This window comes from Phreatobacter sp. (assembly GCF_022843985.1).
In the GTDB taxonomy this organism is placed as follows: Bacteria; Pseudomonadota; Alphaproteobacteria; order Rhizobiales; family Phreatobacteraceae; genus Phreatobacter.
Genome location: NZ_JALHMP010000024.1, coordinates 1 through 56,329, shown reverse-complemented (window position 1 = coordinate 56,329; position 56,329 = coordinate 1). Strand labels below are relative to the sequence as shown.

56 protein-coding genes and 1 tRNA gene (1 of these 57 cut by a window edge) are annotated in these 56,329 nt (G+C 65.4%); 13 read left to right on the top strand and 44 right to left on the bottom strand.

Annotation, left to right across the window (positions count from 1 at the left end):
* The 14 genes from Q0C57_RS15995 to Q0C57_RS15930 all read right to left on the bottom strand — a co-directional run.
* Positions 1–1,493: the 5' portion of an HlyD family efflux transporter periplasmic adaptor subunit gene (locus Q0C57_RS15995; protein WP_296577545.1), read on the bottom strand. It extends 184 nt beyond the left edge of the window; the window shows 1,493 of its 1,677 coding nt (coding positions 1–1,493); it begins with the start codon at positions 1,491–1,493; the stop codon falls past the left edge of the window.
* 83 nt (positions 1,494–1,576) lie between these two features.
* Positions 1,577–2,941 carry an ATP-binding protein gene (locus Q0C57_RS15990; RefSeq protein ID WP_296577543.1) on the bottom strand — a complete coding sequence of 455 codons (1,365 nt, stop codon included), beginning with the start codon at positions 2,939–2,941 and terminating at the stop codon, positions 1,577–1,579.
* The gene (locus Q0C57_RS15985) at positions 2,934–3,689 is read right to left on the bottom strand and encodes a response regulator (RefSeq protein WP_296577541.1); all 756 of its coding nucleotides are present in this window, start codon (positions 3,687–3,689) and stop codon (positions 2,934–2,936) included. Before Q0C57_RS15985 ends, Q0C57_RS15990 begins: the two co-directional genes overlap by 8 nt.
* A 244-nt stretch (positions 3,690–3,933) precedes the next feature.
* On the bottom strand, positions 3,934–4,077 hold the full coding sequence (locus tag Q0C57_RS15980) for a hypothetical protein (RefSeq protein ID WP_296577539.1): 144 nt from the start codon (positions 4,075–4,077) through the stop codon (positions 3,934–3,936).
* Complete coding sequence (locus Q0C57_RS15975) at positions 4,074–4,271, bottom strand: hypothetical protein (RefSeq protein WP_296577537.1); 198 nt, start codon at positions 4,269–4,271, stop codon at positions 4,074–4,076. Before Q0C57_RS15975 ends, Q0C57_RS15980 begins: the two co-directional genes overlap by 4 nt.
* A gap of 24 nt (positions 4,272–4,295) precedes the next feature.
* Complete coding sequence (locus tag Q0C57_RS15970) at positions 4,296–4,817, bottom strand: TIGR02594 family protein (protein ID WP_296577535.1); 522 nt, start codon at positions 4,815–4,817, stop codon at positions 4,296–4,298.
* Positions 4,818–4,942: 125 nt separating this feature from the next.
* Positions 4,943–5,269, bottom strand: a complete 327-nt coding sequence (locus Q0C57_RS15965; RefSeq protein WP_296577533.1) for a hypothetical protein — start codon at positions 5,267–5,269, stop codon at positions 4,943–4,945.
* A 137-nt stretch (positions 5,270–5,406) separates the two neighbouring features.
* A complete protein-coding gene (locus Q0C57_RS15960) occupies positions 5,407–6,108 on the bottom strand; it encodes a DUF2793 domain-containing protein (RefSeq protein WP_296577531.1) in 702 nt (233 codons plus the stop codon).
* A 28-nt stretch (positions 6,109–6,136) separates the two neighbouring features.
* Positions 6,137–7,348, bottom strand: coding sequence for a hypothetical protein (locus Q0C57_RS15955; RefSeq protein ID WP_150288515.1), 1,212 nt, complete (start codon positions 7,346–7,348; stop codon positions 6,137–6,139).
* A gap of 12 nt (positions 7,349–7,360) precedes the next feature.
* Positions 7,361–11,176 (bottom strand): glycoside hydrolase TIM-barrel-like domain-containing protein, encoded by a 3,816-nt coding sequence (locus Q0C57_RS15950; RefSeq protein WP_296577528.1) that lies wholly within the window; start codon positions 11,174–11,176, stop codon positions 7,361–7,363.
* 11 nt (positions 11,177–11,187) lie between these two features.
* Positions 11,188–11,817, bottom strand: a complete 630-nt coding sequence (locus tag Q0C57_RS15945) for a glycine zipper domain-containing protein (protein ID WP_296577526.1) — start codon at positions 11,815–11,817, stop codon at positions 11,188–11,190.
* Complete coding sequence (locus Q0C57_RS15940) at positions 11,817–12,251, bottom strand: NlpC/P60 family protein (RefSeq protein WP_296577524.1); 435 nt, start codon at positions 12,249–12,251, stop codon at positions 11,817–11,819. Before Q0C57_RS15940 ends, Q0C57_RS15945 begins: the two co-directional genes overlap by 1 nt.
* 56 nt (positions 12,252–12,307) lie before the next feature.
* Complete coding sequence (locus Q0C57_RS15935) at positions 12,308–13,147, bottom strand: DUF2163 domain-containing protein (protein ID WP_296577522.1); 840 nt, start codon at positions 13,145–13,147, stop codon at positions 12,308–12,310.
* A 139-nt stretch (positions 13,148–13,286) separates the two neighbouring features.
* Positions 13,287–13,766 carry an Lrp/AsnC family transcriptional regulator gene (locus Q0C57_RS15930; RefSeq protein ID WP_296577520.1) on the bottom strand — a complete coding sequence of 160 codons (480 nt, stop codon included), beginning with the start codon at positions 13,764–13,766 and terminating at the stop codon, positions 13,287–13,289.
* 112 nt (positions 13,767–13,878) lie between these two features.
* Here Q0C57_RS15930 and Q0C57_RS15925 point away from each other — a divergent pair, with 112 nt between their 5' ends.
* The gene (locus tag Q0C57_RS15925; RefSeq protein WP_296577518.1) at positions 13,879–14,424 is read left to right on the top strand and encodes an alpha/beta hydrolase; all 546 of its coding nucleotides are present in this window, start codon (positions 13,879–13,881) and stop codon (positions 14,422–14,424) included.
* 62 nt (positions 14,425–14,486) lie between these two features.
* On the opposite strand, the gene Q0C57_RS15920 is transcribed toward Q0C57_RS15925, so the two are convergent.
* The 14 genes from Q0C57_RS15920 to Q0C57_RS15855 all read right to left on the bottom strand — a co-directional run bounded on the left by Q0C57_RS15920 (position 14,487) and on the right by Q0C57_RS15855 (position 28,559).
* Entirely contained in the window at positions 14,487–15,068 is a 582-nt protein-coding gene (locus Q0C57_RS15920; protein WP_296577516.1) for a DUF2460 domain-containing protein, read from the bottom strand.
* Positions 15,065–18,421: a phage tail length tape measure family protein gene (locus Q0C57_RS15915; RefSeq protein WP_296577514.1), complete on the bottom strand. Its 3,357-nt coding sequence runs from the start codon at positions 18,419–18,421 to the stop codon at positions 15,065–15,067. The genes Q0C57_RS15920 and Q0C57_RS15915 overlap by 4 nt, the downstream gene beginning before the upstream one ends.
* Positions 18,422–18,433: 12 nt before the next feature.
* Positions 18,434–18,655, bottom strand: a complete 222-nt coding sequence (locus Q0C57_RS15910; protein WP_296577512.1) for a hypothetical protein — start codon at positions 18,653–18,655, stop codon at positions 18,434–18,436.
* Positions 18,656–18,750: 95 nt separating this feature from the next.
* A complete protein-coding gene (locus Q0C57_RS15905) occupies positions 18,751–19,128 on the bottom strand; it encodes a hypothetical protein (protein ID WP_296577510.1) in 378 nt (125 codons plus the stop codon).
* A 22-nt stretch (positions 19,129–19,150) separates the two neighbouring features.
* Positions 19,151–20,398: a phage tail tube protein gene (locus Q0C57_RS15900; protein WP_296577508.1), complete on the bottom strand. Its 1,248-nt coding sequence runs from the start codon at positions 20,396–20,398 to the stop codon at positions 19,151–19,153.
* A gap of 135 nt (positions 20,399–20,533) precedes the next feature.
* Positions 20,534–20,968 carry a hypothetical protein gene (locus Q0C57_RS15895; RefSeq protein ID WP_296577506.1) on the bottom strand — a complete coding sequence of 145 codons (435 nt, stop codon included), beginning with the start codon at positions 20,966–20,968 and terminating at the stop codon, positions 20,534–20,536.
* A gap of 13 nt (positions 20,969–20,981) precedes the next feature.
* A complete protein-coding gene (locus Q0C57_RS15890) occupies positions 20,982–21,614 on the bottom strand; it encodes a DUF6441 family protein (protein WP_150288504.1) in 633 nt (210 codons plus the stop codon).
* 4 nt (positions 21,615–21,618) lie between these two features.
* Positions 21,619–21,933, bottom strand: coding sequence for a hypothetical protein (locus Q0C57_RS15885; protein ID WP_296577502.1), 315 nt, complete (start codon positions 21,931–21,933; stop codon positions 21,619–21,621).
* 1 nt (position 21,934) lies between these two features.
* A complete protein-coding gene (locus Q0C57_RS15880; RefSeq protein WP_296577500.1) occupies positions 21,935–22,270 on the bottom strand; it encodes a DUF2190 family protein in 336 nt (111 codons plus the stop codon).
* A gap of 47 nt (positions 22,271–22,317) precedes the next feature.
* On the bottom strand, positions 22,318–24,279 hold the full coding sequence (locus Q0C57_RS15875; protein ID WP_296577499.1) for a prohead protease/major capsid protein fusion protein: 1,962 nt from the start codon (positions 24,277–24,279) through the stop codon (positions 22,318–22,320).
* Positions 24,280–24,290: 11 nt separating this feature from the next.
* Positions 24,291–25,811 carry a phage portal protein gene (locus Q0C57_RS15870; RefSeq protein ID WP_296577497.1) on the bottom strand — a complete coding sequence of 507 codons (1,521 nt, stop codon included), beginning with the start codon at positions 25,809–25,811 and terminating at the stop codon, positions 24,291–24,293.
* Positions 25,808–26,017, bottom strand: a complete 210-nt coding sequence (locus Q0C57_RS15865; RefSeq protein WP_296577495.1) for a hypothetical protein — start codon at positions 26,015–26,017, stop codon at positions 25,808–25,810. Before Q0C57_RS15865 ends, Q0C57_RS15870 begins: the two co-directional genes overlap by 4 nt.
* Positions 26,018–26,026: 9 nt before the next feature.
* Entirely contained in the window at positions 26,027–28,057 is a 2,031-nt protein-coding gene (locus tag Q0C57_RS15860) for a phage terminase large subunit family protein (protein WP_296577493.1), read from the bottom strand.
* Entirely contained in the window at positions 28,005–28,559 is a 555-nt protein-coding gene (locus tag Q0C57_RS15855) for a hypothetical protein (RefSeq protein WP_296577491.1), read from the bottom strand. Before Q0C57_RS15855 ends, Q0C57_RS15860 begins: the two co-directional genes overlap by 53 nt.
* Positions 28,560–28,663: 104 nt before the next feature.
* On the opposite strand from Q0C57_RS15855, the gene Q0C57_RS15850 reads away from it, so the two are divergent.
* From Q0C57_RS15850 to Q0C57_RS21145, 4 genes are all read left to right on the top strand, one after another.
* Positions 28,664–28,885, top strand: coding sequence for a hypothetical protein (locus Q0C57_RS15850; RefSeq protein ID WP_296577489.1), 222 nt, complete (start codon positions 28,664–28,666; stop codon positions 28,883–28,885).
* Positions 28,886–28,977: 92 nt separating this feature from the next.
* Entirely contained in the window at positions 28,978–29,538 is a 561-nt protein-coding gene (locus tag Q0C57_RS15845; RefSeq protein WP_296577487.1) for a DUF3489 domain-containing protein, read from the top strand.
* Positions 29,539–29,613: 75 nt separating this feature from the next.
* Complete coding sequence (locus Q0C57_RS15840; protein ID WP_296577485.1) at positions 29,614–29,889, top strand: type II toxin-antitoxin system Phd/YefM family antitoxin; 276 nt, start codon at positions 29,614–29,616, stop codon at positions 29,887–29,889.
* Positions 29,886–30,197, top strand: a complete 312-nt coding sequence (locus Q0C57_RS21145) for a type II toxin-antitoxin system RelE/ParE family toxin (protein ID WP_366937839.1) — start codon at positions 29,886–29,888, stop codon at positions 30,195–30,197. The genes Q0C57_RS15840 and Q0C57_RS21145 overlap by 4 nt, the downstream gene beginning before the upstream one ends.
* Here the strand turns inward: Q0C57_RS21145 and Q0C57_RS15835 are convergent.
* The 15 genes from Q0C57_RS15835 to Q0C57_RS15765 all read right to left on the bottom strand — a co-directional run bounded on the left by Q0C57_RS15835 (position 30,133) and on the right by Q0C57_RS15765 (position 44,246).
* Positions 30,133–30,399 carry a hypothetical protein gene (locus Q0C57_RS15835; RefSeq protein ID WP_296577483.1) on the bottom strand — a complete coding sequence of 89 codons (267 nt, stop codon included), beginning with the start codon at positions 30,397–30,399 and terminating at the stop codon, positions 30,133–30,135. The genes Q0C57_RS21145 and Q0C57_RS15835 overlap by 65 nt on opposite strands.
* Positions 30,396–31,820 carry a ParB N-terminal domain-containing protein gene (locus Q0C57_RS15830; RefSeq protein ID WP_296577481.1) on the bottom strand — a complete coding sequence of 475 codons (1,425 nt, stop codon included), beginning with the start codon at positions 31,818–31,820 and terminating at the stop codon, positions 30,396–30,398. Before Q0C57_RS15830 ends, Q0C57_RS15835 begins: the two co-directional genes overlap by 4 nt.
* A 283-nt stretch (positions 31,821–32,103) precedes the next feature.
* Positions 32,104–32,538 carry a DUF6362 family protein gene (locus Q0C57_RS15825; protein ID WP_296577480.1) on the bottom strand — a complete coding sequence of 145 codons (435 nt, stop codon included), beginning with the start codon at positions 32,536–32,538 and terminating at the stop codon, positions 32,104–32,106.
* 190 nt (positions 32,539–32,728) lie between these two features.
* Complete coding sequence (locus tag Q0C57_RS15820; protein WP_296577571.1) at positions 32,729–33,256, bottom strand: hypothetical protein; 528 nt, start codon at positions 33,254–33,256, stop codon at positions 32,729–32,731.
* A 415-nt stretch (positions 33,257–33,671) separates the two neighbouring features.
* Positions 33,672–35,993 carry an AAA family ATPase gene (locus tag Q0C57_RS15815; RefSeq protein WP_296577478.1) on the bottom strand — a complete coding sequence of 774 codons (2,322 nt, stop codon included), beginning with the start codon at positions 35,991–35,993 and terminating at the stop codon, positions 33,672–33,674.
* Positions 35,990–36,757, bottom strand: a complete 768-nt coding sequence (locus Q0C57_RS15810) for a hypothetical protein (protein WP_296577477.1) — start codon at positions 36,755–36,757, stop codon at positions 35,990–35,992. The genes Q0C57_RS15815 and Q0C57_RS15810 overlap by 4 nt, the downstream gene beginning before the upstream one ends.
* Positions 36,757–37,170 carry a DUF6511 domain-containing protein gene (locus tag Q0C57_RS15805; RefSeq protein ID WP_296577475.1) on the bottom strand — a complete coding sequence of 138 codons (414 nt, stop codon included), beginning with the start codon at positions 37,168–37,170 and terminating at the stop codon, positions 36,757–36,759. The genes Q0C57_RS15810 and Q0C57_RS15805 overlap by 1 nt, the downstream gene beginning before the upstream one ends.
* 12 nt (positions 37,171–37,182) lie before the next feature.
* Positions 37,183–38,874: a DEAD/DEAH box helicase gene (locus Q0C57_RS15800; RefSeq protein ID WP_296577473.1), complete on the bottom strand. Its 1,692-nt coding sequence runs from the start codon at positions 38,872–38,874 to the stop codon at positions 37,183–37,185.
* Positions 38,875–38,886: 12 nt separating this feature from the next.
* A complete protein-coding gene (locus Q0C57_RS15795; protein ID WP_296577471.1) occupies positions 38,887–39,468 on the bottom strand; it encodes a hypothetical protein in 582 nt (193 codons plus the stop codon).
* A gap of 16 nt (positions 39,469–39,484) precedes the next feature.
* On the bottom strand, positions 39,485–40,363 hold the full coding sequence (locus tag Q0C57_RS15790; RefSeq protein WP_296577469.1) for an ATP-binding protein: 879 nt from the start codon (positions 40,361–40,363) through the stop codon (positions 39,485–39,487).
* A 2-nt stretch (positions 40,364–40,365) separates the two neighbouring features.
* Complete coding sequence (locus Q0C57_RS15785; protein WP_296577467.1) at positions 40,366–40,689, bottom strand: hypothetical protein; 324 nt, start codon at positions 40,687–40,689, stop codon at positions 40,366–40,368.
* 11 nt (positions 40,690–40,700) lie between these two features.
* Positions 40,701–41,174: a hypothetical protein gene (locus Q0C57_RS15780; RefSeq protein WP_296577465.1), complete on the bottom strand. Its 474-nt coding sequence runs from the start codon at positions 41,172–41,174 to the stop codon at positions 40,701–40,703.
* A gap of 8 nt (positions 41,175–41,182) precedes the next feature.
* Entirely contained in the window at positions 41,183–41,392 is a 210-nt protein-coding gene (locus Q0C57_RS15775) for a helix-turn-helix domain-containing protein (RefSeq protein WP_296577463.1), read from the bottom strand.
* A 206-nt stretch (positions 41,393–41,598) separates the two neighbouring features.
* Positions 41,599–43,461, bottom strand: a complete 1,863-nt coding sequence (locus Q0C57_RS15770; protein ID WP_296577462.1) for a 7-cyano-7-deazaguanine synthase — start codon at positions 43,459–43,461, stop codon at positions 41,599–41,601.
* Positions 43,458–44,246 (bottom strand): hypothetical protein, encoded by a 789-nt coding sequence (locus tag Q0C57_RS15765; RefSeq protein WP_296577460.1) that lies wholly within the window; start codon positions 44,244–44,246, stop codon positions 43,458–43,460. Before Q0C57_RS15765 ends, Q0C57_RS15770 begins: the two co-directional genes overlap by 4 nt.
* 513 nt (positions 44,247–44,759) lie before the next feature.
* Here Q0C57_RS15765 and Q0C57_RS15760 point away from each other — a divergent pair.
* The 8 genes from Q0C57_RS15760 to Q0C57_RS15730 all read left to right on the top strand — a co-directional run bounded on the left by Q0C57_RS15760 (position 44,760) and on the right by Q0C57_RS15730 (position 55,664).
* Positions 44,760–45,206, top strand: coding sequence for a DUF2924 domain-containing protein (locus Q0C57_RS15760; RefSeq protein WP_296577459.1), 447 nt, complete (start codon positions 44,760–44,762; stop codon positions 45,204–45,206).
* Positions 45,203–46,543, top strand: coding sequence for a recombinase family protein (locus Q0C57_RS15755; RefSeq protein ID WP_296577457.1), 1,341 nt, complete (start codon positions 45,203–45,205; stop codon positions 46,541–46,543). Before Q0C57_RS15760 ends, Q0C57_RS15755 begins: the two co-directional genes overlap by 4 nt.
* A complete protein-coding gene (locus Q0C57_RS15750; protein ID WP_296577455.1) occupies positions 46,543–46,962 on the top strand; it encodes a hypothetical protein in 420 nt (139 codons plus the stop codon). The genes Q0C57_RS15755 and Q0C57_RS15750 overlap by 1 nt, the downstream gene beginning before the upstream one ends.
* A gap of 136 nt (positions 46,963–47,098) precedes the next feature.
* Positions 47,099–47,308 (top strand): ribbon-helix-helix protein, CopG family, encoded by a 210-nt coding sequence (locus Q0C57_RS21140; protein ID WP_366937838.1) that lies wholly within the window; start codon positions 47,099–47,101, stop codon positions 47,306–47,308.
* A 27-nt stretch (positions 47,309–47,335) separates the two neighbouring features.
* Complete coding sequence (locus Q0C57_RS15745; protein ID WP_296577453.1) at positions 47,336–49,213, top strand: DNA methyltransferase; 1,878 nt, start codon at positions 47,336–47,338, stop codon at positions 49,211–49,213.
* Complete coding sequence (locus Q0C57_RS15740; protein ID WP_296577452.1) at positions 49,200–51,329, top strand: N-6 DNA methylase; 2,130 nt, start codon at positions 49,200–49,202, stop codon at positions 51,327–51,329. Before Q0C57_RS15745 ends, Q0C57_RS15740 begins: the two co-directional genes overlap by 14 nt.
* Positions 51,319–54,585 (top strand): hypothetical protein, encoded by a 3,267-nt coding sequence (locus tag Q0C57_RS15735; RefSeq protein WP_296577450.1) that lies wholly within the window; start codon positions 51,319–51,321, stop codon positions 54,583–54,585. Before Q0C57_RS15740 ends, Q0C57_RS15735 begins: the two co-directional genes overlap by 11 nt.
* Positions 54,579–55,664 (top strand): phospholipase D family protein, encoded by a 1,086-nt coding sequence (locus Q0C57_RS15730; protein WP_296577448.1) that lies wholly within the window; start codon positions 54,579–54,581, stop codon positions 55,662–55,664. Before Q0C57_RS15735 ends, Q0C57_RS15730 begins: the two co-directional genes overlap by 7 nt.
* 265 nt (positions 55,665–55,929) lie before the next feature.
* Here the strand turns inward: Q0C57_RS15730 and Q0C57_RS15725 are convergent.
* Positions 55,930–56,019 (bottom strand) — tRNA-Ser (locus Q0C57_RS15725).
* Between the last annotated feature and the right edge of the window lie 310 nt (positions 56,020–56,329).

The following is a 56,329-nucleotide window of genomic DNA, read 5'->3' as shown; positions in this document are numbered from 1 at the left end:
GTCCGCGGCACGGCGATTCCGGTACGTTCGTCGGTCGTAGAGGCCAGAACCGTTAGGAGCTGACCGGCTCGCAGGCCGCGTGCCGCGCCTTCGACGCTGAACTGGATTGGAATGGCCTGATTGCGGTCGGCGAGACCGGAGCCGCGATAGGCGAGCGTCACTGTCCGCCCGTCCCCGAACCTTCCGTTTGCGGAGCCATTGATCGCATGCGCCTCGAAGCTCAACGCCTCCACCCAGAAGCGGGACGGATCAACGATCTGAAAAATGATCGCATTCGGTTCCGCGATTTGGCCAGCCACGGCCTGAACCGTTGCAATGACACCCGACACGGGTGCGACGAGCCGTTCGGGCTCGCGTGGCGCCCGCTCCAGGTTGGCGCGCCTCGTGCGCAGGCCACGCAACTCCAGTTCGGCATCCTCGATTTGCGCCCGTGCGATCACGCTCTGGATTTGCCGAAACCGCTCCAGACGCCGTTCGATGATCGCAATCTGCTGGTCGAGCTCTCGTGACTGCTGCTGTTGACTCGTGACGTCCGCTGCACCGATGGCCGGCTGGACGAGGGCCAGAACATCGCCAGCCTCAACGCGCGTTCCTAGCCGTGGAAAACCGCCGGGCGGAGGCATCAAACGCCCCGCAACCGACGCTTGAACGAAACCGGCGGCGCTGGGATCGGGGATGATGCGCGCGGGGAGCTCGACAGTGCCGGTGAAGCTACGTTCCTCGGTAAACAGTGTCCTGATCGCGAGAATGCGTTGCGTGGTCTTGGGCACGAAGATCGCCCCATCAGCAAAGCGCTGCGCAATGTCTCTTTCGGCCATGAGTGGCGCCGCCGCAGATGGGCTGTCGGCGTCCGACGGAGTTGCGCTGATGACTACGAGCGCCGCCAGTATGGCCGTGATGGCCGCGCGACTGCGTCTGCGAAACAATGCCGCCACGACCAAGCCGGCAACGAACGCGCCTCCGCCAACAGCCCAAAGGCTCGTATCCCTCGTCGCGAACCGCGCCTGAATGTCTTGCGCCCAAGCGCTGCCGATCAGTGCGTTCCAAAGGCTGACGGTCGGGATCGGTGGTGCGGGCGGTTCGGGGACCGTCAACGTGGCCGTCAGGATGTCGATGGCGTCTCCGGTTTGGACCGTGAAGGCGAGATCGTAGCGACCAGGCCGCGCGAGCCACGGCGCATCGAGCGTGTATGCGCCGTCCGGCATCGCCGTCGCCTTATTCGTGCCGCCAGGGCCGTCGACCTCAATATCGGCGCCCTGGACAGGTTCGTTGCCACGAAATGTGTCGACATAGATCCGGAGTTTCGCACCACGTGCGATTGCGACCAACTCGAAGTCCGCTGATGACGCGTCGGCGCGAGGCGCAATCGTCACCGAGACAGGCGGGGGTGGGGCACCATGATCATGGCCCTCGTGCGCGACAGCCGGCAACGCCCCGAAGACCGCCGCAAGCATCATTAGAACGGCAAGGAGGTAGGAGAGCGGGGCTGTCATGTTGGTCCTGTGCGCGGAATCTCTGGACCTTGACCCTAGTACTCTCCCACAAAGCCAAGATTTCCGCTCTGTAACCGTTTGTTTCAGGCAGGCCGCTGCTTCTTGGGCAGATGGACTGACACGACAAGCCCACCCGCAACATGGTTCGCCAATGTCAGCTGACCCCCATGCCCTTCGACGATGGCCTGCGCGATGGTCAAGCCGAGTCCGAAGCCGCCCGTCTCCTGATTGCGCGAGGGTTCAAGACGAACGAAGGGCGCGAGCGCGCGTGGGATATCCTCCGGCGCGATGCCGGGCCCCTGATCACGTATACTGACGATGACAGTTTCGGACTGATCCTCGACGGTGATAAGGGCCTCCCGACCGTACTTCAGCGCGTTGTCGATGAGATTGCCGAACGCGCGCTTCAACGCGAGCCGCCTGCCGGGAACGCTGACATGCTCCGCCCTCGTCAGCGTTACTGCGTGTCCACGATCAGACGCATCGTCGACAATCGTTTCGAGTATGGCGGCCACGTCGATGGCCTTGAACTCCTCGTCGGCCCGATCGCCCCGAAGATAGGCGAGCGTTTGATCGAGCATTCGCTCCATATCGTCGAGATCCGCGGCGATCGCCGCCCGCGCCTCGGGGTCGGAGACCTCTTCAAGCCGGAAACGCAACCGGGTGATCGGCGTCTTGAGATCGTGCGAAACAGCCGCCAGCGCCTGCGTACGATCATCGATTAGCCTGCCGATCCGGCGCTGCATGTCGTTGAACGCGATGGCGAGTGCTCGAACCTCGCGAGGTCCGTCCTCGGGCACAAGGACGGCGGCCTTGCTCCGATAAAGCTCCTTCGAGGCTGCGGCGAATCCGGTCAGCGGTCGCGTGAGCCAACTGACCAGCAGCACCGAGACGACGATGGCGCCAAACGCCATCAACGTGGTGGACAACAGTGTCCCATGGCCCGCCGGCACACGTGGATTCCACGAGACGAGACTTACATTGATCCAGGACTGGTCGGGCAATCGGATCGAGATCAGTGCGAGATGCGGGTCGTCGATGACACGTCGGTTCGCCCCGATGACGAGACCGTCTTCGGCGATTTCGGGCGCGAGTTCGCGAAGCCGTCGCCCCAATGCCTCCCAATCAGCCACGCCGGGGCCGCCAGCCACGGCGTGCTCCGTTCGACTCCAGTGCGCCTCGATCGGCCCACCCGACATCTCATGGGCGACAGTTTCGCGTTCCCTCTCGGGGACTCGCATCACCGCACGCTTGATCGCGAGAAGCTGATCAGCCAACCGGGCTTCGTTCGCGAGATCGAGTTCGCGGGTCAGGCTGTGCTGGTAGGTCCAAAGGCTTGCGATGTGCACCAGCCCAATACCGATCAGCACCACCAGCGTCGTGCGCAAGGCGAGGCTGTCGAACCGCCTCCAAAGGCCGAGGAGGGCAAGCGACCGTCCTTCACCCACGCGTTACATCCGCCGCGAAGAGGTAGCCTGCGCCGCGCACTGTCTTGATGAGATCGTCGACACCGTCGAGCTTTCGGCGTAGGCGACTGACCTGGACATCGATCGATCGGTCAAACGCTTCAATCGAACGATTCCGTGCCGCATCCAGCAGGAACTCGCGGGTGAGAACTCGTTGCGGAGCTTCCAGAAACGCCACCAACAGGTCGTATTCGCCGGTCGACAGGTCGACCACCACGCCGCGCGGATCTGTCAGTTCACGCTTGAGAGTGTCTAGGCGCCAGCCGGCGAATTGCAGCGATCGCCCGCCGTGTTCTGCCGGCTGCTGGTCATTGGTTCGCGCGCGACGCAAGACGGCATTGATCCGTGCGAGCAACTCGCGCGGATTGAAGGGCTTCGGCAAGTAGTCGTCGGCTCCGACTTCGAGGCCGATGATCCTATCCGTTTCCTCGCCTTTGGCCGTCAACATGATGACGGGTATCGACGAGGTTCGTCGCAAGTCTCTGCACAAATCCAGACCGTTTCGCCCAGGCAGCATCAGATCGAGCACGATCAAGTCGATCGAGGTATGCCGAAGCGATTCGCTCATCTCTGGCCCGCTGCGGGCTGAGTGAACGCGAAAGCCATTTGCACGAAGGAACTTGGAGACGAGCGAAAGAATCTCGCGGTCATCATCGACCACAAGGATTTCAAACGCTGGAGGCAATGCCCCCCTTGGCTGCTCTTCTTGCTGCACCAATTCGACACTCATCGAATGACTGTGCAGCAATGCCGCTGCACCTCTGTTTCAGCATTGTAACAGACCGTTTCAAGAGGTTCGACTCGCTGACGGTCCAGAGACAAAGGCACAAGCCCGCGTCTCATCACGCAGACGGGCTCAGTCGAGCATTGCCCGCTCTAGCGCCGCGTCAGGCGGCAGGCGGGCGACATCATCGGCAAGGCGTGCCTGGAAGGCGCGGTCTTGGGCAACGACCGGCGGGCAGACGACGGCCGACCTAGAAGGTGCCGTCACGCAGGCGGTCAGTGAGAGCGTCGCGATCACGAGGAGCGGCAGCGCCCGCCTTGCGGCCAGCAGCGAAGATCGCAACGGTGGCGATGACTGCCGCGACGAAAAGGGTGAGTGCGATCCAGCCGGTCACTTGTTCGCCCCGGTGATCCCGGCGCGCAGCGTGCCGAGGCCCAGCGCAGCGAGGACATGGGTGAGCCAGTCGGAACCGACATCGACGCCCGGCACATCGATGCCGAGGCCCTTCTCGACAATGACGACCAGCACGAGCACAGCGGCGATGATGTAGGTGCGGTAGCCCGCACCGAACTGAAGAACGGCGTTCATGGAAAACTCCTCGGTTGTGGTGGATCAGGCCTCGTTGACGGAGAGGCTTCCGCTCGCGGCGAGGGCGATGGGTCGAACGTTCGCGGGCTGGGCGCGGTAAGCTGGGCGGCGCACCGTTATGAGGCGCTGCTTCGAAAGCCGGGAGATCGTCACGCGGTCGGATTGATTGCCGCCGAGAACGTGGAACGCGGAGGCGTCGTGGCCGATATAGAGACCGACATGCCCGCCACCCTTGCGTTTGAAGACGAGCACGTCGCCAAGCGCCGCTGCGCCCTTCGGAACCGATATGCCGAACGACGCCCATTCGAGCGCCGAGAGATAGAGGCGCGGCGGATTGCGCTCAGTGCGGCGTTCGAGGTTGGCGCGGTGGGCGACGATGGCCATGAACAGCCCGCACCACGGGATCGCGTCGTGCCGATAGACGGCCGCATAGGCGCGGCCGAGTCCCGCGGCTTCGAGTTCTTCTTGCCAGCCGATGATCTTCGGATTGTCGGCGTCGCCCGGCGCTTCGAGGGTGCCGAATTCCTTCAGCGCCTCGACGATCATGCGCGGGCCGGGCTCGGCTTCGAGCCAGCGGTATTGGGCAGGCAGCATTGCGACCTCCTGAAACGACGAAGCCCGCCGGAGGGGCGGGCTTTCGTTCGGACTGCGGTTGGGTTGAAGGCGGCGGGTCAGGCGCTCTTGCGCCCATCCTCGTTGGCTTCGAGGCGATCAATGCGTTCTCGGAATTCGACCAAGGTTGCCTTCATCTGCGCGAGGTCGGTCTTGGCCTCGGCGACGGCGCGACGGCCGGCGATGTCGTTGTCGAGATCGGCCTTGAGGTCGGCGATGTCGCGGGCCGTCGCCACGAAGGCGGCGTCGATCGCAGTGAAGCGCCCGGAGAGCCACCAAGCGGTGCGGGCGAGCGCGACGCCGATGACGATGAGTTCGACGACGATGCTTCCGGCGAACACCCAAGTGAGGGTGAGCGCCTCGGACGTAGCGGTGACAGCAGGCATATGCGGGGTCTCCGGCAGGGCAAGGCCACCGGCGCGCCTGCGGGCGCGACGGGGCGGCGTGGCGAGTCGGTGGGCAGGTCGAGCGCGGCTGGCGCGCCTTCGCGCCCCGTGCGCGTTTGTGTGCGGACGGTCGGCGATCAGCCGGTCGGGGACGTGAAGGCGAGCGCGTAGAGGACGAGGCGCACCCGGCCGGCGGTGAAGTTGGCGCCATTCGCCGTCACCCGGATCGGTGTGTTCGCGTAGAAGGCGGTCGGGCCGATCACGCCGACGTTGTTCGATCCCAAGGCGACGCCGAGCGAGCCGCCGAATTGGCTCGTATTGCCGGCTATGCCAACGTTGTACGAGGCAGCCCCGGTGATCGCGAGCGTGGTCCGGGAGGCGACCGCCAGCACGATCATGCGGTCGGCAATGACGGCCGCGCCCGTGGTCTCGACAAAGGCACCGGTCAGCACGAGCTCCTGCTCGGCCGCGACGAGGCGAAGCGCGCCGCCGTTTGGTGTGCCCACGAGCCGGTCGCGCCATTCCCCGTCGGTCCAGACGACCGTGATCCGCTCGTCCTCGACGTGATAGCGCCAACCAAGGACGGGCACATAAAAGGCCCAGGCGTTGGTGTTCCAATGCACGATCCGGCCCGTCTGCCCCGCCCACGCGCCGGTGGCGCCGGTCGGCACGATCCAGCGTTCCCCGTTAGCCGGCGAGCCCGGCGGTGTAGTGAGTGTTCGGCTTCTCACACTGCCGTGCACCAGCGCATCGAGGCGGATCAGCGCCTCGTTGTGCGTGACCTCCTTCTGCGCCTGCCCCTGGACGATGAAGGGCAGGCCGAGGTTCGGCGTCGTCATGGCGGATGCTCCGGGAGATTGGGACGGTTCAAGCGAAGAACATGTCGCCCACGACGTCACCGGCCGTGACCGCCGTGGCGTCAGCGTCCGCGAAGCCCGAGACGATCGTGCGGCCGATGCCGGTCGAGAATCCGATTCCGGCCGGTATGTCGTGCTGGGCGAGGCCGTTGGGCGGGATCGCGATGGTGAGGACGACGCCGGTCCCGGCGGTCGGCGCGCTGGCGATGTTGTGCAACTTCACGTAGCGCCAAGCGGCCGCCGCATTGCCGAGGCACCAGCCGACGAGCCGGCCGGCAGCGGCCTTCACGACTGCAGCGTTGGTCGTGGCCGCAGCGATCACGTGATGGATCGTCGCTGCGCCGGTGGCGGTCGCACGCAACTGCAGGCCGACGTCGCCGATCGCCGCCGTCGTCGCGATGAGGCCGACGTTCATCGTAGTGATCGGCCGGGCGTCCTGTCGAAAGACAGCGACGGCCGCGACGGTGCCCGAGCCGTAGGTAGAGACGCGCGCTCGGAAGAAGCGCGCGAACACCGGGAAGACGAGCATGGCCGCGGTTGTGGAAGTCGAGGGATTGTTGCCGGCAGAAGCGGCCGTCCAGAGGGGCGTAGAGCCGGTGACCGCCGACCAGGTCAAGCCGTCGTTCGAGACCTCGTAAGCAACAGTGCATCCGGTGCCCGGATTGGTGATCTGCACCGCGACAGAATTGAAGGCGGGAGCGTCCGGAGGCGCGCAATCCTGGGTGAACAGAGTCGCTGCCGATGTCGCAGAGCCGGTGACGAGAAGCCCGTCCGCGGGCCGCGCAAGCACCGGCACGAGCGCTGCCCGGAGCTGCGCGTCGGTGAGTGGGCCGGTGACCGCCTGCGCGGCTGGGAAGTTGGCGATGCTGATCGGCCCGCCGGCGGCGCCAGCCGACCGCAAGAGCCCGGCGAGCGGAGCGTTCCAGCCGGCGTCCGTCGCGGGAAAGGCGATGCGCGCAACGGCGAGGTTCGGCGCCGTCGCGCCGGAGAGCCGCAGCCGCCAGCGCCATCCCGCCGGGATGGGGATTGCGATCAAGGTCGGAGCGGACGCGGCGACCGAGGGGATCGGAATCCAGTTCGAGGTCTCGCCGTCCGGAAGATCCGGAGCGATCGTTTCGGCGGTCACGAGTCCGCCGCCGAACGCCCCGCGCAGCGCGACATGCGCCACGGCGGAATCGCTCGCGACGGCGTCGGAGACGCCGTTGCCGGTGAAGATGTGCATGGATGTAATCCCTTAGAGTGTCGCGATTGTCGACGTGCCGCGCCCGATCGCGGTCGAGAGCTGGACGACGCGGACGGTGACGCTCGCCTGCGCCGACCCGAAATCGGCGACCTGCTGGGCGGCGGTGTAGATCGCGGTAGGCGCGGAAGCGGTGATGGTCCGGACCACCGTCGCGCCGTTCATCACATCGACCTCGTAGCGCTCGGTCTCTTCATTGAGGGGAACATCCGTCAGATCGCGCCACCAGCCGCCATGGCGGGTGCGGCGGATCCAGCTGATCGACAAATCGCCCGCGCCATTGCGCGTGCCCCGCACATGCGCCGGCGACCATGGCTTCAGGGCCTCGCCGCCATTCGCGAAGGTGATTTGCCCGGACTGGTCCCCGGTCGGCCCCTGTGGCGCCGGCGCGAAGCGCCAGGCGATGGCGAGGCCGATGCTGGAGGCCGAGAAGGTCGGGCGTTCAAGCCGGCCCGGATCGAGCAGCACGAAGCGCGAGCCGATGGCGTGCGTCGCGATCCGGTGCTCGGTCCCGAGCCGCCCGCGCAGCAGGCGCGAGAGCCGATACCGTCCCGGCCCGATCAGCACCGCGTTGGCGAACTGGATGATCTCGCCATTGATCAGCGCGCCGTTCGCGCCATCGAGGATGCGGGTATCGGGCAGGCTTTCGAGCGAGCCGAAGGCGAGTTGAACCTCGACCGAATTGCCGTTGTCCCAGACATGCGCCGGTCCCGGCGCCAGCGCGGTCAGCGTGTCGCCGATCACCGAGGCGACGTCGGCGACGCCGGAGACGGTGTAGTCGAGCCCGTCCGCTGTCGGCCGGAACAGCGAGACGCCCCGGAACGGCGCGCCGCCGAGCGAGCATGCGGCCATATAGAACGAGGTCGCTTCGCCTGCCTCGGCTTCCGTCAGCAACGGCAGGTCCATCAGTTCGACCCGCGTCGGCGCGGCGGTGTCCGGCACGTTCGGCTGGAGGTCACCCGATCCGGTCGGCACGGTGACGAACTGCGGCAGGTCGCCGTCGGTGGCGACGCCGCGCACCAGCACGAGCCCCGGCTTGCCATAGGTCACGGACGTCACCCGAAAGCGGCGGATTGCGCCATCGACCGGCACCTCGATCACGTCGGTCGGATCGATGCGGATCGCGCGCGTCGGCAGCTTGGCTTCGAGCGTGACGCGGCCCTGCCAGATTTCCCGGAGCGCACGCTGAGCGATGGTCTGAGCTTCCTCGACCGAGAGGATCAGCGGCAGCGAGAAGGTGGTCACGCTGCGCGACGTGCCGAGCTGCCTGCGGCCCGTGACGGTCGAACTCTGGTAATCGCGGGCCTCATCGAGATGCACCACGTCGATCGAGATCGGCAGTTCGACATCCTGCGCGCGCTCGATGCGGATGCGCGCCCGGTCCCCATCGCCTTCCGCCGCGCCAAGATCATTGGCGTCGATGCCGACGATGGTTCCGCCGCCGCGCTTGACGAAGCGCAGCACCCCGCCGCTCTCGACCGCATCGAAGAAGAACGCGGTCTGCAGGACCGAGATCATCTCGCGCAGCGACTTGCGCTCCGAGACGACATAACCCGAGACCTCATCGGTGAGGCTCGTGACATCGATGTCGGCATTGGAAAGCCCGGCGCGAAGGCACAGATCGCGCACGATCTCGGAGAGCTGCATGTTGCCGATCTTTCCCTGAACCCAATGGCCGAGGCGGTAATTGTCGCCGTCCTGCCAGACCCGTTTCAGCGACGGGAAAAACGGGTAAGGCCTCGCGTCCCAGCACCAGAGGAAGCGCGGCCCGATCATCCGCCGCCCCTGGCCGTCGAGCGGATTGTTGGCAGGGTCCCGCCACCAATCCTCGGTGCCCTTGATCGCGACGCGCTGGACCACGCGGTCCACTGATCGGTTCGAGTACCAGGGGTAGAAGCTCTCCGCCGACTTCGGATCGACGAAGACGTTCGGGCGGTTCGGCGAGCAGTGCACCGACGGGAAGCCGTATTCGGTGAGCCAGATCGGCTTCATCTTCGGCGTCCAGGCGGTTGGCCCTCCCGTCGGCACGCCTGCCACGCGCGGCGTGTGGGCGTTGTCCCACCACCAGCGCAGGTCCTTGAGCGCCCAGAACGGCTCGCTGATCGGCGACTGGACACGGTTGGCGCCGCGCCCGGCCAAGTCCCGGTCGGCCTCGCTCGCATAGAAATAGCTGATCAGTTCGCCCGAGCCCCAGCCCGCGCCGATCGCCGCCGGGTCGGTGAGCGAACGGTCGGCGTCAGTGATGGGGAAGTAGGCGTCGATGCCGACCGCATCGATGTTGCTGTCGGCCCAGAGCGCGTCGAGCGGGAAGTCCACGTTCGCGCCGCCGCGATCATGGTAGCGGTATTCCGACCAGTCGGCGGCGTAGGTCACGGTGCAGTTCGCACCGAGCCTGGTCTTGGTGTCCGCCGCGATCTGTTGCCAGAACGGCACGGCGGGATAGGCTCCGCTTCCATCCCGGATGCGGTTGAGGCCGACCATTTCCGAACCGATGGCGAAGGCATCGACGCCACCCGCCTGCTCGCAGAGCGTCATGCAGTGGCGGATGAAGCGGAGATAGCCCGCAGGACGGGTGAAGAACCCGGCCACATCCGCCGCAGCGCCGGTGATCCTGCCGCGCCAGGGGAACGGCGCCGGATCGGGCGGCGGGATGTCCATCATGATGAAGGGATAGAAGAGGACCTTGTAGCCCCGCGCTTTCAGTTCCTGAACCGCCCGGATGACCGAGCCGTCGCTGATCGTGCCGCCGTAGGACAGCGCCGACTGTCCATTTGGCAGCGTGTAGGAGGTGACAACCGGCCACACGGAGCGCCCGCCACCTGCGACCGACCAGAGGTGCGGCGCGGTCTCAGCCCCGAATGCGCCCGACTGACCTTGCGCGTACTCGCATTTGGGCACGAGATCGCATGTCGCAACGTCGATCGACGTGCCGAACCAGGCGTAGACGAAGTTGATCCATTCGACGTTCGGCAGTTCGCGCTTCAGATTGTCGACCGAGACAAGGAAGTCCGCGCGCTTCGTGCCGGTGTTGGCGTTGATCGCCGCCTGCGACGTCGCGGAGCCGTGACCGACCTTGCGCACGATCTCGGTGTCGGTGACGAACTCGCCCGAGGCCGGGATCAGGCAGACGCCCTCGACGAGGTGGCGCGCATTGCCGGGATCGTCCGAGCCCCGGTAGATCTCGACCTCGAAGTTCGGAAAGCGATTCCCGAACGGAGTGAGCTTGAAATCCTCCAGCATGACCGTGACAAGGCCGCGATGGGCGGGCGTCCGGCCTGCGCCTTCCACCGCCGCCACCAGTGGATCGGCCTGCTGACTATCCTCGCCATACCCGACCCGGATCGCGCCGACATGCTCGGGATCCAGCATCGTGTTGTTGACCCAGATCCGGTAAACCGCCGTCACCGCGCCTTCGCAGACGCCGAGCAGGATGTCGGCCGAGTATTCGTAGCGCGTGCGAACCGTGGTCTGGCGGCGACCTCCGCCGCCACCTTTGCCGCCACCGCCCGTGGTCTCGGTCTCGGTGATCGCGGTCTCCCTGATGCCGCGCACCCAGATGATGTTGGCGGCGATCCGCCCGCGTCCCCACACCCTCGGGATCGGCTGGCCATAGGCGGAGCCCGAGACCTGCAGATCGGTGACGCGCGCGCCTTCGCTCCTGTTGACGGCCGCGGGGCCGGGGCCGAACAGGTCCTGCTCGATCGCGGCACCGAGATAGGACCCCAGCATCGCGCCCGCCGCCTGGCCAAGCCCGCCGCCAATGGCGTTGCCCGCCCAGGCACCGGCAACGGTCAAGACGAGTTGCGCCACGGATCGGACCTTCAGGCGGTGAGTTCGAACGAGAAGTTGGGCAGGCGGTTGCCGAAGGGCGTGATGGCGAAGCGTTCCAGCACCACGTAGGCAAGGCCGCGATAGGCGGGCGCGAGGCCTTCGGTCGCCGCGATCAGCGGATCCGCCGATTGCGTGGCGTCGCCAAGATAGACACGTCGCGCCACATAGTGCTCGGAGCCGATGGCGTTACCGTCGGCGAACATCTTTCCGATGCTCGTGATCGGTCCTTCGCAGAGCGCCACCGCGACATCGCAGAAATAGACGTAAGTCACGGTCGTGGTGGTCTGCCGGCCCCCGGCACCACCGCCCTTGCCGCCGCCGCCGACTGTCTGCGTCTGGGTTCGCGTCTCCTCGTCGAAGCCGCGCATCCAGATCACGTTGCCCGACAACCGCGCCTTGCCATAGACGCGCGGGATCACCGAGCCGTAGCCGGATGACTGCACCCGCAGATCATGCAGGCGCGGGCCGGTGACGACATTGTTCTGCGTCTTGCCAAACAGCTGGCTGTCAACCATGCCGCCCACATAGGCGCCGATTGCCCCGCCAATGGCAGCGCCAAGGCCAGGCAGCAGCAGGTTGCCGATGACATTGCCCGCGACGGTCAGGACGATCCGCGCCATCAGACGATGCCCGGCAGGCGGAAGGCGGCGCGCGCCTTCTCGATCCAGAACCCGGTCAGTTCCTGTTCGACGACCGCGCCCGCCTCACGGTAGCAATGCAGCAGGCGGTTATCCTCACTCAAGAACCCGCAGTGATGGGCCGGACCCTTGCCGACGCCGAACAGCAGGATGTCGCCGGGCAAAGCATCGGCGATGTCGATCTCGGCGGCATGGACCGCCATCTCGTCACGCAGGCGCTCTTCCGCCCGGTAGAGCGGCCAGGTCGCGGCATAGTTCATCGGCTGGGTGATCGCCCCGATGAACGGCTCGGCCGCGCCGCGCACGAAGCCGATGCAGTCGCAGCCCGCGCCCTTGACCGCCGCCTGATGATGCCAGGGCGTGCCGATCCAGGTGCGCGCCTCAGCGATGAGGGCGGCACGCGTGAAGGTGGTCATGGAGCAACTCCAGGCAAAGTGGGAACCGGTTTGCCGTCCGGAGTTGCGACCAGTGTTCAGGCTCGCACCGGATAGGAGAACACCTTGTCGTTCCCCGGAATGTGCGGCTCGCCCCTGAAGTTCAGGATGTTGGCGAACTTGGCGTTGCAGGTCTCCGGCGTCTTGTCGCAACCGGCGACGAGCACGATCTGGTCGCCGACCACGATGGGCCGCGGCATCGGCACGAACAGCCGGATGGTCTGCCCGTCATGGAGCAGCACCTCGTTGACCGCGCCGGCGTTCGCGCCGCTGGTGAACGTCGCCTTGCCGAACGTGAAGTAGCCGGTCGGCCGCGCGGTCACGATCCGCACGGTGTCGGCCGCGATCACCTGCGTCACGGTGTAGGAATCCGTCCGGGAACCGAGCGAGACGCCGCACTCCGCCGAGCCGAGGTCCGTGCGGCAGAGGCGCGAGTAGAGCTTGCCGGAGGTCTGTTGAAGCCTGTTCGACAATCCCCTGATCTCGGCCTGGAAGCGTTGGTCGGCGCGCTTGATCTCCCCGAGGAAGCCCTTGCGCAGAAGGAGCCGGCCTTGCGACAGGTCCGCCCAGTTAACGAGGAAGACCTCGATGCGCGCTCCGTCGAACAACCCGGCGATCAGGTCTTCCGCCTTGAGCGCTGCATCGTCGAGAAAGCCGTCGACATCGAGGTTGTCGACGGAGAGATCGGAGGCCGTCTTGATCGCGGAAGGCAGGAAGCCGGTGGACGCCACATAGGTCAGCCCATCGACCACGAGTTCGCGGTCATGGTCGGTGAAGCCGCGAACCCAGCCATCGGCCCGCTCAAGCCGCCAGCAGGTCGCAAGCGTGGTCACCTCGCCGGCAAGATGCGCGGCAAGCGCAGGGGTGGTGGGTTTCATGGAATGACGGTGCCTTCGGCTTGGGGTAAGGACGCCGATCTGTGTTTATGGGTCGGTCGGCACCCGCTAAACGCGCCCGGACGAGACCCTTGCAGGTCTTTTTAGGGAAGGCGCATTTGCCGCGAGTTGCGGCTTCGATCTATTTCGCCTGGCCAGCAAGAAGCGCCCGTCCAATCGGCCTCGCGCTTTCGCTTCTCAGCACTATTGAGGTCGTGACCGCGCCGAGAGCCGCGATGCGGTCGACAATGCCTTCCAACGCTTCCGGGTCGGGAACAAGAACCTTGAGCACGAAGCAGTCCTCGCCCGTCACGCGGTGAACCTCGATCACGTTGGGGATCTCGGCGAAGCGCTTGAGACTTTCCTTGATGTGCTCATGCGACGTTCGAAGCCGCATGATCGCGGTGACACCGATGCCAAGCGCCTTGTGATTGAGACGAACGCCATAGCCGAGGATGACGCCTCGCTCCTCCAGCTTCTTCACCCGCTCGGAAATCGCCGGCTGCGACAGGCCGATCTTGCGTCCAAGCTCCGATAGCGGGATGCGCCCATCCTGCTGAAGGGCTTCGAGGATCGCGATGTCCTTGTGATCGAGCGCGTCCGATTGTTGCAAGCCGGACATCCACATTATTCCTTTGGTTCATCGGCAGGAACGCATTGTTTCCGATGATATACCATTCAGCCCAAGCCCCTGTCTGCATATCTTGTTTAGATCGCAAATGAATGAGGGGGCCATGACCAGCTTCGTCACCCTGCCCGGGATCGGGAACTCCGGTGGCTCGCATTGGCAGAGCCTTTGGGAGGCTGCTGACGCCCGGTTTCAACGTTTCGCGCCGACAAGCTGGGATGAGCCGGTCCTGCGTGACTGGATCTCCGCGCTCGAACGCACGATCCTCGCTGCTGCGCCGCCGATCGTCCTGGTGCCGCACAGCCTCGCATGCCTCATGGTCGCTTATGCCGCGGAGGCGATTGCCGGCAAAGTTGCCGGTGCTTTTCTTGTGGCGGTTCCGGACCCCAGTGAGGCGAAGTTCCCCAAGCAGGCAACGACGTTCCGCGATCCACCGGAAATCATGCTCCCGTTTCGGTCGCTGATGATTGCAAGCCGGAACGACCCCTACGGCACATCCGATTACGCCAGGGCGAGAGCGAGCCAATGGGGTTGTTCAGTGATCGACGTCGGCGAACTCGGTCACATCAACGGCGCAAGCGGCCTTGGTGACTGGACCCAGGGCCGTGACCTGCTGACGGCCTTCTGTGCGGGGCTTGGGATCGAGGGCTGAGTGATCAGAGGTGCGAGCAACGATGCTCGCAACATGGTTGGGCCGAGCGATGTTCCCGTTCGTCATGCCCTGATCTCGACCAGCGGGATCGACTGGACGTTCTGCAGGTTATAGGCGCGGCTGATGACCTGAAGGTGGTCGGTGTCGAAGCGCACGGGCACGTCGAAGCGGAAGGTCGCGACAGGCGTCGCCGCCGGAGCCGAAGCAAAGGTGAGCCGCCCCGTCGCGTGATCGATAGTCGGCGTGACGACGTTCCCATTGACGCGCACCACGACCGAGCCGACGACCGGGCGGGTGATGGTGCGGATTTCGACGACGGGGCCGGACGGATAGCGCTTCACCAGCTGGAACACGGTCGCGCTCACCGCCTGGCATTGCTGGTCGGTGGCTTCGAAGTCGCCCCAATCCCGGAAGCGGAAACCGAAGGCGCGGCCCTTGCGGGCGCGGAAGAAGGCGATCACCTCGGCCATCTGCTCGCGGGTGCGGATGCCGGTCGAAATGTCGTAGCGGGCGCGCGAGGCCGACCAGTTCTGGTTCCGCTGCTCGAAGCCGGACGCGACCATCACCACGTCGGTCGAGTATTCCGGGCCGCCGGTCGCGCCGCGCGCGATGGCGTCCGGGAAGGACACGTCATGGAAGCTCACAGGTTGCGCCTCGCCCTCTCAAGCGCCGAGGCCATCTCGGCGGTAATCTGCCCCTGCGCGCGGCGGAACGAGCCGGCGTCTGGCGTCGTGATGTTGAACGTCACCATCATCGGCGCGGCCTGATCGCCCCGCTGGTCGTAGGCGGCGGTTTCCTTGCGGTTCAGCACCCGCTCGCCGGTTTGCAGGATGGCGGGCACCTCGCCCGGCCGGATGTAGCCGCCGCCGTGAAGGCGCGGCGCGCCCGCGAACAGGAGCGCCGGTACGTTGCGCCCCGGCCCGCCCGCGCCGACCAGCCCGCCGTCATGAAACAGTCCGGCGAAGATCTTGCCGAGTTCACCGAAGATGCCGCCGCCGGTCGCCAGCGTCGGCGCGTTGCCGCCGAACAGGAAGTTCTTCAGCGGGTTCATCACCGCGAGCTTGATCAGCTCGTTCATGATGTCGTTGATCGCCGCCTGGCCGGCATTCGCCCACGATTTCCAGTCGGTCTTGCCCTGCGCCAGCAGCGTGCCGAAGCGGTCCAGCGCGTTGCCGATCGCGCCCTGCAAGGCCCGCTGGGTCGCTTCCTGCCGTTGAAGTTCTGTCGTCAGTTGCTGAACGCGGACGGCGTTGGCGACGATGGCGCGGCCTTCCTCGCTCGCGAGGTCGATGCCGCGTCGGCGCAGATCCTGTTCGGCCCGGACCGTGGCCAGCACCGTCTCGCGCTGCTGCGCGGACGCGCCGATCAGGCCGATCTGGGTTTCGATCAGGGCGATCTCGGCGCGCTGATCCTGCAAGGCAACTTGCGCCTCCGCCTGGCGCTCAAGCGCGAACTGACGCCTTGCGGCGGCGAGCGCTGCCTGTCCTTCGGCTCCCGCCGGATCGATCCCTTGCCGCCGAAGCTGCTGCTCGGCGCGGATTATGGCGATCGCTTCCGAGCGGGCCGAGGCTCCCTGCTTCAGGAGCTCGACCTCGCGAGCGAGACCGGTGTTCTGCTGTTCGTAGTCGAAGGCCGCCTCGCGGCCCGCCGTTTGTCGCCCGAGCTGGTTGAGCCGCCTGATCTGCTCTCGGGAATAGCTGGCATCGGGATCGTTCGGATCGATACCGAGCCGCTTCAGCTCCTGCTCGAAACGCAGCTGATCGACGCCCTCACGGCGTGCGGCCGGACCGCGCCGCACCAGCGACAGTTCCCGTTCACGCAACGCGATCTCGTCGCGGCGGCGCTCGATCCCCTGAAGCAGGTCCGTGCGGTTCTGCTCGCGGTGAAGCTGCTCGTAGGCTTCGCGCGTGCGGTCGATGATACGGCCGAGCTTCTCCTTGGCCTCGCCCTCGGCCAGCGTCTGCGCCGTGATCAACGGGCGCAGCGCCTGCTCGACCTGCATGATCTGCTGGGCGCGCTGGGACGACAGCGCACCCGACGCGATCGCTTCGTTCAGACGGCGCTGGCCGTCGATCTGGCGGCCCAGTTCCGATACCTGCCGGGCGGCCTCGACCGCCTGTTCGGCAATCCGCTCCCGCAAGGCCTGCCGCGCGCGTGTCTCCGCGTTGACGCCCTCGCGGGCCTGATCGACGAGCCCTTGCCGGCGTGCCTCCGCGCGGACGGCAGCCTCGGCGCTTTCGAGATAGGCCTCGGCCAGCGAAAGCGTCGCGCGGATCGAGATGTCCGTGGCGGACGTCTGCTCCACCACGGCCTGCGTGGCCGCATCCACCGAGGGTCGATACCGGGCGAGTTCCGTGATGACACGCCGATAGGCCGCTTCGACCTCCGCCACGTCGGCCAGTTTCGACCGGACCAGCGGATCGGCGAGCGCGGCGCGGAGCACGCCTTCCTGCGTCCGCAGCCGCTCGATCTCGCGCGCGCCGGGGTTGGTATCGCGGGCGATCTCACCGGCGCGGACCGACTGCTCATTGGCGCGGGCTTCCGCGGCGATCCTGCGGGCTCGCTCCTGCTGGTCGGCGAGTTGCCGCTCGATCTCGGCGATGCGCCGCTCGACCTGTGGCAGCATGAGCGGCACGACATTGCCGCGCACGTTCGCCCGGAGCCGCTCCTGCTGCCAGCGCAGCAGTTCCAGCTCGTCCGTGGGTGTGCGCCCATCCACAGCCCGGTCGATGGCCTTACCGAGCGCGTCGAAGGCGTTCGAGGCCGAGCGCCCGACGAACTGCCAGGCCCGCCCGAGCGCGTTGACCGCCTGCTCGGCGTCGGCCAGCGAGGGCGCGAGCGCGTTCAGGATGACGCGCTGCGCCTCCGCCCGGTTGTTCTGGTCGACCAGCGTACGGACATAGGCGCGGGTGCGGTCGTCCAGGAAGCGGATGCGGTCGTTGAGTTCGTCCGCGCCGCGCAACGGATCGGCCAGCGCACGGGCGAGTTCCTCGGCAGCTTGCTTCGTGTCGACGCCGAGCGTGACGCCAAGGTTGCGCGAGACCGCGATGGCGCGGCCCATTTCCTCCGCGCCGATCTTGCCTGTCGCTAAGAACGCGACCTGCATGTCGCGCGCCGTCGACACCGAGACCTTGCCGGCATCGGCAGAGGATTGCGCGACCTGTTCCAGCTGCACGGCGGTCGCGCCGGACGCGCGGCCGACGCCCGCGAGCGCGGTGGCGACCGCCCGCGTCGAGGCGTCATTGGCGAACCACGCCGCCGTGAGCACGCCAACGGAGACGGCGACGCCCGCGATGACGCCGCCGACAACGCCGATGGCGGAGCCGAGCGTCATGATCGTGCCGCGCAAGCCGCCGAAGGCCTGTGTCACCTGTCCGCCCTGCTGCATCAGGATGGTCATCGGCGACATGCCGGTGGACATCGACGCAATCACGTCGTTCACCGTGTACTGAAGCGTCATGACCTGCTGGGTCGTGAGCTTCGAGTTGGCGCCGACGCCTTTGATCGCCTGTGCTGTCTGATCGAAGCGCGACTTCGCCAGCGCATTCGCCGCCGCCTGCTCGGCGGTGGTGATCGCGCCACGGCTGGCGAGCGCTGCATGCTCGGCGAGCTCGGCATTGAGCCGGTCCTGCGCCGCTGAGAGCGGATCAAGCGTCGCGCGCAGCGCCCGGGCTCGGGCCTCATAGCGTTCGGCTTCCCTCGCGGCCTGTTCGAAGACCTCGGCCGACGCGCGCGCCGAACCCGCCGCCTGACGATCGACGCCCAGTACCTGATTGAACCGCCCCTGCGCGGCGTCGGCCTGCGCCGCCATGCGGGCGGCTTCCGCCAGGCGCTTGAACCGGGCGGTCTCGCGATCGGTCGCGGCTCCCGTCTTCTCAAGCGCCCGGTCGACTTGCCCGAAGGCCTGCGTACCCGCCTGGCCGACCTCCTCGAAGGCGCGCTTGACCTCCGCCTTGCCCTCGACGCCGAGGCGGATCGAGACCTGGGTGGTGGACATGGGCGGCGTTGCTCAATCGCGATTGGAACGGCAGGCGTCGCGGCCATAGGCGGCCACGATGATCGGCTCGATCTCGGGAAGGATGTCGGCCAGCAGCGGCGAGGACGCATCCATGGCCGCAGCCAGGGCAAGCATTGCGCCGAAGTCGATGGCGTAGACGCCGCCCATCACGGCGCGCACCTGTCCCGCGCAGCGGCGGATGACCTCCCATGCCAGAAGCCCCTCGGCTGTCACGGGCGCGTGCTCGATGTAGGCGCAAGCCCCGCAGCGCGATGGGCAGGCGGCGCAGTAGCTCTCGCCGCCCTCGAAGTGCCAGCGCGCGAGGGCGATCAGACGTTTTTTTCCTCAAACCTTGTCAGGGCCGGGCCGACATAAAGCCGGTCGATGGCGTCGAAGGCGGGCCAGACCTCGAGCAGCTGATTGATGGCGATGGGGTTCGGATCGATCGGCTTGCCGCCGGCATCGCCAATGCCCTCCCACGCAACGATGCCGCTCAGCGCAAGCGAGCGCGTAAAGGCCGCGCCAGCAGCGACGGTGGTGCTACGGTCGAGGGCCAAGTCGCCCTCGACCTTCGTGCCGAGAGACTCGGCGGCGGCGGCGCGGGCGACGAGCATGTCGGCCACGGAGATCGGCCGGAACTGGATGCGCACGCCCGGCAGGATGTCGAGCCAGAACGGATCGCGGGATGGTGTCGAGAGCTTGAGCAAGGGAACCTCCTCGTGAAGCGGATCAGTAGGACGCGACGTCGTTGGTGAGCACGCAGGTCGCGGCGCGGTTCAGTACCGGATCGATCGCGGCCTGGAATGCGAACGGGGCCTGCACGCCGCCCGGCCCCTGGATCTGACGGTCGCCGCGCGGCAGGAAGACCCGGTGCGCCGTCCAAACCAGCGATGTGCCCGCACCAGCCGCCCAGCGGAACTGAAGCTCGCAAGGCAGGCGGTTGGTCGCCTGATCGAGAAGGACGCGGTCCTCGAAGCGGGTGGTGATGTTGCCGGTCAGCGCGATGATGCCCGGATCGGCATCGGCGATGCGCCCGTCGCTGCGGATCACCTCGACTGCTTCGAGGTTGTTCGAATAGGTGAGTTCCGCCGAGATGACGTTGCCGAGCGCCACGTTGTTGCGGCGGACCTCGCCCTGGAACTGGCCGAAGCGCTCCAGCACGAACTCCGACAGCGTGCCGGACTGCGCCGTGGCGGCGATGGTCTCGCCCTGCGCCATGATGTTGAGAGAGGCGGTGAGCAGCCCGGATCGCTGCGCCTGAACCTGAAAGCTGTTGATGCGCGCGCCGTAGTTCATCCCGAAGAACGGCACGTCGGGAAGCTGGACCTCGATCGACATCGAGGGGAGAGCCTGCGCGCCCGAGAACCAGGTGTGGCTGTTCGCGCCGCCCGACAGCGTCGCCCCCGACAACGTGGCGCGTGTCGGCGCGTTCGTCGCCAGCGTGCGCGCATTGCCGCCCGGTCCCAGCGCCTTGGCGGTCAGGTTGACGACCGCGCCAACCGCCGCAGCAGCGACGTTCGCGCTCGGATTGATGATCGCGGCGAGCGCGGTGGCGGTCAGCGCCGCTGTGCCGCCAAGGTTGAACTGCTGGCCCGTCGCGCCGGAGGCGACGGCGGTATAGACCGTGCCATCGACCGTCACCGTGTCGTTGACCAGAAGGTTCGCGGTCAGCGTGATCGTTCCGGTGGCGGCGTTCGCGGCGACCGTCGTCGGCGCGCCCATCAGGCCGCGCAGCCAGACGCCGATATTGCGGGTATCCACGGGAACGACGAGATCGCCCATGTTGGTGATCACGTCATAGACCGGCGCCAGCGGCTCGCGGCCGAAGCCGAGAAGCTCGCTTGCGATCAGGCCCTGTTCCTCGCCGATGTTGACGGAGGCGAACGGCATGCGGCGAAAGCCGGTGCCGGGCGGGGTGCCATAGGTGCTTTCGAACACGGCGGCGAGAGCCGCGTTCACGCCGCGTGCGCGAGGCATGGGTCGTTCTCCATGTGGTGTGGTGTCGGGGCCTGAGCGGGGCCGGACCGGCGCTGTTCAGTTCCGAAGGTCCGAGCGCAGTCGAAGGACCGTCGATCAGTTCCAACGGCCCGAGCGCAGTCGAAGGGTCGTCACTCAGTTCAGCGGATCGGCGGTAGCGTAGGTCGCAACGATCATGACATCGGCGAAACGGCCGACCTGACTGCCTGTTGTCTCGATATCCTCGGAGGACGGGGCTTCCGCCTCGATCCAGTCGACAAGCCCGCCGAGCCTGCGATTGGCGATGATTGCCGCACCGATGGCGCCAAGCATCTCGTCGACCACCTGCTCACGCGTGAGCGTGGCGCTCTCGAAAGCTGCGATCTCGACGGGAATTCGATGGGTGTAGAGATAGGACACCGGCGAGAGCGTGACGTCGGGCTCGCCCGGATCGCCATCGCGGATCACGACCAGTCCCCCCGGCGGAATGCGCTCCGGCTTGGCGAGATTGCGCTTCACCTCCGCGCCCGGCAGGGCATCGGCGACGAGCGCATTGACCGCGCCGAGGACGGTTTCGCGTTTCGAGGGCATGAACAAAGAGCCTTCAGGATCGCGGCCAGTGCCGCGCGATCAGGGTCGGAACGCGCGCGGCTTGCCGCTTCGCGATCGCATCGATGTTGAGCCGCTTGCGGAGCGTGACCTGGGGCACAAGCAGGAACACGATCACGGTTGAATGACCGGTCTTGCGCCTATTCGCTGCCGCCAATCCGCGCGTGTTGATGCGGGCCGCATCGGCGACCAGAAGCGAAGGGCCGCGCTTGCGGTAGACGAAGCGCAGCCGCATGCCGGTGCGCCGTTCCCAGCCGCCGGGCGTGATGCGTGACGCACGCCCGTTCGGTCCTCGCCCGCGCGTCCCGGCGGCGGGTGTCGGAATCGCCAGCCAGAAGCCTCGCGCCGAGCGAATGGTGACGCCGCGATCGAAAGCGTCGATGAGCTTCGGGGCCTTCGACCAGACGAAGGCTGCGGCTTCGACGCTCTCGCCGACCTCGGGGAATACCTTGCCCCTCCATGTCCGCGAGAGGCGTTCGCCAAGGCCGGATGAGACGACATCTTCGCGCAAGCGCGCCTTCAGCTCGACTGAAGCATCTCGCATCCCGGAGGTGACGGCGCGTTCGATATCCTGCTGCGTGCCCGCCAGCGCCTTGCGCATGTCGGGACGTTCAAGGTTGAAGCGCATGGGATCAGACCTTGACCGCCTCGCAGGTGAGGACGAGCCCCATGGGATCGGATGAGGGCGTCCCGATGATCTTAAAGGTCTCCGTCCCGATCACGACGAGATCGCCCTCATCGATTGCCGCAGCTTCGGTCCTGCGCAGGTCGAGCAGAACGGTCGCCATCAAGGCGCGGGACGCCCCGAACTCGACCACGGCGTCCGGGCGGCGGCGGATGACGCGGACGGGGACACCGGGGCCGATGCCGCCCGCCTGCCAGAGCGCGGTCTCGCCAAGGTTCGGATCGGCGAACAGGGTGTCGAGCGCTGCCGCGAACGCGTTCACGTCAGAAGCTGCCGTTCAGCCGAACGCGGCCGATCGTATCGCTGGCGCCGCCTGCCACCGGTTCGGTCGCAGCGCCGATCAGGGTGTTCGATGCGACCACAGTCGTCGCGAGGCGGGCGGCATTGTCCCAATAGATGCGCGCGCCGACGACCCATGCCTGGGACGGGGCCTTGCGCAGTTCCACGACGCCCTCGGTGAGGGTCTCGACCTCGGCGTTGATGGCCGCCGATCCGGTCGCGATGCCGAAGATCGCGCCGACCAGCAGTCCATCGCCGGAGGCGACGGCATAGGGGGCGGGAAGCGTGATGGTGTTGCCGGGCTGGATGTAGCCGCGCATGGGAATTCTCCGAGAGTATCAGGTGATGGGAAGCGTTCCGGCGGCGATCACGCGCCGGGATTGCGGTAGAGCCCGCGCCAGTCGATCGCCTTCGCGCCGAAGTCGAGGCGGCACTTGATCTCGACGCCGTCGACATCGAAGCCGTTGCGCGTCTCGATGTAGGCGCCTTGCTGGCCTTCGAGATAGGCGTACTCGATGGTGTCGATCTGGGCGGGGTTCGCGGCGAGATACCAGGCGGTGAGGCTCGCGGCATCGAGACGAGGCTCGGAGATCGGCGTCAGGGTTCGGATCGAGGACGGGACCACGTTGCCGGTCTGGGCAGGCACGAGGTTCTGCGCCACCAGCTGCTCGGCCGCGAGTTCGAGCGATGCCGGCACGATGAGATAGGCGGGCCGGACATTGAGGATGGTCTTCTTGTCGAGGCCGGTCTGCCGGGCCATGGCCGCGCGCGCCGCGCCGATCGCGGTGACGCTGAGCGCGGTGGCCGGGTTCGCCAGATTGCCGTGGTTCTGGTGGAATAGCGCGATGGAGTCGCTCATGGCGGCGTTCGCCAGGATGATGCCCCAGACCACATCGCTCTCCAGCGTGGCGATCGCCGTGCCATACATCGCCGGGATGCGGGTGAAGGCGTCGAGATCGTCGTTGATGAGGACCTGCCGGGTGACCGCGACGACGCGCCCGTAGGTCTCGACCCGGTAGCTCTCGCGCCCTTCGGCAAGAGTACCGCGCTTGAACTCGCCGCCCTCGTTCACCTTCACGAGCTGCGGCGCTTCGCCGAGCTGGACACGGTGCATCGCCTTGAAGTCGGTCGCGAGAACCTGTCGGCAGAAGGGCACGTAGGTGCGCGGATAGGCATCATAGGCCTGCCGCAGCGTCTTTCCCGTCACGGCGGCGAGAACCTCCGGAAAGTCCGAGGTGGAATGGAGAGCTCGGGTGGCGATCTCGTCGCGCGACATGCCCCGGACATTGACGCCCGAGCTTGAGAGGAACTCGCGGGCGTGCTCCACGAGCGTCATGCCGCGATACTCCCGCGCCGGTTCGCTCAAGGGGAAGAGCGTGGGCGAGTAGCGGTGCAGAAGAGCGTTCGACACGGCGTCACGACGCGTGACGCGCTCATCGCGGCCGCCGAGCGGGATGCTGACCTGAGGCGAAACCCGCGTCTTCTCGGCATCGGTGGCGACCTTGTCGAGGATCTCGCTGCGCGCCGCGTCGAGCGTGACGCCACGCTTGACGAGATCGTCGGCGAAGCTGCGCTCGAGGTGGAGGCGGCCGGCAAGATCGTAGATGGTTCCGACACGCTCGCGCTCCGTGTCGCGCGCGCGGGCTGCGATCGTCTCCGCATCGATAGTGGGCGTGGTCGGCACGCGATCCTGCGGTTCAGGCGCGGCCTGGCGCGTCTGCGTCTCAGTGTTTTCGGTCACAGCGTCGTCCATGGCTGCTTTCTCCTTGGATGAAGCGTCGGCGCGGTGGACGACGCAGGGGTGAAGGGGTTCTTCGGCACGGAAGCCCGCAGCCGGATCAGCGCCGATGGGCACTGCGGAGATCTCGAAGGGCGTCCAATCGACCGCGCGCCACAACTCGGGCGCGCCCGCCTGCTTGGTCACCTCGAAGCGATGGACCTGGTAGCCGATCGACACCGCCCGGATGTGCCCGGCCTCGACGTCCTTCCAGAGCGGTTCGACCTCGGCCCGGTCGGAAAAGCGGACACGGGCGACGCCGCGCCCGTTCTCGATGCGGGCGCTTCCCGGCACGACCGAGCCGATGACGCTGTCGAGCACGGAGGCGTCGTGCACCTTCAGGAGAGGCGCACCCGCATTCAGGCGATCGAGACGGACGGCGCGCGGATCCATCGCCAGTTCCTCGTCGAACGGATCGCCGAAGAACGGATTGCGGCGCACACGCGCGCCCGTGGACCAGACTACGTCGATGGTGCGCTCGGCCGCATCGATGGACGCAGGCAACAGGTCCGCCACCCGCGTCAGCGGCGGCAGGTCGATGTTTCGGGTCATGGTGCAAAAGCTCAGGTGTCGGGATTGACGGGTTGGCCAGTCGTGTCAGCCTGCATCACGCCGGTTTTCGTCACGCGCCGCGGATCGCTATCGAAAATGAGCCCAAGGGCGTCGATCTTGGCGTTCATGGCGGCGATCTCGGCGAGCACGGCGTCCGGGTTGTGACCTTGACGCGCGATGGCCTGTGCCAGCGACATGGTGCCCGAGCGCAGCGCCAGGAGATCGGCCATCGCGTCCTTCAACGGATCGACAGCTTCAAAACGCGGCGGAGACCACTCGACCGCGATGTCCGGCCGGGGCAGTTTCCCGGCAGCCCACGCCGCCTGGCAGAACCAGACCCATATGGGCTGGCAGAGAACCGGGATGACGATCTGCCATTGGACGGCGTCGATCAGGCGGCGGAACTCCACGAGCCCCGCCCGGATCGATGAATAATTGACCTGACTGAGATCGCCGGTCAGCAGCTCGTAGGGCATGCGGAACCCCGCTGCCACGATGTGAAGCTGCGCACGGAGCCACTCGCCCACACCCGCCGTCGTGGCGGGCTGATTGAAGCGGATGTCCTTGCCGCCGCGCGCATAGGCGATCAGCCCGGGCTCGAACTGTTCGACGCGGTTGCCGTCGGCGTCGACCACCGACGGAGCAATCCCCTGATCGGCTTCGTCGGCGCCAAGCACGATGCCGACGACACAGGCTTCCGTCTTCTTGCGGACGAGCTCGGCCTGCGTCCAGTCGTCGAGATCGCGCAGGGCCCGCATCACCGGCGTGCCCCACGGGACGCCGCGCACCTGCGTGCGCTGCTTCTCGTAAAGATGCAGCACCTCGCTCGCCGGGATGGCGAGACTCTCCAGACGTCGACGCATGGTGACGACGGCATCGCCGGGATGCTGGGCATGGAGCCAATAGGCGCGGCGTCGACCGAGGGGATCGAACTCGATGCCCTGAAGCAAACGCCCGCCATCGGCGAGATCGCCGCTGCGGGTATTGTCCAGAAGATCGGCTTCGATGATCTGAATCTGGAGCGGAACGGCCAGACCATCGCTCGGACGTCGTGGGCGGCGGCGGATCAGCACCTCGCCAGCCTCGATCAATTCCCGCACGGCCAGGGTCTGAAGCCCGAAGATGTCGAGCTGGCCATCGGCGTCACAGGCGGCGATCCACTCGGTCCAGAGCCGGTCCACCGTCTCGTCGAGCCTGGCGTCACCCGTGGCGGCACGCGGAATGATGCCGCTGCCGACGATGTTGTTGACCAGCACCGAGACGGCCTTCGCCGCATGCGGATTGTTGCGGGTGAGATCGCGCATGCGATCCCGCAACAGGCCGCTGGCGGCGGCTATCTCGGCATCAGCCGATGTTCCCGCCGCTTTCCATCCATCCGTGCGCCGTCCCTTGGTAGCGCCGTCATAGCCACGGGAACTGCCATGGGTCTTGGCGCTCAGCGCCTCGAAACTGCGCCGCGCGAGCGCGCGTCTCACACCTGCCTCGGGCGCAGCCCACGCCACCATCCGGTCGAGGAAGGTGATCTGGCTCACCGGTCGCCCCGTCCGAAGCCGGCGTAGCTCGCGATTGGGCGTGATTCGCCGGAGGATGCCGTGATCTCGGTCTCGATGGTGCGGATCCGCTTCAAGAGGTCGTCCGCCGATCCGTATTCGACCGTCTTGCCGTCATAGCTGACCCGGAGCGTGCCGCTGGCATAGGCGCGCTTCAGCGCATCGAGTTCGTCGGTCGTCCAGGCCATGACTGTTCCTCAGAACCACTTCCCGCGCGGGCCGAGCCAGTCGCTCTGCCGCTTGGTCGATGGCGGGTTTGGACGGGCGAGACGCCCGGCTTCGATGTTCGAGTGCGTGTCGTCGGTGTCCGCAGGCTGCGGGCCGACCTGATCTTCGAGATCGCGCCACTTGTCCTCGGACCAGCGATCGGCTCCGGCGATCCAGACGGCGGCCCGGGCGTAGACCCGGCAGTCCAGCGCCTCGTTGCGTTCGCGCACCTTCTGCCATTCGAGCTTCTGGAAGCCGCGCTTGGTGGTGACGCTCACGAGATGCTCGGCGACGAGCTGCTTCACCCATTCGGCGTCGACGCCGTGGGGCAAGTGCACAAGTCCGGCCGGGCCCTGCGTTCCGTCCGTCGCGTCCTCGTCGGTGGGCTTTGAAAGCCGCAGAAAGCGATAGGTCTCCGCCTTGAAGGTCGCGACGGCGATCGTCCAGAGCCGTGCGCCGCGGCGGATCTTCCGGCCACCTTCCGTCGCATCGACGAAGGACGGGCCGGTCACTGGAGCCGCGCGATTGAAGCCCTCGACACCCTTGATGGGAGTGACTTGCGCAAAGCCCTGCTGGCGCGCCCATGCATAGACGGTTGGCGCTTCGAAGCCTGTGTCGATCGCGAGCTTCGAGAGGCTCAAGCGAACGCCATGGGCGTGCGGCCATGTCTTGCCGAGGAGATCCGTCAATCCGACCCAAGCCTCGGCGCTGTCCGGGCCGCCGGGGATGACGATGTGATCCACGAGCCAGCTCGCGAGCCCGCGACCCCAGGCCCAGATCGAGACTTCGATGCGATCCTTCTGGATGTCGGCGCCTGCCGTGAGAAACAGGCCGCCGCTCGGCACCGTGCCGATGCGCCAGGGCTCGCGCCGCTCGTAGAGCCGCTGCCAGTCCGGCGCTTCGCCGGTCTCGATCCAGGTTTCGCCGAGGACGCCATTCTTGAAGCTGCGCTTCGCCTCGTCGCTGGTCTGCGCGGCTTCCCACATCCGGGCGATATCGGCCCATGAGAGCCAGCCTACTGGTGAATAGAGCCCTGAGAGGTGGTAGCCGACCGTTCCCGCGTGCACGCCATCGCGCGTCGGGCGCCATTCGCCGGACATCATCAGAGAGGTCTTGTGATGCTCCTCGATCCGGCCGTCGCAAGATTCGCAGACATAGTGCGCCGTGTGCGGTTGCCCCTTCTCCCAGCGCAGGCGCTCGAAGCGAAGCCACTGGCGATGATCGCAATGCGGGCACGCCACGAAGTAACGCCGCTGGTCGCTGGCCTCGAACTCGCGCTCGATCCGCGACACGCCGTGGATCGTCGGCGTCGATGTCAGAAAGACCTTCGAGCGCCAGGAGAACGTGCGCGTGCGGGCCTCGGCCAAGGCGACCGGATCGCCTTCCTCGTCGGCGGACGGCGGATAGGCGTCGACCTCGTCGAGAAACAGGTAGCGCGCCGGCATGGATCGCAGGCCGACCGCGCTGTTCGCGCCGGTGATGACCAGAAGCCCGGCCGGGAACTCTTTTGACAGAACCGTGTTGCCGGCATCGCGCGAGCGTTGCGGCTTGACGCGCTCGCGCAGCACCGGGCTTTCCGCGATCAGCGGATCGATGCGCTGGCGCGAGAAGCGCTTGGCCAGTTCCACCGTCGGCTGGACCGCGAGCATCGGTCCCGGCGCATGGTGGATGACATAGCCGATCCAGTTGTTCCCGGCCTCGGTCGCACCAACTTGCGCGGCCTTCATGAAGACGATGCGGCGCGCGGCGTTGCCCGGCGACAGCGCATCCATGATGGCGCGCATGTAGGGCGTGCGGTCCGTGCGATAGCGCCCCGGCTCGGCCGAAGCACGCGGGCTCAAGAAGCGGTGCCGATCCGCCCATTCCGCGACGGTGAGCGCGGGGTCGGGGGTCAGCCCATCGCGCCAGGCCTGGACGAGCGCATCGACGCCTTCGAAGGCGAACAGCTCATCGGACCGACGGTCCGCGTCAGCGAAAATCTGTGGCGACCTCGGCGAGATCGGCGAGGTGCGCTCGGACATGGGTCTCCAGAACCTTCTGCATCGCGTGCGCTTCGAGGCCGAGCTCCGCCGCCATCAGTGCCGCGATCCGTGCGGGCCAGTTCGCCCATGCATCGCGCTCCTCGCGCGCCAGTCGAAAGACGAGAGCGGTCGCCCGCGCCCGGTCGATGACCTCGCCCTTCATGCGCTGCAGCCGCAGACGCCGTTCCTGAGCCTTCAGCACCTCGTTGGCCGTCTTGGCCTGCAGGAACGTGGTCCCGCCGCCAGCCGGAGACGGCGCGATTCCGCTTTCGCGCAGCGTGTCGCCGACGGCGGACAAGGCCGCATCGGGGACGGGCTTCAGCTTGGCCTCGGCGCCATCCCGACGCTGCTTCGAAGGGTCGGTCATCGACGCGCGGCGCGCATCGCTGGCCCGCGCATCGATCGAACCATCGGCATGCAGGACGAGCCGTCCAGAGGTCTTCGCCTTCTGGATCGCGCCCCGCGACATGCCGACATGGGACGCGTACTGGCGTTCGCTCATGCCCTGCATGTCCGCTCCGAAAACATAATGTTTTGATGTACTTATTGCCTTGATAAGCGTGCCGGACAGAGCCTGTATGGGGTCACCAACCAAGGAGAATTCCGATGACCCGCCAAGCCAAGAACGCCCAGGCCCTCGACGCCTTCATCGCCCGCAAGGTCGAGATCGACGCCATGCTGGCGCGGCTTGCCGCCCTGAGCGACGAGCATTTTGACGTTCATCCCGACGAAGTGCACTGGGGCCATGTCGGCACGCTCGCCCACTACGCCGAACTCTTGAAGCGCATCACCGACAGTGCCTTCCGCGAGGGCGAACACGCCGAATGATCCGGCCGACCTCCGCGCCAGCCCCGCGATTGCGGGGCTTGGCCTCGTAGAAGCGCCGCGATGGTCGCGCCGCTCTCGATCCGGAGGTTCCGATGACCCAGCTTTCCGACACCCAAGCCATCATTTTGAGCGCCGCCGCGCAACGACCCAAGCGGATCGCCCTGCCGCTGCCCGACAGCCTGCGCGGCGGAGCAGCCGCCAAGGTCGTCAGCACGATGATCGCGAAGGGCCTCCTGCAGGAGGTCGAAGTCAACGCACGACGCGGCGAACCGGTCTGGCGCGAAACCGGCGACGGCCACGGCACCACGCTGGTCGCCACCGACGCAGGCCTTGCCGCCATCGGCATCGAGCCGGATGAAACCGAAACCACACCCGCGAGCGCGACAGAAGAGCCCTCTCAGGATCCCACGCCAGACGCTGCTCCCGAGCGCACATCCTCGACGCGCACGCCGCGCGCCGGAACCAAGCAGGCCGCCCTGATCGCCATGCTGCGAGCGCCTGAGGGCGCGACCATCAAGGAGATCACGGTCGCCACCGGCTGGCAGGCCCACACGGTGCGCGGCGCAATCGCCGGTGCGCTCAAGAAGAAGCTCGGTCTCCAAGTGACCTCCGAGAAGGTCGAGGCGCGCGGGCGGGTTTACCGGATCGCCTGACGGCCAAAATCCTCGACGCGCATCGATAACGGCGCTATATTCGCACCGAATTCGATGCGCGTCAGGAGGTATGCCATGAACATCACCGAGGACATCAGCCCGCTGACCGAGTTCAAGCGGGAGTCGGCGCGCATGATCGCGCGCATCAAGGAAACCGGGCGGCCGCAGATCCTGACCGTGAACGGCAAGCCGTCGGTCGTCGTGATGGACGCCGCCGCTTGGCAGGACATGCAGGACCAGCTCGATTACGCCGAGACCGTCGCCGGAATCCGCAAGGGTCTGACGCAGGCCCGCGCCGGCGAAGGCACCGAGGCCAGCCGCTTCTTCGACGAGCTTGCCCGATCCAAATGACTTCGCCATTCCCCGTGATCATCACGCCGAACGCGGCGAATGATCTGACTGAATCATGGGTGTGGCTGCGTGAACGCAACCCGCGGGCTGCGGACGAGTGGCTGTCGGGCATTCGGGCCACGATCCTTGGCCTCGGCGCCATGCCCGAGGCGCATCCGATCGCGCCCGAGTCGCAGGCTTTCGAACTGCCGATCCGTCGCGCCCTCTACGGCCGCGCAACGCGCTGGCGCATCTACTATGCCATTATCGACGGCGTGGTGCAGGTTCTACATGTCCGGCATGGCCGTCGCAGCGACTGGCGACCCTGATGGCTTCGAACAGCCGTCGCAGGGCGAATGAACGGGCGATGCTCACCACGGTGAAGATCGCGCCGATGGTCAGGTTCTCGGCCAATGTCGTGTGCAGCCCGAACAACGGAAAGACGAGGAGCTGGGTGACGACGGCGACGCCGTAGCCGACCACGACATTGGCGATGGCCTCGACCAGCGACATCGCCCTGCTTTGCTTCATGCGGCTGAACTCTCGATGTTCGCAGACTGGCCTAACCGCTCCTCTCTCACCTGCGCAAAGGTCCGTCCGTCGCCGTCGAGGATCGCTTCGCGCCCGGTGTCGGCTTGCCAGCGTTCGATGGCGACATCGACATAAGCCGGGCTGATCTCCATCGCGAAGACGCGGCGGCCATTGGCTTCGCCCGCCATGATCTGCGATCCCGACCCGGAAAACGGCTCGTAACACAGCCCGCCGCGCGCCACGTGCTGGCGCATCGGGATCCCGAAGGCATCGAGCGGCTTCGGCGTCGGGTGATCGGGCCGGTCGTCCTTGGCGAAGCTGGGCAGCGCCCACGTTGATGGCAGCGTTTCCTCGGCGACTTTCGGCGGCCGCTTGCCCTTGATCCAGCCCATGAAGCAGGGCTCGTGCTTCCAGAGGTAGTGCGACCGGGTCAGAACTCCGCGGTCCTTCACCCAGATGATCTGCTGATGGACGAACGCGCCCGCTTTCTCCCAGCAGGCTTCCAGCATCGCTTGGCGGCGCGAGGCGTGCCAGCAATACCAGGCGGCGTCTTCCGCGATCGCCTCGGCAACGGCCGCCGCGATGAATCCGTCATAGAGTTCCGCGCCCTGGCTGCTGTCGTCCCAGGTCACGCCGTAGGATGGCGACCAGTCCTTGTTGCGGGTCGGATGGTTGGAACCGTCGTAATCGACGAGATAGGGCGGGTCGGTGGCGAACAGGATGGCCCGCTCGCCATTCATCAGGCGGCGAACATCGGCGGCACTTGTGCTGTCGCCGCAGAGCAGCCGGTGATCGCCAAGAATCCAAAGGTCCCCGAGCCTGGATGCCGGATTGCGCGGCGGTTCCGGGATCACGACGGGGGCGACACCCGCGCCGTCGGATGCCTCGTCGCCCGGTTCGAGCGCGAGCAGCCGGTCGAGCTCGCCATCGGAGAAGCCGATCAGCGACAGGTCGAATTCATCGGCGACGAGTTCCTGCAGCTCTCCGGAAAGAAGCGCTTCGTCCCAGGCCCCGAGTTCGGTCAGCTTGTTGTCGGCGATACGGTAGGCACGACGCTGCGCTTCGGTCAGATGATCGAGCACGATGACCGGCGCTTCGGTGAGGCCGAGCTGCGCAGCCGCCATGATCCGGCCATGGCCGGCAATGACCTCGCCATCGCTCGACACCAGCACCGGGACGGTCCAGCCGAACTCCGCCATGCTGGCGGCGATCCTGGCGACCTGGTCCGCGCCATGGGTCTTGGCGTTGCGCGCATAGGGGTGCAGGCGGTCGAGCGGCCAGGTCTCGATCGCTTCGGGGGCGAAGCTGAGGGTCATGATGTCCGGTGGAGGCTGGGCGTGTCGCCGTCGATGGGCCGCTGGATGCCGGATGCCGAGCTGGACTCCGCGAAGGGTCCAGGCATGGCAGGCGTCGTACGGCAAAAAAGCCTGTGTTCGTCGGGACTTCCGAGCGGCCGTGAAAGGCGCTGGACTCCGAGTGGCTTCCCAAAAAATCCGGCCTGCCACTAGCGACGTTTCGCGCCGCGCCCTCCCGCATAGGGTATCCGCCGGGAAGGAACCAGAGTATCAGCGGACGCAGGCCGAAATGGGTGTATTTGGGCGTCGAATTGGTGCGTGGCTCTCCCGAGGTTAGCCCGAAATCTACCCTGAACAGGCATTTCTGTCCGCGCGAAAACTGTCCGGCGGACACTTTGCTCGCCGCTACTCACCGCTGCGCCGCGCCAGCCAGTTCGATCACCTTGCGCTTCGAGTAGCTGCGGTTGAGCCGCCGTCCGTTAAGCCGGAAAGCGATGACACACAGCGCGTAGAGCCAGTGCTGGTGGGCAGCAGAGCGCTGCAACCCAACCGTCCAGCAGATCGTCTTCCAGCGCTCGCCGTAGGCACGCATCCAGATGATCTTGCCCTCGACCGGATCCAGCCCGACGGTCCAGCTCAGCGTCTCCTCCATCCTGCTGATGGCCGCAGGCGAGGGCAGCACACGCATCGGCTTCGGCTCCTGTTCGACCTTGTCGGCAAAGCCATGGATGATCTCCGGCCATGTGCTGAAGTATCCCTGCCGTCGCGGTTCGGGCAGGCGCTTGAGCACGAAAGCCGCTTCTGCGAGACGTTCCTCGACGAGGCTTGGCGTCCAGTTGGTCATCGGCGCGCCTCCTTGGATTGATTGCGATCGCCATAGAGCTTCTCGCCGAGTTGCCGGATCAGTTCACGTTCTGGCCAGGTCAGCCGAGCGTCGTCGATCGACACCGCAAGGACGCGCTGCTCGCGCCAGCCATCGCGCTTGACGTCATCAGGGCTGCGACGTTGGCCGCCATATCCTCGTGGTGACCACCTCACAGCACACCTCCCCGGGTCTCCATCGCCCAGAGCAGGATGGCGATCGCGTCGGCCTCGTTGTCGTCGGCGGGCCGGAAGCCCCGTGCAGTGACGGCGGCGAGCACCGCATGCTTGTCGGCGTTGCCCTTGCCGGTGGCGAAGCGCTTGATGGTGCCGACCGGCACGCCCTGATAGGCGACCTGTTCGCGCTCGCACCACGCAGTTAGTGTTGCCAGGAAGCCGCCGTAGAGATGGGCGGCATCCGTGCCGACATGCCGACGAACTTCCTCGAAGTAGATTGTGGCCAGACCGTCATTGTCGTGGACGAGCGCATCGAGCCAGCACTGGAAGCGCAGATAGCGCATGCCGCCGCCATCGTAGCGGCTGGGTCGGAATGAGACCGTGCCGCTCTGCATGATACCACCGATCCGGCTGGCCCAGCCCGTCGTCGTGCCAAGGTCGAGCGCCAGGATGGCGGAGCTTCGTGTTGATGAAGCCAGAGCTGCCGGAAGACAGGCTGGTTCGGGAACAGGTGACGCAATCATGCTCATCGGGATGGATCCTTCGTTTGGGGTGTCGTTCAGAGGAGTGTCGGCACGCCGCGCGCGCGATGCCCCAGGGGTGGGGATGGGAGACCCCGCTCGGCGAGCGGTCTCCCCCACCCCTGAAAGGGGTGGCTTTCAGCCCCCAAACTTGCGGGCCACGGCAAGGCATTGGCGAGACTGTGGAATTTCCAGTTTCGGGAGCCTTGGCCAGCACTCGCAGCCCAATCTGATTGCAGCGCAGCCGATCTGGCTCGCGCGCAGTTCCGAAGGGGCAGTTTGGGCATCGCGCCCAATCTGGTCTCGGCGGTGTGGAGCGTAGTTCGACGCGGGGATGACGGAGCAGTTTCGGAACCGCACCCCATCTGGTTCAAACTGGCCGGAGCGCAGTCGTGCGCGATGAGCGACGCGGGCGCGATCATGACGGTTCGCCCTCCGGATAGACCCAGACATGCGGGTTCTCGACCTCGAGCAACGCGCCGGTCTGGGGCGACTTGTAATGGGTCGGCAGGACCGCGATGGTGGCCTGCGAGACCTCGCCGGTTTCGGGATCAACCGCTTCGCCGTCCGTCGGAATGGCCATCGCTTCGACGCACAGAAACCCGAAGCGGGATCGGGACGGGCCAAAGCCGTAGGGCGCACCGTCGCGCACGAACTTCACGAAGCCCTTGGTGGCAAGCACGTTCAGCCGGTCCCGGATCGTGTCCTTGCCGCCAAGCCCGCCGCGGTTCTCGAACGCCTCCGCGAACTGGTTGATCGTGTAAAGTCGACCGGCCAGCGCTTCGTCGAGCAATATGCCGAGAATGACATCGTGCTTGCGCACACGCTCCGCATCGAGACGCTCGCCCAGCGACTTGCGCACCAGCCGCTCGCCCGAACGGTCGACTTCCACCCAGCGTCCGTCGGTCTTGTCGATGATCTTCGGCTCGATGCCCGGGCCGTTGCGCAGCTCAAAATGCAGCATCCGCTCCGAACGTTCTTCGTCGGGCCGGTGCATGATGATGCCGGAGGTGTAGAAGCTGCGCAGGCTTCCAGCGCCCGATAGCGCCATGAACGGATCCTCGGCCAGCTGCTTTTTGGTGATTTTGCGGGTGTGGTGGCAGAGGATCAGACCGGCGTCCGGCGCCACCGAATCCCTGAACACCTCGACACGTTCCTGCAGGAAGAACAGCATCGCCGTGTTGTCGTTCTCGCCGCCGCCATCAGGGCCGCCATCGAAGAGGTTGCGGATCGGGTCGATGCAGAGGATGTCAGGTGCGCCATGGCCGTAATGCGCCCGCGCGGCGGCCACGGCGCGCGAAACACCGCCCGCATCGAGCAGCATCCGGACCTTCGGCGTCGCGACCAGATTGTCGCGGGCGGCTGAGAGCAGCGCCGGGTCGAGCCGAATGCCCTGAAGCCGCTCGCGCAGATAATGGTACTGGATCTCGGCTTGCAGATAGAAGATCCGCAGCGGGCGGCATGGCGCGAAACCGAGGAACGGGATGCCGGCCGCCATGTGCACCAGCAGGCTGATCAGGAAGTCGCTTTTCCCGACCTTGGGCGCGCCGCCGAGGACCAGCATTCCACCCGGCGTCAGCACGCGCGGCCCGATGATGTCGTCCGGCATCGCGCTTCTGTCGTCGAGGAGCGTTCCGAGCGTGAAGGTCGGCAATGGCGACATCGGCGTAACCGCCAGACGTTCCAGCGGCGGCCCGTGCCGTTCTTCGTGCAGCCGCCACAGGCGCTGCGCCTCCGATGCCAGCCGCTCCAGCGGCCAGCTCGGGCGCAGCATCGCGGCGTTGTACTGGCAGATCGCCTCCCAGGCCTCGTCGCGGCCCATGCGCCCCTCATGGGCCAGCCGGATGAAATGGCCGATGGCGGCGCTCGCACCCTGAAACCGGGTCCATGCGTCTTCGCTGCCTTCCCGAACCGGCGTTGTCAGAACATCGGCGATCGACGGCTTCGAGGCGGCTGGTCCTGGTTCCGATCCGACGCCGACAAGAGGCGGCATGGCGTCGACCCGTTCCGCGAAGTCGCGCAGGTCCACCTCGACCTGCGAGTTGTGGCGACGGATGGTGACGAGCCGCTTGAAGCCGCCCTTGTGATAGATCGATCCCGCCAGACGGATAGGCTGGTGCGCTGAACGAAAATGCGTGTCGCCACCAACCTTGATCGCGATATCGCCGCGTAACCGGCACAGCAGCGTGATGTCGTCGGCTTCGGCAGGTTCGGTCAGGCGCCACCAGACATGCAGCTTGTCGAGACCGTCCGGCGTGCGGCCTCCGCTTTCGACGATCAGGGTCGGCTCGCCCAGATGCCGGATCATGTGATCGAGTTTGGAAGCGATGTCGCCGGCGTCGAGATCGACGAGCACCGTTTGCATCTGGCGCACGTCGGTGGACTTGGCCTTGCCGCTCTCGGCCACCGTTCCCGGCACCACATAGAAAGCAGCACCTTCGCGCGCCGCCCAACCTGCGAAAGCGATCGCCTTCTTGAGCAGGTTTGCGTCAGCTTCGATCCAGGCATTGTGCGGGCGACCGCCGCCGTGCTCCGCACGGCTTTCCTCAGGGTTTACTTGCCCCTGGCCCTTGTCGATGAAGCCGCGCAACGGCACCCAGCCGTCGCAATAGCTGAAGACGACGTCGAGAAAGATGGCGATCTGCTCAGCGTCCGGCTCGACGTCGAAGGGATCAACCTGCGGCGTCGCGTCATTGAAGTCGCGCCAGGCATCAAGGGAAACGACGTTGTGATCGCTCATGCTGGCAGGCTCCAGCAGCGCTGGCCCCAGGGGCACATCCGACATTCATGGAAGTCGCGCGTGGTCGCGATCCGGGGCAGCAATTCGCCCGCGTCCGTCGCCTGGAGGATTCGGACGGCGCGATCACTCATCCGCTGGGCAAGACCGGCATCGAAGGCCACGAGTTCGTGGTGCAGTTCGGCCGTGTCCTTGTTGATGGCGGTGAACAGCGCCGGATTGGAGCAAATGCCAAAGACGCTGGCTTCCATGTAGGCCTGGTAGAGGGCGATCTGCGCCGCATAGACCGGCTTGGCGATGACGACGCCTTTGGAGACGGTCTCCCGCCAGTTCCTGGCGTTCATGGTCTTGCATTCCCAGAGCGCGGGAACGGCAAGGCCCAGCTGGTCGGGGGCTGCCGCGATGATTCCATCGACATGACCGCGAACACGGCCACCGGCGATCGAGAAGCCGAACTGCTGCCCGTCCGCGCGATTGCCCTTGCGGGTGTAGAGATCGAAGCCAGCACCACGGAGCCAGCGGATGGCCAGATCTTCAAGCGCATGCCCGATCTCGAAGATCCGCAGCGTTTGGCCGTCGAAGTCGGAGCCGTCGTCCTTCGGCGCATCGGCGAATTCGAACTGCAACGCGCGCTCGCAAGGCTGCCCGAGCCGCGATCCACCCAGATAGGTCCGGGGCGGCGTCACGGCGCGCGCGGCATCAAGGCTGTCGTCGATCAGAGCGTTGATGCGTCCGGCGATCAGGGAGCGGTGATTGAAGTCGAGCATCAGAATGGGATCTCCGCGTCCCCGCGCGTTTCGGCAGAGCCTTGGGCGATGGCGCGCATGGCATCCTGAAATCCGCCGACGGCGACTTCGATCAGGGTTCGAACCTGAGCTTCCGAGAGCTCGGCGAGCCGGGTCTTCCAGCCGATCTCCTCCATGATCTCGGCAATCGGCTTCATGCTGGCGCGGATGGCCGCCTTTTCCTGTTCGGTGAGGTCAACCATGGCCCAACGCTCCCGCGCCAAGCGTGTCCAGAAGCCTTGGCAGGCGATCGAGCAGAACCAGACCGAGGGGCGCGGCTGCTTCGATCGCACCGGGTCGAACCAGCCAAAGCCACGGGTCGGACAGCGGCAAACGGCGCAGAGCGTCCCACGCGGATGCCAGAGGCGCAGACGATCCGAGGATGTCATGTTCATTTGGGCGCTCCATCACGCAGCCCTCCCGATCAGGTCAGCGGGGGCGGCGTCCGCTGCGCCGAAGACGAGCGAGCGAATGGCATCGCGGTTGAAGCGGAACGCCAGGAGCGCCGATGCCTGGTAGCGCGTGAGCCCGAAATCCTGCCGGTACTCGGGCGGGAGGAACGAGAGCTGCTTGTCGGTCGGCGGCTGGTTCAGCCACCGCCTTGTCTTGTGGGCGCTCTCGTCGCTCTCATGCTCGTTCAGCCAGTCATCGGCCGCAGCGAGACAGACCGTGCGTTCGCCGGCCGCCAGCAGATGGGGCCGCTGCTTCTGCACCCCGCCGATGCCGTACCAGCGGCCATTGAGAAAGAAGACCCCGCCCCAGGCATTGAAGCCGCTGGCGATGAGCGCGGCATCGTCGCCGAAAAGATCGCACCACCGGAAACTCGACCGCTTCAGGAGGTCGATCTCCGACATCACGAATTCGCCGAGCGGCGTAGCCTCGCCGGTCTCATCCCGTTCCCAATGGTGGCCGCAAAGCGGACACTCGGTGGTGGCGAGCGGCACCACTGCGCCGCATTCCGGACAGTCCTTCGTCGGGGCCTCGCCAGTGGACTCGCGACCGTTCAGGTCAACGTCCTGTTCGAGCGATCCGTGAAGCAGCGTCGACGTGCCGAAATCGAGGACAATGCAGTCGGTCTTCAGAACACCGGGATGTTCATCCAGCGAGACCGTGCGCAGTCCGCGGCCGATCATCTGGATCATCGTCGACTTGTAGGAACTCGGCCTCAGGAGGACGACGCAGCTCGTGGGGGGATGATCCCAGCCCTCGGTCAGAACCGCGACGTTGACCACCACGCGAAGATCGCCTGCCGCATAGGCCGCGAGCACGGACCTGCGCTCGGCATCCGGCATTTCGCCATGGACAAGCCCGGCAGGAATGCCCGCGCCATTGAATGCCCGGGCGACATTGCGGGCATGATCGACGGTGGAGCAGAAAACGACCGTCTGCCGGTTTCCGGCCTTTTCCCGCCATTGCCGAATGACGGCATCGGTCACCGGAGTCCGGTTCATGATCGCATCGACTTCGCTCATGTCGAAGTCATCGGCGGTGCGCCGCACCTTGGTGAGCTGCTCCTGAACACCGACGTCGATGACGAAGGTGCGCGGCGGCACGAGATGGCCGGAGGCGATCAGTTCGCCGATGCGGATCTGATCCGCGACATTCGAAAAGACGGCGCGAAGGCCGCGCTTGTCGCCCCGGTTGGGCGTAGCCGTGACCCCGTAGATCCCGCAGGCGGGATTGCTCTTCAGCGCCTGGTCAATGATCCGGCGATAGCTGTCGGCCGCCGCATGATGCGCCTCGTCGATCACCAGAAGATCGAGCGTCGGCATCCCATCGAGATTACCGGAGCGCGCCAGCGTTGGCACCATCGCGAAGGTCACCTGTCCCTTCCAGGACTTCTCGCGCGCATCGACGACGGACGTGGAGAGACCGGGCACGACGCGGCGGAACTTGTCACGGTTCTGGTCAGTGAGTTCGTCGCGATGGGCGAGCACGCAGGCCTTGGCGTCGGGATCGGCGATCATGCGCCCCGCGACAGCCGAGAGCATGATCGTCTTGCCGGCCCCGGTCGGGGCCACGGCGAGCGTGTTGCCGTATTGCGAAAGCGCGCTGACGCTTCGCTCGACGAACAGTTTCTGGCGGGGTCGCAGCAGCATGGGTAGCGGCCCTCACTGCGCCCATGAGGGACGGATGCCCGGCTGGGGCATCGAAGCCTGCGCGGGTTGCCGCTGCGTAGCCGTCGCCCTTGCCGCTGCGCCCGCCAGCGGCGCGTATTCCTTGTGATCCGGCGTGACGGCGGCGCGGATCTCGTTCTTCTCCTCGCCGTTGGTGTCGGTCCCGACATCGATGCGGGCCACGAACTCCAGGCCGTCGAGATCGGCGAAACCGTTGATGCGGCGCGCCGCCTGCGCCTGAGCCGAGGAATCCTTGTCGGAAATGCCGCGAGCGGAATTCAGCATGCCGCGGATCAGGCTGCGGCCCATGTTGGCCCAGTCTGGACCCTTCGGGCTGTAGAGCCCGATCAGCGTGAAGATCTTGCGCCGCGCATAGGGCCCTTCGAGCACGGTGAACTCGCCGGACAGATAGACCGAACCAGTCGTGCCGCGTGTCGCGTAGCCTCCGGTCCAGCCCTGAGCCGGATCGTCGAAGCCGCCCGGGCGGATGGTGAGGCGCACCTTGGCCAGCGTGCCCTTCGGGATGATGTTGCTGTTCTGCTTGGCGTCGTTGAAGTCGTTCCAGGTTCCAGACATGGCTGGTTGCTCCTCTTCAGGCGTTTTCGGGATGGGTGATGTCAGTGGTAGCGTTCGCGGCGTCCGGCCGGCTGAACGCGAGACGCTCGGCGGCGGGCTTCACGGGGCCGCGGATCTTCGTCATCAGCCGACCAAGATGCGGCTCTTCGACGGGCGACAGACGCCCTGACCGGTCCTTGGCGGGAAAGCCCCACGGATTGATCGTGTGGCAGACGAAGGCGCGATAGGGCGTGCCCGCATCGTCCTTGATCTCCGCCATCGTCAGCACTTCATCGACGATGCCGGGCAGTTCGAGACCGGTCTTCGAACCGTCGATCTGCGGCTGGAAGATGCGCCGGTTGAAGTCGTCCAGCTTCTCGTCGAGGATGCCGACGAACCAGACGTTCTTCGCCCTTGTGTGCTGGAGGTGCGTGAGCCACGCGATCATCTCGCGGCCATGCAGGCCGTAGGCGCCGCGAATGTCGGGCTTGCCGGTCTTCTCGGAGAAGGCGTCGGGCTGGCCCTTGCACCACTGGAAACACAGCCGGCCGGCGACCGTGATCGAGTCGATGAACACCGTCCGGTAGCGATCCATGACACCGGGATCGCCGAAGCGTTCGCAGACCGCCGCGAAATGCGCGGGGCTGTAGGCCTGGTCGTCGCGCAGGGCCGGGTTCGGCCCGCCGATGAACACGGCGAAGTCGCGGCATTCGGGCCAGGTGCGCGGCCGCACCGTGTCGCCGGGCCATCCCTCGATGGCGAGGTCACCCGCCTCGAGGTCCATGAACAAGGTGGTCTCGGCATCGAGCGTCCAGAGAAGCGAGGTCTTGCCGATGCCGGACTTGCCGAAGATCGTGCCCTTGATGCCGCGAGGTTCCGCGAGCCGCTGGTCGGCGGTGATGATGGGGAGCGCCATGATCAGCGCTCCGTCTTGGCGCGGGCCGCAGCCTCGACGGCACGGTGCGCGCCGAGAGCACCGCCATCACGCGCGATCTGGCTGAGCTTGCGCAGGGCGTACATCTGATCGATGAGCGCGCTCGACGCTGCCTCCAGTCCGCGCAGCGCGAAAGCGATGTCGTCGAGGGTCGCCTCGCTGATCGGCTTGGCGTCGGTCTCGCCGCGCTCCGGCGTTGCCGGGATGCGGATCGTCTCAGGCAATGAGCCGAGGCTATAATGCGCCGTCTTCAGCGCTTCGAGCGCGGACAGAGGGGCTTCGGGCTTGGATTTGCCGAACGGAAACATGGGTGATCCTTTCAGTCGCGGAGAAGGCGGAAGGTCTGCTTGCCGGTCTTCAGCGTGCGGGCCGGGGTGAAGGCGCGGCGGATCGATTCCGGCCATGCGCCGAAGGCGCGCTCGGACACGCCGAACGTGATCTCGATGTAGTCGGTGGGGTTCTCGCCCTCGGCGCGGATGGTCTCGACGAGCGCGGCGAGTTTCGCCTGATCCCACTCGACCCTCTTGGGAAGATCGGCTACGACCGTCACCGAGCCGTCGGCAAAGCGGACCGTGCCGGTATCCTTCGCCATGGCGATCCGCGCCTGCGAAGCGCGCTCGCCGTAGCGGAGCCCGATGGCCCCATCGAGCCAGTCCTTGAGGGTCTTGGCTGCCTTCAGCGCGGCGTCGGCTTCTTCATGGAGGAGAGCCAGTTGCTCGGCGGGCAAGGCCACGATGTCGCCGATCTGCATCTGCCGGAGCGCGTCGAGGGTGATGTGGTTGGGGATCGTCATCGCCACCCTCACGCCGACTTGAGGGCAGGCTTGACGGCCGTGCTCGCGCGAAGCTGTTCCTTCTCGTAATCCTCGACGTCTTCGAGCCGGTAGACGACCCGCCCGCCGATCTTGATGTAGCGGGGGCCTTCCCCCGACCACCGCCAGCGCTCAAGCGTGCGGTGGCTGATGTTCCAGCGAGCGGCGAGCTCGATCTGGTTCAGATGCCTGATGGCCATTGCAGGGCCTCCGTTAGAATGCGCCTCGACTTGTCCAAACGCCCGGAGACGCTCGGATATTCGTGCATTTTCAACGGGTTGAGCCCTGATCGATATGATCAGCGTTGACTTTTCTTGTGACGGGCAAACGCAGAAAAGCCCCGGAAACCGGGGCTTTCACGACACGAGTTGTGACATCGAATGGGACTGGCTGTGACGTCGGCGGGTTATCCGGGCCGCACGGCTCGGTCTGCCGCGCGTACGTCGGCAACGGAGATTTCCCGGCATTCGGGATTGATGCGGTAGCCCGCGCGCTCCTTGGTTTCAATGAAGGTGTTCTGATCCATCGGGATGCCGAGATTCACGGCCAGGGGTTCAATTGCCTTTCGGAGGCGGCTTACCTGCTGGCGCAAGGACTGCTCATCGATGTTCATCACTGCTGCGAGATCGGGCGCTCGAATGAATGGAACCTCTGCTGATGTTGCTTTGGCCGAGCGGAAGTTGGTGATGAGTGCCAGAACGATCCGGTAATTCGCTTCATCAAGCCGGTCGCCGCCGTGGAACAAAATGCGCGCGTCGGTCTCGTCGACCGCGAATTCGAGAACAGGCGCGCTGAGCCGATCAACGAAGGCCTTCACCTGTGCGTCATAGCCCGACGGAGGCTCGGTTACGACACCGTTCCGGTTGAAGCACATTGCCAGCAATGATCCGGAGGGAAGCTCGTTTCGGAATAGCGCCGTTCGATGCTCGACAAGCGCGCCGGTAATCACCTCCTCGACAGCCTTGGCCTGACGCTGAAACATTTCATGGAGTTTCGAGCTGGCCGCGTCCGCAGTCAGATCAGGGAAGTGGCCAATTGCAGACGTGACCTCGGGAAAGTCGACGACGAACCTGTCCTTGCTGGTTGCAGAAATCTTCTGAAAAAACGCGACGTAACTCAGCGCCATTCGAAGATCATCGTCCGCACTGCGATCCGAAACAAGCAGATCACACGCGTAATTTCCAGACGGTTCGTGATCACCCAACCCTGCCGACAGCACTGCGAAACGACGATCAATGCACTGAGAACATACTCCGCAGTGCTTTTGCTTCCTGGTCCACGTCCGAGGTCGCGTGCAACTTGCTGTCTGGGCAAGCATGTCTGAAAGGCCAGCCGCAGATATGAGCCGGGTCACTTCCTGCTTTGTCATCCACTGCAACGGCGTCTGTATCTCGATCGTGCGGTCAAGGAGCAACGAGAACAGCGACTCCAGCCCGCGCAGCACTTGTGGGTGGGTGGTTCGCGTCGCGCGGCCACCAACGACATCCCCCGCCAGCGGCGGATTTACGCTGACAACCCCGTTCTCATAAAACGTGAATCTGTCCTTGCCGGCCATCCTCGCTACAACAATGCCGAGGCAAGCGAACAGAAATGACCGCGTCCGTTGCGTGAATTCATGGGCCCGCTCATTCTCGTTGCTGACCCAGACCGGAATGTATGAAACCTGCCGATCAAATCCTCGTTTCCTCAGGCCCTCGATCAGGTTCTCTTGAACGGCACGAACTTTCGTCGACGAGTAGTGTCCAACCAGCGTGACGGACTTCCCCATCTTGACGATGTCGTGGGCGGTCCCGGCAAAGGAATCGATGCCTCCCGAAAACAGGGCGACCTGGTCGTGCTCGAAGGTCGTGTCGATGAGGTCTGAAAAATACAACTCTTTCGGCTGGGCAGGGGCCTCAGCCTGGCGAAAGGTGAATTCATAGCTGTCGTCCGACAGAAACCCGAGGGTCTTGGCCAGTTGGTCCTGAACATCGGGATCCTGCCAGACATTGAGTTGCCGCACAGGAATGGAAAAATGGAGGCTTCGGCGCCAATCCTCTCCGAAGTTTGTCAGCATGTCGGAGCCGCGGCGCAACCTCTGATCGGCGCAATAGACGTAAGAAGCGACCTCCAGCAGATCGATCAGCAGATCCGGCACGTTTCCGAGCATGGTCCTACTGATGTAGTCGATACGCAGGTTGACGTTCTTCCCGGCTCCCTGGACGTCCATGGCGATTGCGTCAGCGGCCGATGGCCGAGTGACGCCGCACTCGATCGAGAAGCGCTTCACTGTGCCCCCTTCCTGATATCGAGTTCGATACGGATCTTGTCGACCGCATGGGCGGAGAAGCGCTTCACGTCGTCCTTCGATATCTGCTTGCCGTCCTTGTAATGGTTCTTGCCCAGCCAATCTCTGGAGAATGCCCGCATGATAAGCGCTGCCTCGTCACAGTGACGCCGGATAGATTCGTTGAAGGCGCGCAGATCGTGAACAGACCGCGCAACGCGCTCAGCGCCGACCATTTTGTGCAAATTGCGATCAACGTAGTAATGGATCACCCTCTCTACAAATTTTGAGTAAAAGCCGTGTGCAAGCGCTGAAAATTGCTCTGTTCCCTTCAACGCAGCCAAGGATGTACGGATGTCGTTCGCAGTTGGAGCCCAGAGCGAGGGCAATGAATTACTCAGGGCCTCTCCCAAGGCGGAAAGGCCAGCCTGCCGGGCGATCTCGCCGAGATCCGTCGAATGTGAATGGTGACTACGTTGAGCTCTTTCGAGGCATTGATCATATGCAACGAGGACGTCTGACACGCTTGATAGATTTGGATCCCTTACCCCGATCGTTGCCAAGGATTCCGCGCTGTTCTTTGCGGCTGCTGCCTGCGGCAGGCTGATCAGAAGCCAGAGCGCCTCGATAAACACCTTGTCATTCAGGGCTGCCTTGAGTGCATCGCGACCGAACTCGGTCACCTGGTTGACCAGCTCGGCGGTCGGTGTTCCGCCGGACACCAGATACTTGATGATATCTGGCAGCATCTTGAATGCTGGTAGTTTCCCAAGGCGCTGATGCCCCATTCCATCATCTTTCGAGCAGCTCTATTGGTCGATCAGTCTCTCATTCCTGTAAGTCTGCGTTTGCATTTTGGGGCTCCGGTGAAACCTGCCCTGCAGATGAACAACTGCAGGACTGATTCGCCGGGAAGAGGTTGCTTGGAAGTCTGCGATACCCGCGCCGATGGAATCAACAGTTGCGAAGCAATATGAATGATTTCGACCTGCTTTGCAGAAGTTAGATAACCATCTGATTTTGCTTGTTTTATTATGATCAATGCCTAGCGTTTCACTCATGCGAAACGCTTTCGATCCCCACTGCGCGGAGACTGGCCCCAACGCCTTGCGCCCCGAACTGATGAGCGATGCCGAGCGGCTCGATGAAGCCGCCGAGATCCTCGCGCGCGGCATCGTCCGGCTTCGGCAGCGGCGGGAGGGACGACCCACACCTTTATCTCGCGAGTGCGGAGACAGTTCGGTGGACTTCACCGCCGACCGACGCCGTCATGCGGACACGCAACTCGGCGGAGACCGCCCATGAACGATCCCGTGCTGGCGCGCGTCGCCGCCATCAAGACCATGCCCACGCCCGCCTTGAAGACGATGTGGCGCGATCTGCATGGCACTGAAGCACCGCCGTACAACCGGCGCTTCCTCGAAAGCCGTCTGGCCTACCGCATCCAGGAACTCGCCTATGGCGGGCTCAAGCCCGAGACGGTGAAGCGGCTGGATGCGCTCGCGCGCGGCGTCGAAGACACCAACCCCAAGACGCGGCGGATTCGGACTGACCGCAAGCCGGTTGCCGGCACACGGCTGCTGCGCGAGTTCCATGGCGTCGAGCACATCGTGACGGTCACGGTCGACGGCTACGAATACCAGGGCCGCCCCTACCGGTCGCTGTCCGCGATCGCGCGCGCGATCACCGGCGTGCAGTGGAACGGCTGGGTGTTCTTCGGGCTGAAGAACGCGGGGCGCGGCACATGAGGCGCGCAACGTCCCCGAGCCCGCCGACGACGAAGATCACGCCGAAGGTCCGCTGCGCGATCTACACCCGCAAATCGTCCGAGGAAGGGCTCGACATGGAGTTCAACAGCCTCGACGCGCAGCGCGAGGCCTGTTCCGCCTATATCCTGAGCCAGAAGCCGGAGGGTTGGGTTGCGGTCGCCGACCGTTATGACGATGGCGGGATCTCCGGCGGCACGCTGGAGCGTCCGGCGCTGAAGCGGCTCATCGCCGACATCGAGTTCGGCAAGATCGATGTGGTCGTCGTCTACAAGATCGACCGCCTGTCGCGGTCGCTCATGGACTTCGCCAAGCTGGTTGAGGTGTTCGAGCGGCGCGGCGTCACTTTCGTCAGCGTCACGCAGTCCTTCAACACGACGACGTCGATGGGGCGGCTGACGCTCAACATCCTCCTGTCCTTCGCCCAGTTCGAGCGCGAGGTCATCGGCGAGCGCATCCGCGACAAGGTCGCAGCCTCGCGCCGGAAAGGCATGTGGATGGGCGGCTACGTGCCGCTCGGCTACCGCGTCGAGAACCGCAAGCTGCTCGTCAACGAGGAAGAGGCGGCATCCGTGCGTCTGATCTTCGAGCGCTTCGTGAAGCTCGGATCGATCAAGCTGCTGATGGGGGAACTGCAAGCGGCCGGAATCCGCAGCAGGCGCGGCTACATGCTCGACAAGGGCGCGCTCTACAAGCTGCTCAACAACCGGGTCTATATCGGCGAGGCCGTCCACAAGGGCGAAGCCTATCCCGGCGAGCACGAGGCCATCATCAGCACCGATCTCTGGCGGCGCGCTCACGCCATCATGGGCGAGAGCCCGCGCATGCGCGCCAACCAGACCCGACTGTCGGGGCCGTCCCTGCTGCGAGGCCTGATCTTCTCGCCGAATGGAGACGCGATGTCGCCGAGCCACACCCGGAAGGGCGATCGGCTCTACCGCTACTATGTCACGCAGTCGGTCTTGAAGCGCGGACCGGGAACATGCCCGGTGGGCCGGGTTCCTGCCGCCGAGATCGAGACGGCGGTCATCGAGCAGCTTCGCGGCTTCCTGCGCGCGCCGGAACTGATCGTGCGGACATGGATGGCCGCGACAAGGCACGACGATCGCATCACCGAGGCCGAGGTTCGCGACACCTTCGAGCGGCTCGATCCCATGTGGGACGAGTTGTTCCCCGCCGAGCAGGCGCGCATCGTCCAGCTTCTGGTCGAACGGGTCGACGTGAAGGTCGACGGCATTGCGATCCGCCTCCGCACCGGCGGGCTGACCAAGCTGCTGGGCGAACTGCAGACCTTCCCCGACCGAAAGGACGCGGCCTGATGGCGAAGGGCGCTCTCCTCCACGATGCGGGTGCGCTCACCGTCACCGTGCCGATGACATTCCGGAAGCGCGGAGGCCGCAAGCTCGTCATCGCACCGAACGGGGCCGATGCGTGGGCGCTGCCGCGCGCCCGCATCGACAACACCATGGTCAAGGCGCTGGCCCGCGCCCATCGCTGGAAGAAGCAGCTCGACAGTGGCCGCTTCCAGACCGTCCAGGACCTTGCCGAGGCCGAGAAGATCAACCCGTCCTACATCGCCCGTGTCCTGCGCCTCACACTGCTCGCGCCGGACATCGTCGAGGCGATCCTCGACGGGCGGCAGCCGCCGGGATTGCAGCTGGACGACCTGCTGGTGCCGTTCCCGGTGGAGTGGGCAAAACAGGAGTCTTTTTTGGGCGAACTGGGCGGCCAAAGATAACGCGGCTAACACCGCGAGTCTCAACCGCACTCAAGGCACTTGATCGAACGCCTCGTGTGAATCAAAGTGATGCACTCTGTTGCATTTCGAATCGAGCCGGCGTAGAGAACAAGACAGGAACATATCTGGGTGCGCCATGAGCGGTAAAGCACAAAAATTAGGACCTCGCGTCACAGTTAGCGTGAAACGCGGTGACTACGATGCCTTGAACGCAATCGCGGATAGAGACGATGTCTCCGTCTCCTGGGTGGTTCGAAAGGCCATCCAAGATTTTCTGAGTCGGCACCGACAAGTCACTTATAGAAAGCCAGAGGGTAAGACTTTGCGCGCAATAGATAGAGCGTAATTGAATTGGTGATCGGCGAGGCATAATATGAAATACGCGCGCACTCCGAAGTCGAAAGGCACCTCATCAATGAGAAGTGCGATTGTTGATGCGTTGTATAGAAAGCCTTTGGAATCACGGCGTGGCGGCGCATTATTTAATGCATTTCCTTATCCGACAAAGATATCGCCTGAAGCGGTTGCGCTTTATATAGCGGCCCACACCGCGCCGGGTGATACCGTTTTTGATGGGTTTGGCGGCAGTGGGACGACCGGCCTTGCTGCTTTGCTTTGTGGGCGACCGACGGACGACATGCGCGCCGAAGCGACACGTCTTGGGCTGGACGTGCAATGGGGCGCACGAAATGCCATTCTATATGAGCTGGGTGCTCTTGGCTCATTTGTCGGCCGGACCCTGACCCATCCGCCCGATCCCGCCGCGTTCAGGAAGGCGGCCGAAGACGTGTTGGCCGCAGGCGAGAGCGAAGACGGCTGGATGTACGAGGCGCGCGACCCCTCCGGTGCGAAAGGCTCCCTTCGTCATCTGATCTGGAGCGACAAGCTGCACTGCCCTGCTTGCCGGGGTGTCGTCACCCTGTGGGATGCGTGTGTCGCGCTCGATCCGGCAGAGATTTCCTCCACCTTCTCTTGCCCGAAATGCGGCCATCAAGAGCCGCTGGACGGTGTGCCGCGGGTGACGGTGCAGGAACGTGACGACGTATTGGGTGAACAGCGCGCCCTGCGTGGGCGGACGATGGCCCGCGTCTATGGTTCGACCGGAAAAAAACGCTGGTCGCGTCCGGCCACAGCTGCCGACCTAACGCTTATCAAGAAGATCGAGGCCGAGCCGATCCCGTCATGCGTGCCGCAAGCGCTGATCCCTTGGGGCGACCTCTACCGGAAAGGCTACCATCAGGGCGTTACGCATGTTCACCATTTCTACACGCGGCGTAATCTCATCGTTTTCGCCCGCATGTGGGAACGCGTGGAATCCTATCGCGGCGCGCTCCGCGAGGGGCTACGCTTCTGGCTGCTGAGCTACAACGCGGCGCACGGGACGATCATGACGCGCGTCGTGGCGAAGTCCGGTCAAAAGGACCTAGTTGTCACCAGCGCCCAGCCCGGCGTGCTGTATGTCAGCGGCCTGCCGGTCGAGAAGAACTTTTTTGCAGGATTGCGGCGCAAGCTGACGACGATTGCGCAGGCGTTCGAGACCATTCACGGCGGCAGCGGCAAGGTCGAAGTTGTCCACGGTTCCAGTTGCGATGTCGCGCTGCCATCCGGGAGCATCGACTATGTGTTCACGGACCCGCCCTTCGGGGCGAACATACCCTATGCCGAACTCAGTTTCATAAACGAGGCCTGGCTCAAGACGTTTACCGACCGCACGGACGAAGCCATCGTGAGCCCGGACCAGGGCAAGGCCATCGACGAGTATAGGGAATTACTGACCCGGTCGTTCAGCGAGGCCCGCCGGATATTGAAACCGTCCGGCAAAGCCACGATGGTTTTTCATTCCGCGTCCGCCGAAGTCTGGAACGCCTTGCAGCGCGCCTACCAGGATGCCGGCTTCGACGTGGAATATGCGGGGGTTCTCGACAAGAAGCAGGGCAGCTTCAAGCAGGTCACGACCGAAGGGGCCGTGCGCGGCGACCCCGTGCTCCTGTTGGGGCCGCGCCGCAAGGCCGAGGCCCGGATCGAAAGCAAGGCCGGGGCGGACGACTGTGTATGGACCGTCGCGACGGCCCTTCACCGCGCGGCGACCGCCGCGCATGATCCGGCCGAAGCGACGGCGCAGAGGCTGTATTCCCGCCTCGTAACGCATTTCCTCAGCCATCATCAGCAAGTCCCGCTCGACGCTGATGTCTTCTATCGCTGGTATGCAGAGCAAATGCCGCCGGGAGTTTTATGCAGTGCCGGCGACTGACGCGGTCAGCGCGATCAGGTCCTCGGCGCGCTCCTTCGAGGAAGGCCTGCCGCCTGCCCAGCGGAAGCGCCTCGGGCAGTTCTTCACCGGATTGCCGCTGGGGACACTGCTGGCGCACATCGCGCTCGCCCCCGATGCGCGCGCCGTGATCGATCCCATGGCCGGTCACGGCGACCTACTCGACGCGGCCGCATTGACGGCGCGGGCGCGAGGTGCCCGGCTCGGCCGGCTGGACGGCATTGAGCTCGACCCTGAGACGTCCGCCTTCTGCGGCCGTAGGACCGCGGCGTTGAAGGCGGACGGTGCCGTCGCCGCTGCCCGCATTGTCACGGGCAGCGCCTTTGATCCAGCAATCGTCGCTGCGCTGGACGCGTCCGGCTACGATCTTGTCATTACCAATCCCCCGTATGTGAGATACCAGTCGCAAAACGGGAACGGTGCCGGTGTCGATGACGTGCGCCGGGGCCTGTCCACGATCGTGGACGCGCGCGTGGCCGGCGGCGAATGCGCGCTCTGGCAGGCGCTGGTTGAAGGATATTCGGGCCTTGCCGATCTTTCGGTGCCGGCCTGGCTCCTGTCCGCCCTGCTGACGCGTCCGGGCGGCCGCCTAGCCATGGTCGTTCCCGCCACCTGGCGCTCGCGCGACTACGCCGATGTCGTGCGCTACCTGCTGCTGCGCGCGTTTTGCCTTGAATACATCGTCGCCGATACGCAGCCGGGCTGGTTTTCGGACGCGCTGGTGCGCACTCACCTTTTGATCGCGCGGCGGCTCTCATGGGACGAGGCCCAAACCCCCGTGTCGGGTCGGCTGTCATTGTCGGCCGCACACTGGCTGCAAGTAGCGCCGGCGGCGGCGGGCGGAGAGTCCCTGGTGGGGAGTGCCTTCCCCGGGCCGGAACCGGAGCGGGATTTCGCAACCTGGGCGCGCGCGGCGAACCGGGAGGTTCCGGGCATCGAGAGCCGCCCGTTTGCGCTGGATGAGGAATGGCGAACGCTGGAGCAGCGCCTTGGACGCAAGAGCTGGTTTCAGAACGCCGAAAACCGGCGCGACGCGCTGCCGCTTTTTTCAGTCGGGGAGGCAAGGCCGGCGGCGATGCCGGAAGGATTGCGCGACATGCTGCCGCCCGGCGCGGCGCCGGCGCGTCTCCAGACGCTTCAACGGGCGGGCATCCGGGTCAGCCAGGGCCTGCGTTCGGGTTGCAACCGGTTTTTCTATGTGACGCTTGTTGGTGAGGATGAGAACGAAACCGTTACCGTCGAAGCGTCGGAGAGCTTTCAGAACATGCGTTTCCGCGTTCCGGCGGCGGCGCTGCGGCCCGTTCTCCACCGCCAGGCGGATATGGAGGCCTTTGCAAGCGGCTACCTTCCGGTAACACGCGTGCTCGATCTGTCGGACTGGGTCCTGCCGGAAGACATGCCGGCCGTCATTGAAGCGGCGGAAGCTTACCGCAGGCAGGGCATGTTCGTGCCGCGCGTCATGCCGCCCGAGCTGGCATCGTTCGTGCGGCTCGCCGCCCGGTATGCGCTGGACCCCAAAGAGCCAGCGCGATTCATTCCCGACCTGTCGGCGGTACGCACCAATGTCCGCCGGCCGGCCAACGGCCGCGACGTTCCGCGCTTCTGGTACATGTTGCCAGCCTTCACCGCGCGCCACCTCCCCGTGATCTTCACGCCGCGGATCAATCACGGGACACCGGTCGTCGCGCTCAATACCCAGCCGCCAATCCTGATCGATGCCAATTTTTCGACCCTGTGGGCGGAAGAGAGGAAATGGACAGCTCACGCACTTTACGCCCTGTTCCACAGCAGTTGGTGCCGGGCAGCGATGGAATCTGTCGGCACGCCGCTTGGCGGCGGCGCGCTAAAGCTAGAAGCAACGCACATTCGCCAGGTGCCGATTCCGCCATTGTCCGAACGGGACTGTGAGAGAATCGCCACGCTCGGACAGCAGCTGGCCGCGGCCGTGCCGTCAACCCGGCACGAGATCGACATGTTCATCCTGGCCGCTGCGTTGCCCGGCAGCGATGAACACGACCTCAAAGCGGCGGCGCGTCATATCGACTCCCGACTCGAGGCCGCGTGTGCCGCCCGTCAAAGGACCGTTCATGACAGCTGACATTGCCCGCATTCGTGAAACCATCGGTCGCTGCCGCATGCTGCGGGACGCGGGCCGTGTCGAGGCGGTCCTGCGCAGCGAGTTCCAGGGGCGGCTGCGGCTCATGTTTCCCGACACCGCGCATGAAACCTGGATCAACAACTACACCGAAGGGACCGAGGCGCATACCAAGGTCGGCACGGGATCGGGCAAGGCCGCGTCCCGGTTCATAGACAATCTCGTGGGATCGACCACGATCGAATACGAATCCGACCTGCGCAACACGGCCAAGCGCGACACCGGCTACGCGCAGGTGCAGGAGCAGGCGGCGGGGCTCGTCCGCGCAGGCATGCCGGTTTCTATGGTCCGGGGCGTGCTGTCCGACACGGTCGAATGGTACGCCTACGATGCCGTGCTTGCGCCTGCTGTCAATTCGTCCGCCTGCACCGCTGCCGATATCACGCTCGTCGTCGTTGACGAACTGACGCTGGCCGATGACAGCGTCCGGTCCGCCGAGCAGCTCGGCGCTTTCATCAGGAAGCATCTGGCGCGCGAACAGTCCCGGCCCCTGCGCGCCGAATTCCTCGCTTCCGATCTTGGCATGGATTCGGCCGCATATAAGAGCAGCGCGGGGCCTTTGTCGCTGTTGGTGAACGAGGGGCGCAAGGCCGATCCGTCGGCGAGCCTGGCGACCGACCTCTGGTCCCGCTTCGTCGATCACCTGGAGGGGCCGGCGGGCACCTTCCGGACCGCCGCGTTTGTCGATGAAGCCTACGTAACGCTGCTCGCGCGGCTGCTGAGCGCGAACGTGCTGACGGGCAAGGCGCTTCTCAGCACGGACGACGAGCTGAAGGCGATGCTGAACGGCGCATTCTTCCGCAACAATTTCCAGCTGGAGAATGTGGTCGAGCAGGACTATTTTGGCTGGCTTCTCGGCCCGTCCTACATCGACCGGCTCGTCGCGGTGGCCCGCGACCTCCAGCGAGATCTCTATGCTTATGATTTCAGCTGGTATCCCGAAGAGGATTTGTTCGGCCGCCTCATGGCGCAGCTCGCCCGGCGCAGCCAGCGCAAGCTGCTCGGCCAGGAATGGACCCCGCACTGGCTCGCCCGCCTGCTTGCCGACCGTTGCATCGACGGCCTCCCGGCAGGGGAAATCCCCCGGATCGTCGATATGTGCTGCGGGTCCGGCACGATGCTCGCGGAAATCATAAAAGCGACGCGGGACCGGTTCGGCTTTGCCGCGATCGAACAGCTTGAGGACGTTGCGACCGGCTTTGATATCGACCCGCTGGCCGTCAGCCTCGCGAAGGCGACATGGGTCGTCAGCCTGTCGGCCGAGATCAAGGCGGCGACGAAACCAATCGTCATCCCGGTCTATCACGCGGACTCGCTGTTCGCCGTTACGCCGGTTTCCGCGTCAGTTCCCTTGGTCGGCGAAAGCGACACCATTCCGGTTTCCCTCGACGGCACGACTATCCAGCTGCCGACGGCGCTGGTGCAGCCGGCCTACCGGGAGTTTTTCGACCGGATCGTGGACTGGGCTTACGACGAAGCGCGCGATGCGCAGCGGCGCGGAACCGTCGCGGGCTTCAGCAAGGCCGACGCGGACAGCTTTCTCGACGGCACGATCGAGGCGTTCGGGATCACATTGCCGCCGGACCTTCGCAAACAGCTTTCCGGCGCGCTTTTCCCGCTGGCGCATCGCATGGCTGAACTGGCGGTCGCCGGGCGCAACGGCATCTGGGCGTTCATCCTGCGCAATACATACAGGCCGGGACTCCTGACCGGCCACTTCAACGGGCTTGTGTCCAATCCGCCATGGCTCGCCATGAGCGGGTTGGCCGACAATCCCTACCGGGACCTGCTGAAAGGCAGGGCGAAACTCTACGGCATCCAGCCGGCGGGACAGTCCTTCCTTCATCTTGAGCTGGGGACGATGCACCTGCTTCACGCCATCGACCGCTATCTCGGGCCGGATGCCTGCGTCGCCTGTCTCGTGCCCGGCACGGTGCTTAACGGAGACCATCATGAGCGGCTGCGGCGGCATGACTTCCTGGCAAGCGACCGTCCCGTGCCGTTCGACATCGCCGAAGTCTGGCAGGTCGCGCCCGGCACCTTCAAGTATCCCGGCGCGGCGCTGGTCGGATACAAGAGAGCGGACACGACCGGGCTTCCGCAGAACGCGTTCGCCGGCTTCGTCGCGACCGATGCGGGGCTGGATGCCGCAGGCTTTTCAGTTCGTACTATCGGGTCGGCGCGCAGCGCCTGGGTGCTCGAAAAGGGCGGCGGTGCGGCCGTGGCCAGCGGCGGGGCAGACCTGCCGCAGCAGGGGGCCGATCTTATGCCGCGCACGGCTGTATGCGTGGACATCGTTCAAAATGCGGGGCCGGAATACCGTGTCGATACGCCGACCCGCGCTTCCGCATGGGGGTTTACCATCAAATCCGCCAAGGAGATGGCGACCGAGCGTTTTCCCGGCCATGTCGCACCGCGCTTTATCTATCGCATGGCGCAGTCGGAAAACCTGCTGCCATTCGTTCTCGGTGCCCATCGCGCGCCCATGGCTTTGCCGGCGCTGCGCGCGGCCGGCGGGACATGGAGTATTCTCGACGAGTCTGAAATCCGCCGCCAGGGATTTACCCAGACAGCGCGGCGCTTCGCCGCGATCAACCAGAAGCTGAAAACGGTCGGGAAAGGAAAAACGCTCCAGCAGCGCATCGACGAACGGGGCAAGCTGTCCAAACAGGTGTTCGGGGCGGCCGGGCATCTCATTCTGGCCGGGGCTGGCGGCAAGATAATCTGCGCGGCGTGCCTTCCGGTGGCGCGGGCCCTGGATCTTGTCGTCGATCAGACCCTCTACTGGAAGGTCGTCGCGGACGCGGACGAGGCCTGGTACCAGGTCGGCATGCTCAACAGCGTGGCCCTGACCAACGCCACCCTCGCGTTCAACCCGAAGGGAGATTTTGGCGAACGGCATCTCCACACGCTGCCGTACAGGATGATGCCTGCATACGATGCAGGCAACGGCGACCACCGGAAGATCGCGGCCCTCGCGAAGGACATTGCCGTACTTGCCGAGGGCCATTGCACGACTGACCCCTATCTGGCCGACCCTGCCAAAGCGCTGACAGCGCGCCGCCGCAAATTGCGCGCGCTGCTCGAAGGATCGCCGCTCCTGGTGCAGCTTGAAACGCTGGCCCGGTCTGCTCTTGCCGGCACATCCACCGCGTCGACCGGCGGGACCGGCAGCGGGGCGCAGGCACCGGCATGCTGATCGTCCAGAATGCCGCGGAACCGGCGAGCTTGCGCAACGCTCTTGTCGATATCGTCACGGCGGGGACGATCGATATTCGCGTGGCCTCTGCTTACGTCACGCTCGGCGGCGCAAACATACTGCTGTCCGCCGTCGCGAACGCTGTGGGTCCTGCCGCGTTCGCGGCGATGCCCAAGACTCTTGTTACATCGTTCGATTTCGGCCTCACCGAACCACAGGCATTGCAGCATTGGCGCGCGCTGGCGAACGCCACAGTTTTCGTCTCCGGCGCGCAGAGACTGGCGCAGGGTTCGCTTATGCCGCAGCGTGCCTTTCACCCCAAGTTTTATGTCTTTGGCCGCGATCCCCAAACATGCAGCACGCTGGTCGGCTCGGCGAACCTTACGAGCCGTGGCTTTAGCGTGAACACGGAGGTGGCATGGGTGCAGCAGAGCATTCCTCGTGCCAATGCCGATGCTGCCTTTGACAAGGCGCGTTTTGAAACGACCGCTCTCACCGACGACTTGCTCGCAGCCTATACCGCTCTGCGCCAAGCCCAACCGCCGCCGCCCGAGATCGAGCAGGAGGCGCAACCTGTAGCAGCGCCGGCACCTGTCGCCGCTGCCGCGCTGCCCCTGTTCAGGCTCGCTATCGCGAACGGAGCCATCAACCCGGCCGATTACGCGGCCATGTGGGTCCACGGTGAGGCCCTTCAGGGCGGATCGAGCAACCAATTGGAATTGCCGCGCGGGGGCCATCGGTTCTTCGGATTTGTGTTCGACCAGTATGACTATCCGCATAATCTAACGATTGGTGAGCCCGTCCTCCGTAGCGGCACGCGCGTCTGGAGCGATCGGCGATTGACCTGGCACGGCAACAACCGGATGGAGAGGATGAACCTGCCAACGGCAGCCCAAGGCGGATTCGATTATGCTGATACAGCCGTCATGTTCCGACGACTAACGGATGGGTCGTTTGAGCTTATCGTAACACCATGGGAATCCGATCTTGCGCGTGCTTGGCGGCAGGCATCAGCGCAAAGACAAACCCTCTTCCGCCTTGGCGAAATCGCATCAAACAGAATTGTAGGTCTAATCTAGCTACGGCTTTTTTGCAGTCATTGGATTACTGAAGAAAACTCGAAATCCCGTCCCGGCCTGATCGCCTAACCGTATGAAGAAGCGAGAGTTTCTGTCCGTATCGTGCGGGCTTCAGTCCACAGGTCGGGAGAGAAACGGGCCATTCGGAGAATGCGGCCCGGAGTTCGCGGGCAGCGCAGTGCAGAGGTCGAACCTGCAAAGCCTTTGGAACGTTGCGCTTTCTTCTGCCGCACCGTGCGCTGCGAGACGCTTCACTTGAAGTTAATGGCGGACAGGGCGGGATTCGAACCCGCGATACGGTTCCCCGTATACACACTTTCCAGGCGTGCGCCTTCAACCACTCGGCCACCTGTCCACGAAAGGCGCTGCATAAAGGCGCCGGTGGACAATTGCAAGGCGCGACGGACGTTTCCCCGGCAACGCCTCTTCTGGCATGACTTGCAGGGCCGCGGCGGTGCCCATCGCGCGAGCCGCACCCTGCCGCCCGGCGCGCGGTGCCTACCGGCGCAGGAACCATTCGGTGAAATGGCGATTGTCGTCGCGCGGTACCGACGCCATCACCCTCGGCATCGCCCCGGAGGTTGCGGCACGGGCGCCGGCTGTCCGCGGCGCGCCCTGTGCCGTGCGGGTGCCGGCGGGCAGGGCGGCCACCTGGCGGCCGGGCT

Excerpts from the sequence above, each read along its gene's own strand:
- Q0C57_RS15985 (WP_296577541.1), bottom strand. The coding sequence starts at position 3,689 with ATGAGTGTCGAATTGGTGCAGCAAGAAGAGCAGCCAAGGGGGGCATTG.
- Q0C57_RS15975 (WP_296577537.1), bottom strand. The coding sequence starts at position 4,271 with ATGAACGCCGTTCTTCAGTTCGGTGCGGGCTACCGCACCTACATCATC.
- Q0C57_RS15970 (WP_296577535.1), bottom strand. The coding sequence starts at position 4,817 with ATGATCGTCGAGGCGCTGAAGGAATTCGGCACCCTCGAAGCGCCGGGC.
- Q0C57_RS15965 (WP_296577533.1), bottom strand. The coding sequence starts at position 5,269 with ATGCCTGCTGTCACCGCTACGTCCGAGGCGCTCACCCTCACTTGGGTG.
- Q0C57_RS15960 (WP_296577531.1), bottom strand. The coding sequence starts at position 6,108 with ATGACGACGCCGAACCTCGGCCTGCCCTTCATCGTCCAGGGGCAGGCG.
- Q0C57_RS15955 (WP_150288515.1), bottom strand. The coding sequence starts at position 7,348 with ATGCACATCTTCACCGGCAACGGCGTCTCCGACGCCGTCGCGAGCGAT.
- Q0C57_RS15945 (WP_296577526.1), bottom strand. The coding sequence starts at position 11,817 with ATGGCGCGGATCGTCCTGACCGTCGCGGGCAATGTCATCGGCAACCTG.
- Q0C57_RS15940 (WP_296577524.1), bottom strand. The coding sequence starts at position 12,251 with ATGACCACCTTCACGCGTGCCGCCCTCATCGCTGAGGCGCGCACCTGG.
- Q0C57_RS15935 (WP_296577522.1), bottom strand. The coding sequence starts at position 13,147 with ATGAAACCCACCACCCCTGCGCTTGCCGCGCATCTTGCCGGCGAGGTG.
- Q0C57_RS15930 (WP_296577520.1), bottom strand. The coding sequence starts at position 13,766 with ATGTCCGGCTTGCAACAATCGGACGCGCTCGATCACAAGGACATCGCG.
- Q0C57_RS15925 (WP_296577518.1), top strand. The coding sequence starts at position 13,879 with ATGACCAGCTTCGTCACCCTGCCCGGGATCGGGAACTCCGGTGGCTCG.
- Q0C57_RS15915 (WP_296577514.1), bottom strand. The coding sequence starts at position 18,421 with ATGTCCACCACCCAGGTCTCGATCCGCCTCGGCGTCGAGGGCAAGGCG.
- Q0C57_RS15900 (WP_296577508.1), bottom strand. The coding sequence starts at position 20,398 with ATGCCTCGCGCACGCGGCGTGAACGCGGCTCTCGCCGCCGTGTTCGAA.
- Q0C57_RS15895 (WP_296577506.1), bottom strand. The coding sequence starts at position 20,968 with ATGCCCTCGAAACGCGAAACCGTCCTCGGCGCGGTCAATGCGCTCGTC.
- Q0C57_RS15890 (WP_150288504.1), bottom strand. The coding sequence starts at position 21,614 with ATGCGCTTCAACCTTGAACGTCCCGACATGCGCAAGGCGCTGGCGGGC.
- Q0C57_RS15880 (WP_296577500.1), bottom strand. The coding sequence starts at position 22,270 with ATGCGCGGCTACATCCAGCCCGGCAACACCATCACGCTTCCCGCCCCC.
- Q0C57_RS15875 (WP_296577499.1), bottom strand. The coding sequence starts at position 24,279 with ATGACCCGAAACATCGACCTGCCGCCGCTGACGCGGGTGGCGGACCTG.
- Q0C57_RS15865 (WP_296577495.1), bottom strand. The coding sequence starts at position 26,017 with ATGGCCTGGACGACCGACGAACTCGATGCGCTGAAGCGCGCCTATGCC.
- Q0C57_RS15860 (WP_296577493.1), bottom strand. The coding sequence starts at position 28,057 with ATGTCCGAGCGCACCTCGCCGATCTCGCCGAGGTCGCCACAGATTTTC.
- Q0C57_RS15855 (WP_296577491.1), bottom strand. The coding sequence starts at position 28,559 with ATGAGCGAACGCCAGTACGCGTCCCATGTCGGCATGTCGCGGGGCGCG.
- Q0C57_RS15850 (WP_296577489.1), top strand. The coding sequence starts at position 28,664 with ATGACCCGCCAAGCCAAGAACGCCCAGGCCCTCGACGCCTTCATCGCC.
- Q0C57_RS15845 (WP_296577487.1), top strand. The coding sequence starts at position 28,978 with ATGACCCAGCTTTCCGACACCCAAGCCATCATTTTGAGCGCCGCCGCG.
- Q0C57_RS15840 (WP_296577485.1), top strand. The coding sequence starts at position 29,614 with ATGAACATCACCGAGGACATCAGCCCGCTGACCGAGTTCAAGCGGGAG.
- Q0C57_RS21145 (WP_366937839.1), top strand. The coding sequence starts at position 29,886 with ATGACTTCGCCATTCCCCGTGATCATCACGCCGAACGCGGCGAATGAT.
- Q0C57_RS15835 (WP_296577483.1), bottom strand. The coding sequence starts at position 30,399 with ATGAAGCAAAGCAGGGCGATGTCGCTGGTCGAGGCCATCGCCAATGTC.
- Q0C57_RS15825 (WP_296577480.1), bottom strand. The coding sequence starts at position 32,538 with ATGACCAACTGGACGCCAAGCCTCGTCGAGGAACGTCTCGCAGAAGCG.
- Q0C57_RS15820 (WP_296577571.1), bottom strand. The coding sequence starts at position 33,256 with ATGATTGCGTCACCTGTTCCCGAACCAGCCTGTCTTCCGGCAGCTCTG.
- Q0C57_RS15815 (WP_296577478.1), bottom strand. The coding sequence starts at position 35,993 with ATGAGCGATCACAACGTCGTTTCCCTTGATGCCTGGCGCGACTTCAAT.
- Q0C57_RS15810 (WP_296577477.1), bottom strand. The coding sequence starts at position 36,757 with ATGCTCGACTTCAATCACCGCTCCCTGATCGCCGGACGCATCAACGCT.
- Q0C57_RS15805 (WP_296577475.1), bottom strand. The coding sequence starts at position 37,170 with ATGAACATGACATCCTCGGATCGTCTGCGCCTCTGGCATCCGCGTGGG.
- Q0C57_RS15800 (WP_296577473.1), bottom strand. The coding sequence starts at position 38,874 with ATGCTGCTGCGACCCCGCCAGAAACTGTTCGTCGAGCGAAGCGTCAGC.
- Q0C57_RS15795 (WP_296577471.1), bottom strand. The coding sequence starts at position 39,468 with ATGTCTGGAACCTGGAACGACTTCAACGACGCCAAGCAGAACAGCAAC.
- Q0C57_RS15790 (WP_296577469.1), bottom strand. The coding sequence starts at position 40,363 with ATGGCGCTCCCCATCATCACCGCCGACCAGCGGCTCGCGGAACCTCGC.
- Q0C57_RS15785 (WP_296577467.1), bottom strand. The coding sequence starts at position 40,689 with ATGTTTCCGTTCGGCAAATCCAAGCCCGAAGCCCCTCTGTCCGCGCTC.
- Q0C57_RS15780 (WP_296577465.1), bottom strand. The coding sequence starts at position 41,174 with ATGACGATCCCCAACCACATCACCCTCGACGCGCTCCGGCAGATGCAG.
- Q0C57_RS15775 (WP_296577463.1), bottom strand. The coding sequence starts at position 41,392 with ATGGCCATCAGGCATCTGAACCAGATCGAGCTCGCCGCTCGCTGGAAC.
- Q0C57_RS15765 (WP_296577460.1), bottom strand. The coding sequence starts at position 44,246 with ATGGGGCATCAGCGCCTTGGGAAACTACCAGCATTCAAGATGCTGCCA.
- Q0C57_RS15760 (WP_296577459.1), top strand. The coding sequence starts at position 44,760 with ATGAACGATCCCGTGCTGGCGCGCGTCGCCGCCATCAAGACCATGCCC.
- Q0C57_RS15755 (WP_296577457.1), top strand. The coding sequence starts at position 45,203 with ATGAGGCGCGCAACGTCCCCGAGCCCGCCGACGACGAAGATCACGCCG.
- Q0C57_RS15750 (WP_296577455.1), top strand. The coding sequence starts at position 46,543 with ATGGCGAAGGGCGCTCTCCTCCACGATGCGGGTGCGCTCACCGTCACC.
- Q0C57_RS21140 (WP_366937838.1), top strand. The coding sequence starts at position 47,099 with ATGAGCGGTAAAGCACAAAAATTAGGACCTCGCGTCACAGTTAGCGTG.
- Q0C57_RS15745 (WP_296577453.1), top strand. The coding sequence starts at position 47,336 with ATGAAATACGCGCGCACTCCGAAGTCGAAAGGCACCTCATCAATGAGA.
- Q0C57_RS15735 (WP_296577450.1), top strand. The coding sequence starts at position 51,319 with ATGACAGCTGACATTGCCCGCATTCGTGAAACCATCGGTCGCTGCCGC.
- Q0C57_RS15730 (WP_296577448.1), top strand. The coding sequence starts at position 54,579 with ATGCTGATCGTCCAGAATGCCGCGGAACCGGCGAGCTTGCGCAACGCT.